Source organism: Photobacterium satsumensis (assembly GCF_050336935.1).
GTDB classification, from domain to species: Bacteria; Pseudomonadota; Gammaproteobacteria; order Enterobacterales; family Vibrionaceae; genus Photobacterium; species Photobacterium satsumensis.
The window spans coordinates 168,871-212,592 of record NZ_JAKJSK010000011.1 but is presented as its reverse complement, the minus strand read 5'-3'; the positions used below and the strand labels follow the sequence as shown (position 1 = coordinate 212,592).

The 43,722-nt window shown below is 52.5% G+C and carries 39 protein-coding genes, 3 tRNA genes, 1 rRNA gene and 2 riboswitches (1 of these 45 only partly in view); of the genes, 31 read left to right on the top strand and 12 right to left on the bottom strand.

From position 1 onward, the window contains the following. Positions 1-36: 36 nt before the first annotated feature. The 11 genes from rrf to thiH all read left to right on the top strand — a co-directional run bounded on the left by rrf (position 37) and on the right by thiH (position 8,757). Positions 37-152, top strand: a 5S ribosomal RNA gene (rrf, locus tag L4D79_RS22295). A gap of 65 nt (positions 153-217) precedes the next feature. Then, positions 218-294 (top strand) — tRNA-Asp (locus L4D79_RS22290). A gap of 36 nt (positions 295-330) precedes the next feature. Next, a tRNA-Trp gene (locus L4D79_RS22285) sits at positions 331-407 on the top strand. Positions 408-578: 171 nt separating this feature from the next. Continuing rightward, positions 579-655 (top strand) — tRNA-Trp (locus L4D79_RS22280). A 217-nt stretch (positions 656-872) separates the two neighbouring features. Next, positions 873-936: riboswitch (Fluoride riboswitch) on the top strand. A gap of 83 nt (positions 937-1,019) precedes the next feature. Further along, positions 1,020-2,387 (top strand): voltage-gated chloride channel family protein, encoded by a 1,368-nt coding sequence (locus L4D79_RS22275; protein WP_428654495.1) that lies wholly within the window; start codon positions 1,020-1,022, stop codon positions 2,385-2,387. A gap of 110 nt (positions 2,388-2,497) precedes the next feature. Beyond that, positions 2,498-2,595: riboswitch (TPP riboswitch) on the top strand. Positions 2,596-2,713: 118 nt separating this feature from the next. Continuing rightward, positions 2,714-4,636 (top strand): phosphomethylpyrimidine synthase ThiC, encoded by a 1,923-nt coding sequence (gene thiC / locus L4D79_RS22270; protein WP_428654493.1) that lies wholly within the window; start codon positions 2,714-2,716, stop codon positions 4,634-4,636. Then, the gene (gene thiE, locus L4D79_RS22265; RefSeq protein ID WP_428654491.1) at positions 4,636-5,865 is read left to right on the top strand and encodes a thiamine phosphate synthase; all 1,230 of its coding nucleotides are present in this window, start codon (positions 4,636-4,638) and stop codon (positions 5,863-5,865) included. Before thiC ends, thiE begins: the two co-directional genes overlap by 1 nt. 10 nt (positions 5,866-5,875) lie before the next feature. Continuing rightward, positions 5,876-6,637, top strand: coding sequence for a HesA/MoeB/ThiF family protein (locus L4D79_RS22260; RefSeq protein WP_428654488.1), 762 nt, complete (start codon positions 5,876-5,878; stop codon positions 6,635-6,637). Between the two features lie 7 nt (positions 6,638-6,644). After that, on the top strand, positions 6,645-6,863 hold the full coding sequence (thiS, locus tag L4D79_RS22255) for a sulfur carrier protein ThiS (RefSeq protein WP_428654486.1): 219 nt from the start codon (positions 6,645-6,647) through the stop codon (positions 6,861-6,863). Next, positions 6,864-7,634, top strand: coding sequence for a thiazole synthase (locus tag L4D79_RS22250; protein WP_428654484.1), 771 nt, complete (start codon positions 6,864-6,866; stop codon positions 7,632-7,634). 10 nt (positions 7,635-7,644) lie between these two features. Beyond that, the gene (gene thiH / locus L4D79_RS22245) at positions 7,645-8,757 is read left to right on the top strand and encodes a 2-iminoacetate synthase ThiH (protein WP_428654481.1); all 1,113 of its coding nucleotides are present in this window, start codon (positions 7,645-7,647) and stop codon (positions 8,755-8,757) included. A gap of 194 nt (positions 8,758-8,951) precedes the next feature. Here the strand turns inward: thiH and L4D79_RS22240 are convergent, their stop codons facing one another. Both L4D79_RS22240 and L4D79_RS22235 read right to left on the bottom strand, forming a co-directional pair. Beyond that, on the bottom strand, positions 8,952-10,739 hold the full coding sequence (locus L4D79_RS22240) for an aminopeptidase P family protein (protein ID WP_428654479.1): 1,788 nt from the start codon (positions 10,737-10,739) through the stop codon (positions 8,952-8,954). 153 nt (positions 10,740-10,892) lie between these two features. Beyond that, positions 10,893-11,840, bottom strand: coding sequence for a LysR substrate-binding domain-containing protein (locus L4D79_RS22235; protein WP_428654477.1), 948 nt, complete (start codon positions 11,838-11,840; stop codon positions 10,893-10,895). Between the two features lie 122 nt (positions 11,841-11,962). Between L4D79_RS22235 and L4D79_RS22230 the strand changes: the two genes are divergently transcribed. Next, entirely contained in the window at positions 11,963-13,159 is a 1,197-nt protein-coding gene (locus L4D79_RS22230; RefSeq protein WP_428654475.1) for a multidrug effflux MFS transporter, read from the top strand. A 121-nt stretch (positions 13,160-13,280) separates the two neighbouring features. On the opposite strand, the gene L4D79_RS22225 is transcribed toward L4D79_RS22230, so the two are convergent. Then, entirely contained in the window at positions 13,281-14,186 is a 906-nt protein-coding gene (locus tag L4D79_RS22225) for a DMT family transporter (protein ID WP_428654472.1), read from the bottom strand. Between the two features lie 228 nt (positions 14,187-14,414). On the opposite strand from L4D79_RS22225, the gene rmuC reads away from it, so the two are divergent. The 7 genes from rmuC (at position 14,415) to tatC (ending at position 20,489) form a co-directional block, all read left to right on the top strand. Continuing rightward, entirely contained in the window at positions 14,415-15,944 is a 1,530-nt protein-coding gene (gene rmuC, locus L4D79_RS22220; protein ID WP_428654527.1) for a DNA recombination protein RmuC, read from the top strand. Positions 15,945-16,042: 98 nt separating this feature from the next. Continuing rightward, positions 16,043-16,798 (top strand): bifunctional demethylmenaquinone methyltransferase/2-methoxy-6-polyprenyl-1,4-benzoquinol methylase UbiE, encoded by a 756-nt coding sequence (ubiE, locus tag L4D79_RS22215; protein WP_428654470.1) that lies wholly within the window; start codon positions 16,043-16,045, stop codon positions 16,796-16,798. Between the two features lie 7 nt (positions 16,799-16,805). Continuing rightward, the gene (locus L4D79_RS22210) at positions 16,806-17,417 is read left to right on the top strand and encodes a ubiquinone biosynthesis accessory factor UbiJ (RefSeq protein ID WP_428654468.1); all 612 of its coding nucleotides are present in this window, start codon (positions 16,806-16,808) and stop codon (positions 17,415-17,417) included. Next, complete coding sequence (gene ubiB / locus L4D79_RS22205; RefSeq protein ID WP_428654524.1) at positions 17,417-19,051, top strand: ubiquinone biosynthesis regulatory protein kinase UbiB; 1,635 nt, start codon at positions 17,417-17,419, stop codon at positions 19,049-19,051. Before L4D79_RS22210 ends, ubiB begins: the two co-directional genes overlap by 1 nt. 68 nt (positions 19,052-19,119) lie before the next feature. After that, positions 19,120-19,377, top strand: a complete 258-nt coding sequence (gene tatA / locus L4D79_RS22200; protein ID WP_428654466.1) for a Sec-independent protein translocase subunit TatA — start codon at positions 19,120-19,122, stop codon at positions 19,375-19,377. A 3-nt stretch (positions 19,378-19,380) separates the two neighbouring features. Continuing rightward, the gene (gene tatB, locus L4D79_RS22195; protein WP_428654464.1) at positions 19,381-19,725 is read left to right on the top strand and encodes a Sec-independent protein translocase protein TatB; all 345 of its coding nucleotides are present in this window, start codon (positions 19,381-19,383) and stop codon (positions 19,723-19,725) included. A gap of 11 nt (positions 19,726-19,736) precedes the next feature. After that, entirely contained in the window at positions 19,737-20,489 is a 753-nt protein-coding gene (gene tatC / locus L4D79_RS22190; RefSeq protein WP_428654462.1) for a Sec-independent protein translocase subunit TatC, read from the top strand. A 247-nt stretch (positions 20,490-20,736) separates the two neighbouring features. Here tatC and L4D79_RS22185 read toward each other — a convergent pair whose 3' ends face one another. The 3 genes from L4D79_RS22185 to L4D79_RS22175 all read right to left on the bottom strand — a co-directional run bounded on the left by L4D79_RS22185 (position 20,737) and on the right by L4D79_RS22175 (position 24,830). Next, positions 20,737-22,101 carry a YjiH family protein gene (locus L4D79_RS22185; RefSeq protein WP_428654460.1) on the bottom strand — a complete coding sequence of 455 codons (1,365 nt, stop codon included), beginning with the start codon at positions 22,099-22,101 and terminating at the stop codon, positions 20,737-20,739. A gap of 339 nt (positions 22,102-22,440) precedes the next feature. Then, positions 22,441-23,814 (bottom strand): glutathione-disulfide reductase, encoded by a 1,374-nt coding sequence (gorA, locus tag L4D79_RS22180; RefSeq protein WP_428654458.1) that lies wholly within the window; start codon positions 23,812-23,814, stop codon positions 22,441-22,443. Between the two features lie 176 nt (positions 23,815-23,990). Continuing rightward, positions 23,991-24,830, bottom strand: coding sequence for a 23S rRNA (adenine(2030)-N(6))-methyltransferase RlmJ (locus L4D79_RS22175; RefSeq protein WP_428654521.1), 840 nt, complete (start codon positions 24,828-24,830; stop codon positions 23,991-23,993). Between the two features lie 210 nt (positions 24,831-25,040). On the opposite strand from L4D79_RS22175, the gene prlC reads away from it, so the two are divergent. Continuing rightward, positions 25,041-27,083 (top strand): oligopeptidase A, encoded by a 2,043-nt coding sequence (gene prlC, locus L4D79_RS22170; protein ID WP_428654456.1) that lies wholly within the window; start codon positions 25,041-25,043, stop codon positions 27,081-27,083. A 248-nt stretch (positions 27,084-27,331) separates the two neighbouring features. Here prlC and gppA read toward each other — a convergent pair whose 3' ends face one another. After that, complete coding sequence (gene gppA / locus L4D79_RS22165) at positions 27,332-28,822, bottom strand: guanosine-5'-triphosphate,3'-diphosphate diphosphatase (RefSeq protein WP_428654454.1); 1,491 nt, start codon at positions 28,820-28,822, stop codon at positions 27,332-27,334. 15 nt (positions 28,823-28,837) lie between these two features. After that, positions 28,838-30,145 carry an ATP-dependent RNA helicase RhlB gene (gene rhlB / locus L4D79_RS22160; protein WP_107349671.1) on the bottom strand — a complete coding sequence of 436 codons (1,308 nt, stop codon included), beginning with the start codon at positions 30,143-30,145 and terminating at the stop codon, positions 28,838-28,840. Positions 30,146-30,258: 113 nt separating this feature from the next. Here rhlB and trxA point away from each other — a divergent pair, with 113 nt between their 5' ends. The 6 genes from trxA to fre all read left to right on the top strand — a co-directional run bounded on the left by trxA (position 30,259) and on the right by fre (position 36,422). Then, positions 30,259-30,585, top strand: a complete 327-nt coding sequence (gene trxA, locus L4D79_RS22155) for a thioredoxin TrxA (protein ID WP_107349672.1) — start codon at positions 30,259-30,261, stop codon at positions 30,583-30,585. A gap of 196 nt (positions 30,586-30,781) precedes the next feature. After that, positions 30,782-32,047: a transcription termination factor Rho gene (rho, locus tag L4D79_RS22150; protein WP_428654451.1), complete on the top strand. Its 1,266-nt coding sequence runs from the start codon at positions 30,782-30,784 to the stop codon at positions 32,045-32,047. A 225-nt stretch (positions 32,048-32,272) separates the two neighbouring features. Next, a complete protein-coding gene (locus tag L4D79_RS22145) occupies positions 32,273-33,304 on the top strand; it encodes a hypothetical protein (RefSeq protein ID WP_428654449.1) in 1,032 nt (343 codons plus the stop codon). Between the two features lie 185 nt (positions 33,305-33,489). Continuing rightward, the gene (ubiD, locus tag L4D79_RS22140; protein ID WP_428654447.1) at positions 33,490-35,349 is read left to right on the top strand and encodes a 4-hydroxy-3-polyprenylbenzoate decarboxylase; all 1,860 of its coding nucleotides are present in this window, start codon (positions 33,490-33,492) and stop codon (positions 35,347-35,349) included. Positions 35,350-35,438: 89 nt separating this feature from the next. Further along, a complete protein-coding gene (locus L4D79_RS22135; RefSeq protein ID WP_107349675.1) occupies positions 35,439-35,702 on the top strand; it encodes a 2Fe-2S iron-sulfur cluster-binding protein in 264 nt (87 codons plus the stop codon). A gap of 9 nt (positions 35,703-35,711) precedes the next feature. Then, the gene (gene fre / locus L4D79_RS22130) at positions 35,712-36,422 is read left to right on the top strand and encodes an NAD(P)H-flavin reductase (RefSeq protein WP_428654445.1); all 711 of its coding nucleotides are present in this window, start codon (positions 35,712-35,714) and stop codon (positions 36,420-36,422) included. 109 nt (positions 36,423-36,531) lie between these two features. Here the strand turns inward: fre and L4D79_RS22125 are convergent, their stop codons facing one another. Both L4D79_RS22125 and L4D79_RS22120 read right to left on the bottom strand, forming a co-directional pair. After that, positions 36,532-37,404: a carboxylate/amino acid/amine transporter gene (locus tag L4D79_RS22125; protein WP_428654443.1), complete on the bottom strand. Its 873-nt coding sequence runs from the start codon at positions 37,402-37,404 to the stop codon at positions 36,532-36,534. 171 nt (positions 37,405-37,575) lie between these two features. Beyond that, a complete protein-coding gene (locus tag L4D79_RS22120) occupies positions 37,576-37,998 on the bottom strand; it encodes a universal stress protein (protein WP_428654441.1) in 423 nt (140 codons plus the stop codon). A 297-nt stretch (positions 37,999-38,295) separates the two neighbouring features. On the opposite strand from L4D79_RS22120, the gene ftnA reads away from it, so the two are divergent. The 5 genes from ftnA (at position 38,296) to L4D79_RS22095 (ending at position 42,648) form a co-directional block, all read left to right on the top strand. Beyond that, the gene (gene ftnA / locus L4D79_RS22115; RefSeq protein ID WP_428654439.1) at positions 38,296-38,823 is read left to right on the top strand and encodes a non-heme ferritin; all 528 of its coding nucleotides are present in this window, start codon (positions 38,296-38,298) and stop codon (positions 38,821-38,823) included. Between the two features lie 72 nt (positions 38,824-38,895). Next, entirely contained in the window at positions 38,896-39,234 is a 339-nt protein-coding gene (gene uspB / locus L4D79_RS22110; protein ID WP_428654519.1) for a universal stress protein UspB, read from the top strand. 107 nt (positions 39,235-39,341) lie between these two features. After that, the gene (locus tag L4D79_RS22105; RefSeq protein ID WP_428654437.1) at positions 39,342-40,478 is read left to right on the top strand and encodes a mechanosensitive ion channel family protein; all 1,137 of its coding nucleotides are present in this window, start codon (positions 39,342-39,344) and stop codon (positions 40,476-40,478) included. Between the two features lie 174 nt (positions 40,479-40,652). Further along, positions 40,653-41,840 carry a BaiN/RdsA family NAD(P)/FAD-dependent oxidoreductase gene (locus tag L4D79_RS22100; protein WP_428654434.1) on the top strand — a complete coding sequence of 396 codons (1,188 nt, stop codon included), beginning with the start codon at positions 40,653-40,655 and terminating at the stop codon, positions 41,838-41,840. Between the two features lie 268 nt (positions 41,841-42,108). Beyond that, positions 42,109-42,648 (top strand): DUF3332 domain-containing protein, encoded by a 540-nt coding sequence (locus L4D79_RS22095; RefSeq protein WP_428654431.1) that lies wholly within the window; start codon positions 42,109-42,111, stop codon positions 42,646-42,648. Between the two features lie 97 nt (positions 42,649-42,745). Here the strand turns inward: L4D79_RS22095 and L4D79_RS22090 are convergent, their stop codons facing one another. Both L4D79_RS22090 and L4D79_RS22085 read right to left on the bottom strand, forming a co-directional pair. Continuing rightward, entirely contained in the window at positions 42,746-43,324 is a 579-nt protein-coding gene (locus L4D79_RS22090; RefSeq protein WP_428654428.1) for a TetR/AcrR family transcriptional regulator, read from the bottom strand. 24 nt (positions 43,325-43,348) lie between these two features. Beyond that, positions 43,349-43,722, bottom strand: partial view of a coniferyl aldehyde dehydrogenase gene (locus tag L4D79_RS22085; protein ID WP_428654517.1) — the 3' portion only. The gene runs 1,057 nt beyond the window's last position; the window shows 374 of its 1,431 coding nt (coding positions 1,058-1,431); its start codon lies beyond the right edge, outside the window; it ends in the stop codon at positions 43,349-43,351.

Sequence of the window (43,722 nt, the reverse complement as noted above, 5' to 3'; positions counted from 1 at the left end):
TTTGCTGCCCGGGGGGCGGTGAATAAACAGAATTTGCTTGGCGACCATAGCATTATGGACCCACCTGATCCCATGCCGAACTCAGTAGTGAAACGTAATAGCGCCGATGGTAGTGTGGGGTCTCCCCATGTGAGAGTAGGACATCGCCAGGCTCCAATTTAGATATACGTATTGAACGACGTGTATCGGATAGACATGAACATGTTTATCACCGTGTGGAGCGGTAGTTCAGTTGGTTAGAATACCGGCCTGTCACGCCGGGGGTCGCGGGTTCGAGTCCCGTCCGCTCCGCCACTTATTCAGACAGAGTTAAGTCTTTAAAATAACTACAGGGGTATAGCTCCAATTGGCAGAGCAGCGGATTCCAAATCCGCGTGTTGGGAGTTCGAATCTCTCTACCCCTGCCACCTTCGAAAGCCTCGACAGAAATGTCGGGGCTTTTTTGCATTTGGCATTTGAAAGCTAAAGCACCGACATCCGCTCGATAAGATAACTTTCCCTTCTTTATCAATACTGTGACTCGGTTTGATAAATTCAGTTTGATCTCCAGTGGTTTGTTAGTAAAATGATAATACATTAGGGGTGTAGCTCCAATTGGCAGAGCAGCGGATTCCAAATCCGCGTGTTGGGAGTTCGAATCTCTCCACCCCTGCCATCTTCGAAGCCTTAGTCGAAAGACTGAGGCTTTTTTATATATGTTGCTTCTGCGAAGCAATGTTGGGAGCTGGAGTGCCAGCCCAGTCAAATCTCTCCACCCCTGCCAGATTCAAAACCTCAGCAGAAATGCTGAGGTTTTTTTGTATCTATGGGGGGATTTTCACTTGTTGTGAATGGGGATAAGCGATAGCATTTAGCCATTGTCACCGCCTAAGGCGTTGACGGGTGATGGAGTTCCACCTTTAACCGCTCAACCGAGATAATGACTCCTGCTGTAGTAGGATAGATCCGTCTATGGTGGGGCTTGTTATTTGCCATAGCATCTATCCTTGAGAGTAATTCGAGATAAAGATAGAGATGGTATGGCACATCCATTAAGTTCAAATCCTAAAATTTTCGTCCAAATCCTCCGTTGGACGCTTCTTATTATTCCCGTTGCCGTCATTGTCGGTTCGTTGAATGCCTTCTTTCTGTGGATTTTAAGCGTTGCGACTGCAACCCGAATTGATAATCCATGGCTCATCTACCTCTTGCCGTTGGCTGGCTTGGTGATTGTTTATTGCTACCGTAATCTAGGGAAAAACTCAGAGGGTGGTAACAACCTCATCATGGATGAGATCCATGAACCCGGTGCCGGTATTCCAGCTCGCATGGCACCTTTGGTATTGATTACCACAGTGATCACCCACCTGTTCGGTGGCTCTGCAGGCCGTGAAGGGACGGCTGTGCAAATCGGTGGGGCATCGACCCATTGGCTAGCACGTAAATTTAAGCTAAATGAGTCTGACACTCGGCTTATTCTGATTGCAGGTGTAGCCGCTGGCTTTGGTGCCGTATTCGGCACCCCGTTGACTGGCGCTATCTTTGCCCTTGAAGTATTGGCTATAGGCCGCTTGCGTTACGATGCAATCATTCCGGCCTTGTTCGCTGCAATATTGGCAGATGTGGTTTGCTCGGCCTGGGGCGTGCACCATACTCATTACCGCATCGATTTCCTTGAAACCATCACCTTATTTGAACATGCGGTCAAAGTGGACTTGTGGATGATCGCCAAGATTGTGGTCGCTGCGGTTGCATTTGGATTGGCGGGGTATTTATTCGGTGAGCTAACCCATGCCTTCAAAGATATCTTTAAGGCGACCCTGAAAAACCCATACCTGATTGTGGTTGTCGGTGGTTTGATCGTCATTGGTGCTGTTCAGCTGATCGGCAACTATGATTATATTGGCTTGGGTGTGTATTCGAGCCGGGAAGGTGGCGTCAGTATTTTAAGTGCCTTCCAGGATGGAGGCGCCGAGTGGTATAGCTGGCTACTCAAATTGTTGTTAACGGCTATCACCCTTGCTGCTGGTTATAAGGGCGGAGAAGTTACGCCTTTGTTCTTCGTCGGAGCGACGTTGGGTAATACCATGGCTTGGGTGCTGGGTGCGCCGGTTGATTTATTTGCCGCCCTTGGCTTCTTGGCAGTGTTTGCCGCAGCGACCAATACACCACTGGCTTGTACCATTATGGGTGTTGAGCTATTTGGGGCTGAGCACATGTTGTATTTCGCCATTGCTTGCTATACCGCTTATTTCTTCAGTGGCCACACCGGGATTTATTCATCACAGCGAGTGGCGGTACCTAAGCTGCTTGACTTGGATGGTGCGCCGAAGATCACCCATAAGCTCGGTGAGCTGAGAGAAACCCATTCCTCATTGCTTAAGTCACTTGTGAAGCGCTTCAAATAATTTTGTTTGGAGGCGGCGTGTTATGCAAAGGTAGCAATGTTTTTGCCAAATAAGTATTAAAACTGTGGGTTCTGCCTTGCCGAGGCAGAACCCCTTTCATATACTGCTAGTTCAACTTGTCGGAGTGCCATTTGGCTGAGACCGCATTGCGGGATCCGTAGAACCTGATCAGGCTAATACCTGCGAAGGGAACAAGAGAGACTCTTCTGCATCGCTGTATTCACAGTGGCAGTATCAGACGAAACTATACACCCTACGTATAGCCTCTTGTTTACGCACCTATCCGCCAAGCACTTTCCCCTTTATGGACTAAAAAGGAAATTGCTATGTCGAATCGCAAACAAGCGAGACTGGAAGCGAAACAATTTATCGATTCACTGACCACCCAGGCTTACCCGAACTCCCGGAAAGTCTATGTCACCGGTAGCCGCGAAGATATCCGGGTGCCAATGCGTGAAATTGCCCTGGCCGACAGCTTGGTTGGTGGGAGCAAAGATGATCCTGTTTTTGAGCCCAATGAGTCGATACGTGTCTATGACACTTCTGGCTTTTATACCGATCCTGAGCAACCCGCTGATATCTATGCTGGCCTGCCAAAACTGCGTGAAGCATGGATTGAGGAGCGGGGTGATACCGAGCATCTTGATGAGCTAAGCTCGCAATACTCCAAAGACCGTTTGGCCGATGACACACTTGATGAGCTACGGTTTGAGCAACAGTCTCGTATCCGGCGCGCCAAAACAGGTGCTAATGTCACCCAATTGCACTATGCCCGTCAGGGGATCATCACGCCCGAAATGGAATATATCGCGATCCGTGAAAATATGGGGCGGGCAACATATCGAGATGAGGTGCTCAACCAACAGCATCCGGGTATGGCCTTTGGTGCAAACCTTCCTGAAGAAATTACCCCCGAATTTGTCCGCCGTGAAGTTGCTGAAGGCCGGGCTATCATCCCTTGTAATATCAATCACCCCGAATCTGAGCCGATGATTATTGGCCGAAACTTTCTGGTCAAGGTCAATGCCAATATCGGTAACTCGTCGGTCAGCTCTTCAATTGAAGAAGAGGTTGAGAAACTAGTGTGGTCGACCCGTTGGGGAGGCGATACGGTAATGGATCTTTCTACCGGGCGAAATATTCATGAAACCCGTGAGTGGATCATCCGCAACAGCCCTGTCCCGATTGGTACTGTGCCTATGTATCAGGCGCTGGAAAAGGTCAATGGTATTGCCGAGAACCTAAATTGGGACGTATTCCGCGATACCTTGCTGGAACAAGCCGAGCAGGGGGTCGACTACTTTACAATTCATGCCGGCGTCTTGCTGCGCTATGTCCCGATGACAGCCAAAAGGGTCACGGGTATTGTCTCGCGCGGTGGTTCAATCATGGCCAAATGGTGTTTGGCCCATCATCAGGAAAGCTTCCTGTACCAGCACTTCCGAGAGATTTGCGAAATCTGTGCCCAGTACGACATTGCCCTGTCATTGGGGGATGGCCTGCGCCCGGGCTCGGTGGCTGATGCCAATGATGAGGCGCAGTTTAGTGAGCTGCGTACACTGGGTGAGCTAACCAAGATTGCATGGGAATACGATGTCCAGGTGATGATTGAAGGCCCGGGGCATGTACCGATGCACATGATCAAAGAGAACATGGAAGAGCAGCTCAAGCACTGCGATGAAGCGCCATTTTATACCTTGGGGCCGTTGACGACCGATATCGCGCCGGGCTATGACCATATTACCTCTGGCATCGGTGCCGCCATGATCGGCTGGTATGGCTGTGCCATGCTGTGCTACGTCACCCCGAAAGAACACTTGGGCCTGCCGAATAAAGAAGATGTAAAGGTGGGGCTGATCACGTACAAGCTGTGTGCCCATGCGGCAGACTTAGCAAAAGGCCACCCCGGCGCTCAGGTTCGCGATAACGCCTTGTCGAAGGCACGCTTTGAGTTCCGCTGGGAGGATCAATTTAATCTGGCTTTAGATCCTGAAACGGCTCGAGCCTACCATGATGAAACACTCCCTCAGGAGTCCGGCAAAATCGCGCATTTTTGTTCGATGTGCGGACCGAAATTCTGCTCGATGAAGATCTCACAAGAAGTCCGTGACTATGCAAAAGGGCTAGAGAAAGACGGCGATTTAGCGGTGAAGATGTTGGATGACCCACTCGAAGGTATGCAGCAAAAAGCCGATGAATTCCGGGCCAAGGGAAGTGAGCTTTATCACCCAATTAAAGAGGAAAGTTAATGAACGCGTTGTGTTTACCCGATCACTTAGCGCCATTGCTGATGCACATTGAGCCATTGTTGGCAGCGGCTGACAAATATCAGCTCGGTGAGGCCGTGAGTATGGAGTGGAGCGGATCGGAGGTGGTAGACATTCATCTAGAAGGTATGTCCTTCACGGTGGCGTTTAATCCGTCTGAAGCGATGACCCAAGGGATGGAGGTACGCGATCAGTGGATTGCCCCTTATCCGTCATTGGCGGAGATGCAGCAGCAGGTAGCGGAGAATCCGGCATTGGTTGTCTGTGGCCTGCCGACAGAGCAAGGCTGCGTCGATATGTGGCATCACCTCGGTGAAGCCCGTGCAGTGTATTGCCATCATGCCGGAGCCAGTGAACCGCAGCGTGCGATGTTGCTGGCAGCGCTGGCATTGGACTACCCGCTGGAAGATGCGGTAACCCTGTCGCGCGCCCATGCCCGTGGCTATTTGGAAAGTCATTCGGATGGCTATGGTGAAACCGGTTGGCCGATGGCGCGAGCGTTGTTCCCGCGTCCACTGACTGCCAACCACCCTGAATGTGATGAGCTCGGTTGGGTCAGCAAGGAAGTGGCGGTAGCACCGTTTGCGACTGTTGAGCGTGAAAAGTTGGCACTGTACCCGGTGGTCGATACCGCCCAATGGGTGACCCGTTTGTTGGATCTGGGTGTGAAGACTACCCAGCTACGGATCAAAGATCCGTCTGAGCCAACGCTGCCGGCCCAGATCACCAATATTGTTGAGGCTGGCAAGCAGCATGAAGCCCAGGTGTTCGTTAACGACTATTGGCAGCTGGCGATTGATAACCAAGCTTATGGTGTCCACTTAGGGCAGGAAGATCTGGAAACCGCGGATTTAGCTGCTATCCAGCAGTCGGGGCTACGGCTTGGCCTTTCAACCCATGGTTACTACGAAATCCTGCGGGCGGCGGAATTTGCCCCGAGCTATATCGCATTGGGTCATATTTTCCCGACCACCACTAAAGACATGCCATCTAAACCACAGGGATTAAACCGCTTAGCCTTGTACCAGAAGTTGATTGGCGATGCGTTCCCGACAGTGGCTATTGGCGGTATTGACTTATCACGTGCCGAGCGCGTGTGGCGCACCGGGGTGAGCAGTGTTGCCGTTGTACGTGCCGTAACCCAGGCCGACGATCCGGCGCAGGCGGTGGCCGCATTTGAAGACATCTTGATCCGTAACCCAGCAGAATAGGAACGTAACCATGCTCAGTGATCAGGAATTTCTCCGCTATAACCGCCAGATCATGCTGCCGCAGATCGGTGAGTCTGGACAGCAGTCGCTGGCCAGCGCCCAGGTGCTGCTGGTCGGTGCGGGCGGTTTGGGATCGGCGGCTGCCTTGTACCTTGCCGGCGCAGGTATCGGTAATCTGGTGATGGCTGATGATGACACCGTTGATAGTTCTAACTTGCAGCGTCAGGTGGTCTATCGCGACAGCGATCAAGGCAAAGCCAAGGCTGTAATGGCGGCTGAGCAACTACAGGCGCTGAATCCACATATCCGTATCCGGGCCGTTAAAGCTCGGCTTGCTGATCAGCGTTTGGCGATGGAGGTATCGCTGGCTGATGTCGTTCTTGATTGTTCGGACAATCTAGCGACGCGCTACGCCGTCAACCAAGCTTGCTTCAAGGCCAACACCCCACTGATCTCGGGAGCTGCCATTCGCTGGCAGGGGCAACTGATGGCGTTTGATTTTCGCCAGGGCCACGGCCCTTGCTATCACTGTCTGTTCCCTCGTCAGGCGGGGAGCGTTGATGAGCCGCAAAATTGCAGCAATTCTGGGATTGCCGGGCCAGTGGTCGGGACCATCGGTAACCTGCAGGCACTGGAAACCATTAAATTACTGACCGGTGCTGGCGAGGTGGGTTTTGGCTCCCTGCGCCAGTTTGATGGTCTGACTATGGGCTGGCAAGCCTTCCAATTACCAACAGATAGATCGTGCCCAGTGTGCGGGACGGGAGAATAAACCCACTATGACGACAGCAACTCTGATCCAGGTTCGGGTCAATGATAAACCGGTTGAGGTACCTGAAGGTCAATCTCTCAGTGCCCTGCTGACACAGCTGGAGATGCCACTTCAGGCAACGGCCGTAGCCCTTAATGAAGATATCGTAGCCCGCAGCGAGTGGGATACAACCGTTCTGACCACCGGCGATCGCATCGCCCTGTTCCAAGCGATTGCAGGAGGATAAATGCTAACTATCGCTGATAAGACGTTCTCGTCACGCCTGTTTACCGGTACCGGTAAGTACGCCAACCGCCATACCATGGCGGAATCAATCATTGCCTCTGGCTCTGAGTTGGTCACCATGGCCCTTAAACGGGTTGATATCGACAGCCGTGATGATGATATTCTCGCGCCGTTGATTGAGGCCGGGGTGAACCTGCTACCAAATACTTCCGGTGCCAAAAATGCCAAGGAAGCTGTGTTTGCGGCCAAGTTGGCCCGTGAAGCATTGGGGACTAACTGGCTGAAGCTGGAAATCCATCCTGATCCAAAATACTTGATGCCCGATCCGATTGAGACCTTGGCGGCTGCCGAAGAGTTGGTGCGTGAAGGCTTCATTGTTCTGCCGTATTGCCATGCTGATCCGGTGTTGTGTAAGCGTTTGGAAGAGGTTGGCTGTGCGGCGGTGATGCCGCTGGGGGCGCCGATTGGCTCCAACAAAGGGCTGGCCTCGCGTGATTTTCTTGAAATCATCATTGATCAGGCCAAGGTGCCGGTGATTGTTGACGCCGGTATCGGCGCGCCGTCCCATGCTGCTGAAGCGATGGAGATGGGAGCGGATGCGGTATTGGTGAACACGGCAATTGCCGCGGCGGCCGATCCGATTGTAATGGGGCGCGCGTTTAAGTTAGCGGTCGAGAGTGGCAGGATGGCGTATGAAGCGGGTTTGGCCGGAACGGTTAACCATGCCATTGCTTCAAGCCCATTAACCGCGTTCTTGGATCAGCCTGCTTAAGGAGCCTGCGATGAGTTTCGTTGATGAGTGGAAGCAGCTTGATTGGGATGATATCCGGCTGTCTATCTATGGCAAGACGGCGGCGGATGTTGAGCGGGCACTGCGCAAACCCAAGCGTGATCTGGAAGATTTCAAGGCCTTGATCTCGCCGGCGGCAGAACCTTATCTCGAGCAGATGGCGCAGCAGTCGGCGGCATTGACCCGCAAGCGCTTCGGCCATACGGTGTCGTTTTATATTCCGCTGTACCTGTCCAACCTGTGTGCCAACGCCTGTACCTACTGTGGCTTCTCGATGGAAAACCGCATCAAGCGCCGTACCCTGAATATGGCGGAAATTGAACGTGAGTGTGAGGCGATCAAGGCTAAGCAGTTCGACAGTATCCTGTTGGTGACCGGCGAGCATGAACGCAAAGTCGGCATGGAATACTTCCGTGAAGCCTTGCCGGCGATCAAGTCTCATTTCAGCTACTTGGCGATGGAAGTCCAACCGCTGGATCAGGATGAATATGCCGAGCTGAAAACCCTCGGCTTGGATGCGGTGATGGTTTACCAGGAAACCTACAGCGCGCCGACCTATGCCCAGCACCATTTGCGCGGCAACAAGATGGACTTTGAATACCGGTTGGCAACACCGGATCGCTTGGCAAAAGCCGGTATTGATAAAATCGGGATCGGTGCACTGATCGGCCTCGAAGAGTGGCGCACTGACTGTTTCTTTGCCGCAGCACACCTTGATTACCTTGAGCGTACCTACTGGCAAACGCGCTATTCTATTTCTTTCCCACGCCTGCGTCCGTGTGAAGGTGGGTTGCAGCCAAAATCGGTGATGAATGATCGCCAATTGGTACAGCTGATCTGTGCTTACCGGTTATTTAACCCTGAGGTTGAGCTTTCGCTGTCGACCCGGGAGTCTGCACAGTTCAGAGATAACGTGCTACCGCTGGGGATCACCACCATGTCGGCGGAGTCCAAGACCCAGCCGGGTGGTTATGCCGATGACGTTCCGGAGCTTGAGCAGTTTGCGATCAGTGATGAGCGCCCGGCTGCCGATGTCGCCGCTGCGGTCAAGCAGCGCGGCTTTGAAGTGGTATGGAAGGACTGGCACCATGCCTACTCGGGCTAACTGGCTGTGATTATTTAGCGCTATACCTGTATCGAAAGTGCTCATTTATAGCTATAAACTCCGCGCTTTCTCTTTGCTCTAGCGCCAAATTCTACACAGACAAGATCGAGAGATTTAAAGATAAAAAACGCCCGCACAGACTGTCTGTGCGGGCGTTTTCTTTTGTTGTTGGCGCTATGCTAGCAACACAACGATCATCGTGTTAGCGGTGCCGTTGCCTGCTCTAGCCATGCAACGTCATCGCCTTGCAGCGATGGGCTCAGCACATCGAAAACGCTCTGGTGGTAGTTGTTCAGCCAGCTAAGCTCGGCGTCAGTCATCAGCGCCAGATCAACCAAGCGACGGTCAATAGGGGCACGGGTCAGGGACTCGAAGCCCATTACTGTCATGTCACCGGCGGTTTCCACTTCAACAACCAGCTCAAGGTTTTCGATACGGATCCCGAAGGCATCAGCGCGGTAGTAGCCCGGTTCGTTCGATAGCACCATACCCGGTAGCAGGGCGGTTGGGTTGTGTACTTTAGCGATACGCTGCGGGCCTTCGTGGACACTCAGGAAGTGGCCGACGCCATGGCCGGTACCGTGGTCATAATCAAAGCCGTAGGCCCATAGGTGCTGGCGGGCAAGGGCATCAAGCTGTGAGCCTGTAGTGCCTTTCGGGAAACGGGCAGACGCCAACCCGATATGGCCTTTTAGTACCAGGGTAAAGGTTTTCTTCACGTCCTCGTCCGGCTGTCCGATAGCGATCGTACGGGTAATGTCGGTCGTGCCGTCCGGGTACTGGCCGCCTGAGTCAACCAGGTAGACGTTGTCCATTTCCAGTACGCTTGGCTCAGGTTGGTTATTGTGGTTGTAGTGACACATGGCGGCGTTGCCGGCAGCGGCCGAAATTGTATCGAAGCTAACATCGGTACAGCTGCTGTCCTCGCTGCGGAATTGCCACAGTTTGTCCGACAACGTGCCTTCGTCCAGCAGGTTGCCTTGGGCGACTTGGCTATCCACCCAGGCCAGGAACTTAGAGACGGCTACGCCATCGCGGATATGGCAGGCTTTCATGCCGGCAATTTCCGTTGGGTTCTTGGCGGCTTTCGGCAGTAGGCAAGGATCGGCGGCTTCTAGTAGTGTTGCATCCGCATCACGCAACGTTTGGCTGGCCCAGGCATTGCTGGTGGCTGGATCGACCAATACGGTTTTGCCTGATAGCTGCTTGAGGCCAGCTTCCAGTGCTTCAGGGGCATTGACGCGTACACCGTCGCCAACGTGGGCGGCGAAACCTTCCGGTAAACGGCTTGGATCAATGTAAAAGTCCACGCTTTGATCGGCATGAAGTAGCGCTGTAGATAATAGAACCGGTAGGCTCGGTACATCACTACCACGGATGTTTAGTAGCCAGGCAATGCTATCGAGCTGGGTTAGCAAGACCGCATCGGCTTTTTGCTTGGTCAGCGCAGCGGCAATTTGCACTCGCTTGTCGCTGCTGTTCTGGCCAACAAAATCCAAGCTCATCAGCTTTGCTTGCGATAGGGTCGCTGCTGGACGGTCGGACCAGTATAGCTCGATTGGGTTGTCGCTAATGCTGACCAGCTCCAATTCACCTGCTACTTGCGCCTGGGTACGGGTCAGCCAAGCTGCGCTGTGCAGGCGCGGGTCGATAGCAACTTTGCTGTTCGGGGACAGGTTGTCCAATGCCCATTGGACTGGCGGCTCGTCAATCAGGTGGCGGTATTCGTATACCTCACCCGGTACTTGTTTGCGTACCTGGACCACGTAGCGGCCGTCGACAAACATCGCGGCTTTGTCGCGGGCAATGACGGCCATACCTGCCGAGCCGGTAAAGCCCGTTGCCCAGTGCAGGCGTTCGTTATGGGCCGGGATATATTCGCCCAGGTATTCATCTTCGTGGGGGATCAAAAGGGCGTCGAGCTGGTTTGCTTCCAGCCATTGGCGGATCTGCGCGACGCGTTGCGAGATAACTGCTTGCATGTGTGTATTTTTCCTTTCACTGAGTCACCGTCCGTGTGACGGCTATAAGGCCAGCCTGAATAACAAATACCCCTGTCCTTCAGGTGAGGGACAGGAAATGTTGGCTGTTCAGGCTGTTTTCCCTAAATTAGCGCTTTTGCGTAATAGCTGCAATTAGCTAACAGACAAATCACGGCAGCGCGAGGTGATAATTTGCCGTAACCAACTATGTCCCGGGTCTTTTTCTTGATGTTGATGCCAAAACAGGGTGTAGGCCATAGGAGGAAGTGCTGGTGGCAAGGGCAACACAACCAGGTCGAGCTGGGCAGCGATGTAATCAGCAAAGTGGCTAGGGGCAGTAAACACCAGGTCGGTATGGGTACACAGGCTGGCGGCACTGTTGAAGTCGGGCACATACATGGCGATATCCCTGCTGAGGCCTTGCTCCGCCAACTTGTAATCGAGCAGCCAGCGGTCATCGTTTCCACAACGGACCTGGATATGGCGCTGTTTGAGGTAGCAGTCTTGATCCCATTTTTTGCCGAGCACTGGGTGTCCCTGCCGTACCAAGCAGCGTTGGGTGTCTTGGCATAGTTCGGCGAAAATGATCCCTTTGGGTGGCATTAGGGTGAGCATCGCATCCTTAGGGTTAAGATCCTTCCCGGTGATACCGAAATCAATTTCGCCACTGATCAGTTTTTCAAAGGTGTTTGGCTCCCAGGCCTGGGTATCGAGGATGATATTGGGCCCTTCGGCAAAAATATCACCGAGGAAGCGGGGTAAGAATAACGGGTAGGCACTCTCGACCAGCGCCATGCGAAAGTGTCGGTCGCTGGTATGGGGCGCGAAAGCCGCTGGGGCGGTCAGGTGCTCGATATCCCTGAGCAGTTGTTCGAGCAGTGGCATCAAGGCGATAGCGCGTGGGGTGGGCCTCATGCCGTGGGCGCTACGGACAAACAGGGGATCATCGAATTGCTCACGCAGGCGGTTGAGGCTTTTGCTGACGGCCGACTGGCTCAGGCATAGTCGCTTGGCGGCAAGGGTGACGCTGCCTTCTTCCAGTAAAACATGTAAGCAAACTAGCAGGTTGAGATCTAATCTGGCGAGTTTTTCAAATGACACGGAACGTCTCCCCGTAAAAACACAGTGATATTCCCAAATGGAAAATCGGTGTTGAATATATACCATTTCTATTCATATCTTGAACACCGTAAACTGCTGCCATTGCTCAACAGGATTATACTATGCAACCGAAAAACTCTGCGGACAAACGGCTGGTGGCCTTAATGGTGACCCTGGTGTTGTTCAGCCCGCTTGCCATTGATATCTACCTTCCCGCGTTGCCGGTGATGGCGGAGACCTTCGCGGTCGACCTGACCCGGGTTCAAGATACCGTGACTTGGTTTATGTTCAGCCTGGGCCTTGGTCAGTTGCTGGCTGGACCGCTGGCTGACCGATTTGGCCGCCGTCCTATTGCCCTAGGCGGTATTGCGATTTACGGTGCGAGTGCTGCACTGGCGTATGTTGCCCAGTCTTTGGACATGTTATTGGTCGCCCGTTTATTGCAAGGGTTTGGTGCCTGTGCGACATCGGTCGCGGCCTTTGCGGCGGTACGTGATAGCTTCGGTCCAGAGAAAAGCGGCCGGATGATCAGTTACCTCAACGGTGCGATCTGCTTCATTCCCGCTTTGGCACCGTTGCTGGGAACGTGGCTGACCCACCAGTTTGGCTGGCGCGCCAACTTCAGCTTCATGGCCGGTTTTGCGCTGGTGGCGGGCTTGTTCATCTTGCTGCTGTTTCGTGAAACCCGTCCGGCCGATACCGATGTATCCGGCTCGACGATTAGCCTATCACGCTACTGGTCTGTCCTTAAGGAGCCTACTTTCTTGTACCATGCCAGCATGTGCATGCTAGCGATGGCAGTGATCCTCGCTTATGTCACCTCGGCCCCCGCGTGGTTGATGGTCGAGCTAGGCCAGAGTATGAACCAGTTTACCCTGTGGTTTGGCATCAATGCCGCGCTGAATATCTTGGCTTGTATGGTTGCCCCTAAATACATTGACCGCTTTGGTTCGCGAATGACGCTCAATACCGGTCTGGTGATCTTGGTACTGGCTGGCATGCTAATGCTGTTGCTGGGTCATATCACTGAGGCCTGGGCCTTCATGGCTCCCATTTTCATGTCCTCGTTCGGCTTTGCCTTTGTGCTTGGCTCGGCGGCGGGCAAAGCGCTGGCCCCGTTTGGTGACCGTGCCGGTACGGCTGCTGCATTGCTTGGTTTGTTCCAAATGAGTGGTGCCGGTGCGATGGTCAGCCTGACCCAACGCTTGGGCTTGAGCTCGCCGGATTTGATGGTATTGCAGATGTGGTTGTTGATCCCGGGCTTGTTGATCTTGTGGACCAAATTCGGCCGTCGCTGGCATGCGCCTGTGACCGCTTAACAGAAAATGCTCAATAATAAAAAGACGCCATCCCTTTAAGGCGCAGGGTCTCGACAACCCGTACTTACTAGCTTGCCTGCCACCCAGTGGCAGGCTTTTTTTATGCTTGTAATAATGGGGACTAGGGTGCAGCCGGAGTTTCGGTTTGCTGCTTTTTACCTTTCCATTGTTGGATGAGCAGGCCGAATACTATCAGCACCAAGCCAACCAAGGTCGAGGAGTGGATCTCTTCGCCGATAATCGTCGCCAGCAACATCAGCGAAATAAACGGGGAAATGAAGATCAGGTTGCTGATCCGCGCCGTATTGCGGGTCAGCTTGAGGGCATTGATCCACAGTACGAAGGTGATGCCCATCTCGAACAAGCCGACATAGCTTACCGCCGCCCAGCCTTGCCAAGGGACCGCTGTCCATCCCCCGGTGTAAAGGCTCAAGCCGATAGAAAAAGGCAATGAGACTAAGAAGCCCAAGAGTACACCGAGCACCGCATCGGCTTGGTTTTTAGTATTGAGGATCCAATACATCGCCCACAGTAGGGTCGACAGGAGTGCCAGCGCCACACCGGTCGGGTTATCAAACTGCAATGCCATGACATCGCCCTTGGTGGCAATCACAACTACACCGAGGTAGCCGAGTGCACAGGCCGCCCAGTCTTGCTTGCGAATTTTCTGGCCGAGGAAGACCGCGGCCATCAGCGTCAGGGTGATCGCCCAGCTGTAGTTGAGCGGCTGGGCCTGGGAAGCGGGCAGCAGTTCGTAGGCTTTGAACAGTACCAGATAGTAGGCAAAAGGATTGATCAGACCGAGCAGTAAATAGTAAAGCGGTCTGGCCATAAAGGTACGGCCCAACAGGTGGAGTTTGCCTTGGTACAGTGCGATACCTGCCAGGGCGATGGCTGAGACCACACTGGCGGCAACCAGCATCTGGATTGGGGTAAAGAAATCGAGGGTGATCTTAAAAGCGGTGGCAACGGTCGACCACAACAGGACAGCCGTCAGGCCATACCCGAGCGCACTACGTTCGTTCATTGTTCATCCATAATCAATTGCTGCTTTGGCAAGCCAGCAGGGGGTATATAGGGCGTCAGTCTATTCGATTGCAGCGAAGCCGACCAGAAAATTGCTACAAGGAATGTGAGCTTCGTGCGGAGGGTGTTTCTGCGATAGAGAAACTGGACATTTATCCAGTATCCTCTTAGCCTTATTGGCAAAAGCAGATCAATTGCTGGTTAATCAAAGAGTCGGGAACAAAGCATGATGAATGAGTGGTTGTCGGGGTACGGCTTGGCTATCGTGACCGGTGTATCCGGGGCCACGGTAGCAGGGGCTATCACGGCATGGCTGGTAAATAACCGCTGGCAACAGCAAATGCAGCTTTTGCGTCAGCAGGCAGAGAACGAACTGAAATTGGCACAAAACCGCGAACAGCATTACCAGGGGCAGCTCAACGAGCGTAACCAGGAGCTCGATGAAATGGATGTTGAACGCGATCGGCTCACGGCCGAGTTGCGCCAGATGCATGGCCGCCTCGCGGCGGCGTTGGAGAAAATGCGCCATTTCGAGGCGCTCAAGAACGAGAAGCAATACCTAGCCGAACAGCTTGAAAACGGTCGGATGGCCAATGCCGGTCTCGAAGCTGACTTACGCGAGCAGGAAGCCCGTCACTTTGAAGAGCAGAAAGCGGCCGATGACAAGATTGCCCTGCTGGAAAATGCCGAAGAGCGGCTGCGGGTGCAGTTTGAAAGCTTGGCCAACCGCTTGTTCGAGCAAAAGACTCGTACTGTCGATCAGCAGAACCGGATCAGTATGGAGGGTTTGCTGGGGCCGCTGCGCGAGCAGCTTGATGGCTTCCGTAAGCAGGTCAATGACAACTTCAACCAAGAAGCCCGCGAGCGCCATACCTTGGTCCACGAAATCAATAATCTCAAGCAGCTCAATGAACAGATGGCGCGTGAAGCGGTCAACCTGACTCAGGCGCTTAAAGGGGACAACAAAGCGCAGGGCAACTGGGGTGAGGTTGTGTTGGCTCGGGTGCTAAGTGACTCCGGGTTGCGTGAAGGGCATGAATACCAAACTCAGATCAGCCTCGAGAATGGGGACGGCAAGCGCTACCAACCTGACGTGGTCGTACACCTGCCGCAAAGCAAAGATGTCGTTATCGATGCCAAGATGTCGTTGATTGCCTACGAACGTTTTTTCAATGCCGATAATGTTGCCGAGCAGGAGCTGGCTCTGGGTGAGCACGTTGCCTCGGTACGCAGCCATATCCGAGGGTTAAGCCGCAAGGACTACCATCAGCTGCATGGGGTTGAAAGCTTGGATTACGTGCTGATGTTTATTCCGGTCGAGCCGGCGTTCCAAGCCGCCATTCAATCAGATCCACGTCTGATCCGTGATGCGATGGATCAGAACATCATGCTGGTCAGCCCGACCACCTTGCTGGTGGCTCTGCGGACCATTAATAACCTGTGGCGTAACGAGCGCCAGAACCAAAATGCCAAGCAAATCGCTGAACGGGCCAGCAAACTTTACGACAAGCTGCGGCTGTTTGTTACCGATATGGAATCCATGGGTGCGTCATTGGAGAAGGCCAACCAGAGTTACCAGGGCGCGATGAATAAGCTGGTCACGGGCCGTGGTAATGTGATCCGCCAAGCTGAAGGGTTCCGCCAGTTGGGGGTGGAGGTCAAGCGTGATATCAATCCTCTATTAACCGAAAGGGCGATGCTGGGGGCGGCTGATGATGAGCCGTTGGCAGCGATTGGCGAGGATAGCTCGACCGCATAATGGTGCAGGATGGAGTTAGATGCAGGTTGTGCTTTGAGCAAACCTCAACCATCAAGTACACTAGGGCGAAATAATACGTTAACCATGACGGAAGTAGCATGACGGACACCACACTAGAGACGACCCATTTTGGCTACCGGACTGTAGCCAAGGACGACAAGGCAGAAATGGTTGCTGAGGTATTTCACTCGGTAGCAGCTAAGTACGACATTATGAATGACTTGATGTCGATGGGAGTCCATCGGGTGTGGAAGCGCTTTACCATTGATTGCAGTGGTGTTCGCCGTGGCCACAAGGTGCTCGACTTGGGTGGCGGTACCGGTGACCTTACGGCTAAGTTTTCGCGCATTGTGGGTGATGATGGTCAGGTGATCTTGGCCGATATCAATAACTCGATGTTGAAGGTTGGCCGTAGTAAACTGCGAGATAACGGTATTGTCGGTAATGTGGGCTATGTTCAGGCTAATGCCGAAGAGTTGCCTTTTCCTGATGATTACTTTGACTGTATTACCATCAGCTTCTGTCTGCGTAACGTGACCGACAAAGACAAAGCATTGCGTTCGATGTACCGCGTGCTTAAGCCGGGTGGTCGTTTGTTGGTGCTTGAGTTCTCCAAGCCGATTGTCGAGCCGTTGTCGAAAATCTATGACGCCTACTCTTTCCACTTGTTACCGAAAATGGGTGAAGTGATTGCCAATGACGCCGAAAGCTATCGTTACCTTGCCGAGTCTATCCGGATGCACCCGGATCAAGAGACGTTGGAAGGAATGATGCAGAGTGCGGGCTTTGAGCAAACCAACTTCTATAACCTGACCGGTGGCATTGTTGCCCTGCACCGTGGCTACAAATTCTGAGGAACCCATGCCTGTTGATGCGTTTGTAACTGGGGCGATCGAGACCTCGCTCAATGCCCTGCTGAAAGATGATGAAGACAGCCAGCGTCGCCTTGCCCGATTGAAGGGGAAAGTGATTGGCGTGACCATCAATGAGTTTGGCAAGCAGCTTTATTTTGTATTCAGCCAGCAGATTGATGTCCTTGGTGCCTACGAAGGCGAAGTTGACTGTCAGCTTGCGCTGAACCTTTCTGTCTTGCCTGAGCTTCGCCAGCAGGCCAACCTGACTCAATTGATCAAAGCCGACAAATTATCGCTCGAGGGGGATATCCAACTGGCCCAGCAGTTCTCGGCCTTGTTGAGTGGGCTTAAGCCGGACGTTGAAGAAAAATTATCGCAATATACGGGTGATATCGTTGCTCATACGTTAGTCAGTGGTGCTAAACAGGGCGCGCGATTTATTCAGCAAGGTGTGGTTAAGCGCCAGCGCGATTTGGCCGAGGTGATCACTGAAGAATGGCGTTTGGCTCCGCAGGCGCTGGAAATTGCGTATTTTGCCGATCAGGTCGACGACTTGAAAATGGACGTAGCACGCAGTGAAGCACGTTTGAAACGTTTAATGGAGCAAGTGCTTCAATGATGGTGTTTTCCGAAATTAAGCGTCTTTACCAAATCACTGCTGTCCAGCTGCGCTACGGACTTGATGAGTTACTGCCTGAAGATCCGCGGCTGAAATTGCCAAAGGCAATGCGCAAATCCTTGTTCTGGATTCGTAACGAGCACCCGGAAAAGCTATTGGGTGAGCGCTTGCGTCTGGCCCTGCAGGAACTGGGCCCTGTGTGGATCAAATTCGGTCAGATGATGTCAACCCGCCGCGATTTGTTCCCGCCACATATCGCCGATCAGCTGGCGTTGCTACAAGATCAGGTCGCGCCGTTTGATGGACGTCTGGCCAAGGAACAGATAGACAAAGCCTTGGGTGGCCCGTTGGAGACGTGGTTCAACGATTTCGACGAGGTGCCGCTGGCATCGGCGTCCATCGCTCAAGTCCATACCGCCACATTGAAAGAAACCGGTAAGGAAGTGGTTCTCAAGGTGATCCGCCCGGATATCTTGCCGGTGATCAAAGCGGATATTACCTTGATGTACCGGATGGCTGGCTTACTTGAAAAGGTACTGCCGGATGCCCGCCGCTTGCGTCCTGTTGAGGTGGTACGAGAGTACGAGAAAACCTTGCTCGATGAGCTGAACCTGATGCGCGAGGCCGCCAACGGTATTCAGCTAAGGCGCAATTTTGAAGACAGCGATATGCTGTATGTGCCGGAAGTGTATACCGATTTGAGTCGGGAAAACCTACTGGTGATGGAGCGTATCTATGGCATCCAGGTGTCGGATATTGACGCGCTGGTGACTAACGGTACCGATATGAAACTGTTGTCGGAAAATGCGGTGACGATTTTCTTCACCCAGGTGTTCCGTGATAGCTTCTTCCATGCCGACATGCACCCGGGGAATATTTTTGTTGCACGGGAAAATCCGGAAAATCCACAGTGGATCGCACTCGACTGTGGTATCGTCGGCAGTCTGAACCGGGAAGACAAACGTTATCTGGCTGAAAACCTGCTGGCATTTTTCAACCGTGATTACCGTAAGGTTGCCGAGTTGCACGTTGATTCTGGCTGGGTGCCGGAAGATACCAACATCGATGAATTTGAATTTGCGATTCGCACTGTATGCGAGCCGATTTTCGAGAAGCCGCTGGCCGAGATCTCGTTTGGCCATGTGTTGCTGAATTTGTTCAATACCGCACGCCGCTTCAATATGGAAGTGCAGCCACAGTTGGTATTGCTGCAAAAAACCTTATTATATGTCGAGGGATTGGGGCGTCAGCTGTACCCGCAACTAGATTTGTGGGATACCGCCAAACCTTTCTTGGAAGACTGGATGTCCCGTCAAGTCGGCCCACAGGCCGTGATCGACGGGGTGAAAAGTCGGGCGCCATTCTGGGCGGAGAAATTACCGGAGTTACCGGAATTACTGTACGATAGTTTGCGCCAAGGCAATGTGCTGAACCAACGTATCGATAAACTCTACGATAACTTCATGGAGAGTCGACGTTACCAGGGCCAGGCACGGTTCTACTTTGGCATTGGTGCAACTCTGGTTGTATGTTCTGCCATACTTTTTAGTAATCACGTTGAAACCTATTCGGCCATTAGCGCTGCAATGGGGGTCACGTTTTGGTTACTTGGGTGGCGTGCTTGCCGTAAATAGACGGTAAAGTATGCAGCCAACATATATTCGATTTGTTATTAACCACAATTAGCTGAGGTAAAACAAGCATGGGTGGTATCAGTATCTGGCAATTGCTAATCATTGCACTAATCATTGTGCTGTTGTTCGGAACCAAGAAACTGCGCACACTGGGTGGTGACTTGGGTTCTGCCGTGAAAGGTTTCAAGAAGGCGATCGGAGATGAAGAGCCGACTGCCGAGAAGAAAGATGCAGCAGCTGATGCAGATTTCGATCAAAAGAAACTGGCTGACGAACAGCAGGCTGACCAGGCTCAGAAGAGCCAGAAAGACAAAGAGCAGGTTTAACACGTGTTTGATATCGGGTTCTGGGAACTAATACTGATCTCCGTGGTGGGATTGGTTGTACTGGGGCCGGAACGCCTACCTGTCGCGATCCGTACGGTATCGCGCTGGGTTGGAGCTGCACGTAATATGGCGAACTCGGTCAAGGATGAACTGAACCAGGAGCTTAAGCTTCAGGAGCTTCAGGAAAACTTGAAAAAAGCCGAGCAGATGGGGATGAAAGATCTCTCGCCAGAGCTGAGGGACACTGTGGAGGAGCTGAAAAAAGCGGCCTCGGATGTGCAGCGTCCTTATGCTGACAAAAAAGACGAGCAGCCTTCGGCGACGACGACCTCTCAAAAGCAGGATTAATATAAGTCACTATGTCTACTGTTGAAGATACGCAACCGTTATTCAGCCACTTGATTGAGCTGCGTAACCGCTTGTTGCGTTCCATCCTGAGTGTCATTGTGGTTTTTCTTGGCTTGGTGTGGTTTGCCAACGACATCTATGCCTTTATGTCCGCCCCCTTGGTAGAACGTCTACCGGAAGGGGCGAGCATGATCGCAACAGATGTGGCATCGCCATTCTTCACGCCAATTAAGCTCACCTTGGTGACCTCGGTGTTTATCGCCGTACCGATGATCTTGTATCAGGTTTGGGCCTTCGTGGCACCGGGCTTATACAAGCATGAACGCAAGCTGATCATGCCGCTGCTGTTTTCCAGCTCGCTGCTGTTCTATGCTGGCGTCTCCTTTGCCTATTTCGTGGTGTTCCCTCTGGTATTTAGCTTTTTTACCAGTACTGCCCCGGAAGGGATCACGGTAGCAACCGATATTGCCAGCTACCTTGATTTTGTCTTGGCATTGTTCATGGCATTCGGCATCGCCTTTGAAATTCCGGTGGCCATTATCCTGCTGTGTTGGACAGGGGCGACAGATCCGCAAAGCCTGCGTGCCAAGCGGCCTTATATTGTCGTCGCTGCCTTTGTCGTGGGTATGATGCTGACACCGCCGGATATTATTTCACAAACGCTATTGGCGATCCCAATGTGTTTGCTGTTTGAAGTCGGCTTGTTCTTCTCGCGCTTCTATGTTCGCGACCAAGAAGAAGATGACGCTGCCGAAGAGCAGTAAGGCATTCTATAGCCTGTGTCACAGACAAGAAAAAACCGGCCTAGGCCGGTTTTTTTATATCTGGAGGTAGGGATGCTGGCCTAAGAGACTAGAGACTAGAGACTAGAGACTAGAGACTAGAGACTAGAGACTAGAGACTAGAGACTAGAGACTAGAGACTAGAGACTAGAGACTAGAGGCCTGTCAATTACGGGCACAAAAAAGCCAGCGACGAGGCGCTGGCTTTGGAGGGGCATATGGCCTTCTGTTAGAAGAAAATGTGCGCCATCATCGCGATAACCGGCAGGGTGACCAGGGTACGCAGGATGAAGATCATGAACAGCTCCCACGGTTTGACCGGGATTTTACTGCCGATCAGTAGCGCACCAATTTCCGACATGTAGATCAGCTGGGTGACTGACATAGCCGCAATCACAAAACGGGTCAGATCACTCTCTATGCTCGAGGCCAGAATCGATGGCAGAAACATATCGGCAAAACCCACCACGATGGTTTCAGAAGCGGCAGCCGCTTCAGGAATGCGCAGTAGTTCCAAGAACGGAATAAACGGCTGGCCAAGCAGGCTAAATACCGGGGTGTTCTCGGCAATGACCAGGGCAATGGTACCGATCGCCATGACCACCGGGAGGACGCCGAAGATCATATCTATCGCATTTTTAATCCCTTCAACCACCATGCTACGCAGGCTCTTCACTTGCGACGCTTTCTCTAGTGCTTGTTCAAGGCCAAAGCCAACGACGGTCTTGCCTTCCGGTAGGGCTTCGATATCCCCTTTTACAGCCTCACCATCGATGTAGCGGTCTTTCTTCCACGATAATGGTGGTAGGCGAGGGACAATCACTGCCGCCGCCAATCCAGCCAAGCAAACTGTCATATAGAACGGGGCAAACATGTGCTCCAGGTTTACCTGGGCAATCACCACTAGGCTGAACGTGATAGATACCGCCGTGAACGTGGTACCGATCACCGCCGCTTCACGCTCGGTGTAGATTTTGCTTTCGTACTGCTTGCTGGTCATCAGGACGCCGACACTGCCATCACCCAACCAAGAGGCAATGCAGTTTACAGCCGAACGGCCCGGTAGGTTGAACAGTGGGCGCATAACACGGGTAAACAGGGCACCGACAAATTCCAACAAGCCGAAGTTAAGGAGAAGTGGCAACAGCAAACCGGCAAAAAGGAAAACAGAAAAGAGTACCGGTAATAGATCGTTCAGAACCAGACCGCCGGTATCACCGTGGTGGATCATTTCAGGGCCGATACCGAAATATGTCATGATGACAAAGATGGCACCAAGCTGTTGGACCACAAACCAAGGTAAAGAAGGATTGAGCAATCCGCTGAGGAAGCTGCTCTTTAGAACGGCTTCAGGCTTGAGCAATTTCGTGGCGATCGAAGCGATAGCGGTCAGGGCGATCACGAAGGTCACCATGGCTGGGAGCATGTCACCAAATATTGCCTGGACAGACTTAGCCAGTATGGCGATAGGGATTGTCAATGAATCCTGGTAACTGATGGGTGCCATGAAAAGGAAGACACCGAGAAGCGACGGTAGGATGAACATGAGCCATGGGTTCTTCTTACCGTTTTGGGAAATAACCTGATCCTGCATATATGGCCTTTAACTGATTGATAAGCTAAGAGTAAATAAATGCTTTATTCTCTTTGGAATAAATATTCACTGATCTTCCATAATCAGGTCGGGAAAGGTTACAGTTTTTCATCTTGGAATGGAATTATTTTCGCCAATATGTGCGCTTTTATTCATTATTATCCACTATTGAACGATATTTATGGTGAAGATTCCTGCTGGTGAATCCTGTTAAGTTTGAATGATATGCTGCTATGTAATGGTTTGCAGCCAACAAAAAAGGAGCTCCAAGAGCTCCTTTTTATCGTTCGAATGGACTGATAGGCTTTGAATTTCAGTGCATCCGTTTGGCATATGCAATTAACGCATAGTCACGAACTCTTCGCTGCCCGTTGGGTGGATAGCCACAACCGAATCGAAGTCCGCTTTGGTCGCGCCCATCTTCATCGCGACACCGAAGCCCTGGATCATTTCATCAACGGTATAGCCGATACCGTGCAGGCCAACAACCTTCTCGTCTGGGCCCGCGCACACTAGCTTCATCTTACAAGGCTGACGATGTGCGGTAACGGCGGTATACATGGCAGTAAAGCCAGACTGGTACACTTTGACGTTCTCTTCGCCAAACTCGGCAATCGCTTCTGCTTCTGTCTGGCCGATTGTGCCGATCGGCGGGTGGCTGAAGACCACGGTTGGAACCAGCTTGTAGTCCATCTTGGCGTCTGTCTTGTTGTTGAACAGGCGCTCAGATAGCTGGCGACCAGCCTTAACGGCAACCGGCGTCAACTCGATACCGCCTTCCATAATATCGCCGACACAGTAGATGCCTTCAATATTGGTCTGTTGATATTCGTCGACCTTGATGTAGCCACGATCGTTGGTCTCAACCCCCGTGGCTGCCAGGTTGATCTTGTCAGTTGTCGGGTTACGGCCGATTGCCCAGATCAGCACATCGGTATTGTGCGACTCACCGTTTTCGAAATGCAGTGTTACAGAGCCATCAGCTTCTTTAACCACTTCTTTTGGTACGCTGTGGGTGTGCAGTGTTGGACCTTCTTTGTCCATCACTTCAACGAGGGTGTCGATGATCATCGGGTCGAAGCTGCGCAGCGGTGATTCTTTACGGACGAACAGGTGGGTATCGGTACCCAGAGCGCTGAGTACGCCGGCAATTTCAACCGCAATGTAACCGGCACCGATAACGGCGGTACGCTTAGGCTGCGCGTTGAGCTCGAAGAAGCCGTTTGAATCGATGCCGTGCTCGGCACCCGGAACGTTCGGGATGGTTGGCTCACCACCGACAGCGATCAGGATGTGGTCGGCGGTGTAGTGCTCGCCGTTTACTTCGATAGTCTTCGCATCAACGCCATCTTTTTGATCAACAAAGCGTGCGAAACCGTTGATCACTTCAATCTTGTTGTTGCCAAGTACGTTGTCGTAAGCGGTGTGGATACGGCTGATGTAGGCTTCGCGGCTCTCGACCAGCTTGCCCCAGTCAAAGCCTTTAACGTCAACGTCAAAGCCGTAGTCTTTGGCGTAAAGGTGCATAGCTTCAGCAATTTGGGCACCGTGCCACATCACTTTCTTCGGCACGCAGCCTACGTTGACACAGGTTCCACCCAGAGCCTTGGCTTCTACCAGTGCTACTTTGGCACCGTACATAGCCGCACGGTTTGCCGAGGCAATACCGCCACTGCCGCCGCCGATACAGATGTAATCAAAATGCTTTGCCATGACTTTACTCCACTATTTTTTTGATTTGGTAACAGCTCCTGCTGTGCTTGTCCTAGTGTAATCAAGAATGGGAAGAGTTACGAGAGGGTAGGATTGAGAAAGTTGGAACAAAAAATAACAGCCATAAAAAAGGCGGGAAATCCCCGCCTTACAAGATGTTACCGAATGATGAATGCTTATTCCGGTACGATCCATTCCACTTTGTAGTGGCCGTGGTTGGGGGCAATCGCCTCTTTCAACCAGGGTAAAATCGCCTGCATCTGGCTTTCCAGTTTCCACGGTGGGTTGATCACTATCATGCCCGATGCGGTCATGCCGCGCTCCTCGGTATCCGGCTCGACACCCAGCTCGATCTGCAGAATCTTGCGGATCCCCAGATCTTCCAGCCCCTTGAGCATCTTGTCGATATTCTCGCGGTAAACCACCGGGTACCAGATCGCATAGGTGCCCGTTGCCCAGCGCTTGTGGCTTTCTTTAATCGCCTTAACCACATCCATGTACTCGTGCTTGAGTTCATACGGTGGGTCAATCAGCACCACACCACGGCGCTCTTTCGGTGGCAGGCTGCCCTTGAGACGGGCAAAGGCATCTTCTTTGTAGATGCGGACCTGGCTGTCGCCACGGAATTCCTGCAGCAGCAGCGGGAAGTCACTCGGGTGCAGCTCGGTCAATACCATGCGGTCTTGATCGCGGAGCTGAGCACGGGCAACTTTCGGTGAGCCCGGGTAGTAGCGCAGCGCATCACCGTTGTTCAAGACCTTGATCGCTTCAATATAGCTGGCAATCTCTGCCGGGATATCGTCGCGCTGCCAAATCCGGGCAATACCTTGTTTGAACTCACCGGTTTTTTCACTGCGCTCATCCTGAAGATCGTAACGGCCAACACCTGAGTGGGTGTCGTGGTAGACGAACGGTTTGTCCTTTTGTTTCAGGGCATCCAGGATCAGGCTCTGGACAATGTGCTTGACCACATCGGCATGGTTGCCGGCATGGAAACTATGGCGGTAGCTCAGCATGGCTGGGATCTCGACAGAATAGGGATAAATTGGGTCAGTATTATCGCCAATTGACGGGGAATAGCCAGCAACCGTGATGACTTTCATGCTTGGGATGTTAATCCTAGGTTAAAATGAGAGTGCTGCGTTACGATTTAGTGCGATGAAAGGATTGAATTTACGCTGTTCAAGACGCATTTAATAAAGGACAACTAATTTAAGGAATTGCGCATGACTAACCCATTACTGTCGATGACGGATCTGCCACCGTTTTCGCTTATCCAACCCGAACATGTCAAACCTGCGGTCGAGCAGGCGATTGCCGATTGCCGGGCTGCAGTGGAGCAAGTACTGGCGGCTGATACGCCACCAAGCTGGGAAACAATCTGCGTGCCGCTATCCGAGACGGATGATCGCCTGAGCCGGATCTGGTCACCTATCGGTCACCTCAATGGGGTGAAAAACAGCAATGAACTGCGTGAAGCTTACGAGAGCTGCCTGCCGATGCTGTCGGATTACGGTACCTGGGTTGGTCAGCACAAGGGCCTGTACGAAGCGTTCAAGGCGATCAAGGCCGATGAAAGCTTTGCCGATCTCAGCCAGGCCCAGAAAAAATCCATTACTGATGCGCTAAAAGAGTTTGAATTATCGGGCATTGGCCTGCCAGCCAAAGAGCAGCACCGTTACGGTGAGATCAGCAAGCGCTTGTCGGAGCTGTCATCAACGTTCAGCAACAATGTATTGGATGCCACCATGGGGTGGAGCAAGCTGGTGAGCGATGAAGCCGAACTGGGTGGATTGCCGGAGTCGGCGTTGCAGGCTGCCAAGGCCACGGCTGAAGCCAAGGAGCAGGAAGGCTATCTGTTTACCTTAGATATCCCGTCGTACCTGCCAGTGATGACTTACTGCGAAAACCGCGAATTGCGTCAGGAAATGTATGAAGCCTTCGTGACCCGTGCTTCCGACCGCGGTCCGAATGCCGGTCAATGGGACAACAGCGAGATCATTGCCGAGAAGCTTAAGCTGACCCATGAAATTGCCCGCCTGCTGGGTTTCAATACCTACAGCGAGAAATCACTGGCGACCAAAATGGCGGAAACGCCAGAGCAGGTGCTGGGCTTTTTGAATGATTTGGCGAGTCGTGCCAAGCCGCAGGGCGAGCGTGAAGTGGCCGAGCTGCGCGAGTATGCCAGCACTGAGTACGGTGCCGAGCAACTCGAGCCATGGGACTTTGCCTTCTATGCCGAGAAGCTCAAGCAGCACCGCTACAGCATCTCTGATGAGCAGTTGCGTCCTTACTTCCCTGAGCAAAAAGTGGTAGCCGGTCTGTTCGAGGTACTGAAACGCGTTTTCGGTATGAATGTCACAGAACGTACCGGTGTCGATACCTGGCATGAGTCGGTTAAGTTCTACGATATCTTCGATAGCCAAGGCCAATTGCGCGGTAGCTTCTACCTTGATCTCTATGCCCGCGAGCACAAGCGCGGTGGTGCCTGGATGGATGAGTGTATGGTTCGCCGTACCCGTCAGGATGGCAGCCTGCAGGCGCCGGTGGCCTATCTGACTTGTAACTTCAACAAGCCAGTTGGCGACAAGCCAGCCTTGTTTACCCATGATGAAGTGGTCACCCTGTTCCATGAAACTGGCCACGGCATCCACCACATGCTGACCCAGATCGACGTGCCTGCGGTATCGGGCATCAATGGTGTGCCTTGGGATGCGGTCGAGCTGCCGAGCCAGTTCCTGGAAAACTGGTGCTGGGAAGAAGAGGCGCTGGCCTTTATTTCTGGCCATTACGAGACCGGTGAGCCATTGCCGAAAGCCATGCTGGACAAGATGCTGGCGGCCAAGAACTTCCAGTCGGCGATGGGGATCCTGCGCCAGCTTGAGTTTGGCCTGTTCGATTTCACCCTGTACACCGAATACGACCCTGAGCTGGGTGCCAAAGTGCTAGAGACGCTGACGGATATCAAGTCCCGCGTGTCGGTAGTCCCAAGCCCAGAGTTTGGCCGCTTCCCGCACAGCTTCAGCCACATCTTTGCTGGTGGCTACAGCGCCGGTTACTACAGCTACCTGTGGGCCGAGCTGCTGTCATCGGATGCCTACTCGCGTTTCGAGGAAGAAGGGATCTTCAACACCGCAACTGGTGCTGACTTCCTAGATTGCATCCTGGAGCGCGGTGGCAGTGAGGAGCCGATGGACTTGTTCAAGCGCTTCCGTGGTCGTGAGCCTCAGATCGATGCATTGCTCCGCCACAGCGGCATCACTGGCTAATTTGGTTTCAAACTGGTTATTTTGCTCGGTTTCTGCATCGAAAGTGCTCATTGATTATCATCAACTCCGCGCTTTCTCTTTGAACCCGAGTAAAATTCCTGCGTTTAAATTACAAATTAGGGGAGGGAGGAAGTGGTTATCAACTCCGCGCGCCCTCTTAGCGATGTAGCGAAATCCCTGTGCCAAAGAAAAACGGTCAGACAATAAAAAAGCACCCCTCGGGGTGCTTTTTTTGTAGGTGGTGCGGGTTACTCGCTGGTGATGATGGTCAGCGGCCAGCCCATGTCGCTTTGGCGGGTGGCTTCTTGCTGCAGCTCGGCATCGGTCAGCGGGTTGGCAGCCAGCCAACTGGCTGGCAGTGTTAGGCTCAGGGTATTGTCCTGTGCCGTCAGGGTGAACGGCGGCTGGTGACTGCTGTCACGGCGGTGACACAATATCACGGCCAGACGCAGCAGACGCAGCAGGCGAGTGGCACTCTGGGCCGACAGGGCGTGTTGCTCTGGCAGGCTGGTCAGGTTCTCGCGGTAGCGGCGTAGCAGTTCACCGATCAGGTGTTTCTGGGCACGGGTGAAACCGGGCAGGTCACTATGGTGGATCAGGTAGGCGGCATGCTCACCGCTTTTCTTGAACTCAATCATGGTGCCGATCTCATGCAGGGCGGTAGTGGCATCCAGCAGGTAATGGGCTTGCGGCTCTAGGCTCCATTCTGATTGGCAGCTGCCAAGCAGGGCCCGGGCGGCGTTGCTGACATTGCCGGCATGGATACTGTCGAGTTGGAAGCGGGTCTGTAGACTTTGCAAGGTACGCTCACGGACATCGTTGTGGCGCATCTGGCTCATCATTTCATACACCATGCCTTCGCGCAGCGCGCCACCGGCAAGGGTCATCGACTCGATTCCCAGTGACTCGAAAATCGCGATAAGGATAGACAGTCCGCTAGGGAATACTAGGGCACGCTCGAGGGTCAGCCCCTCGATGTCCAAATCTTCCAGGCGCTCATACTGCATGGCCTGGCGCTGCATCCGCTTGAGTTTCTGCAGGGTGATGATTTCATCCATCCCCTGAGCCAGCATGATTTCCTGCAGGGCCTGTACGGTACCGCTGGCACCGACGCAGGTTTGCCAGCCCAATGTCTGGTACTGCTCGACAATCGGGGCAATGGCGGCTTTGGCGGCCGTGATGGCAGCATCAAAGTTGGCTTCGGTGAGGTAGCGGTCTTTGAAATAGCGCTCAAGCCAGGTCACACAGCCTATTTGCAGGCTGGTCAGTGCACTGGCATCAAACCTTTCACCAATGATCACTTCAGTGCTGGCCCCGCCAATATCGACCACCAGGCGTTTGCCACAACCGCCTGAGGTATGGGCAACTCCCTGGTAGATGATCCGGGCTTCTTCTTCGCCAGGAATGATATCGACCGGGTAGCCGAGGATGGTCTCGGCTTTGGAAAGAAAGGCCTCGGCATTGACGGCGGTGCGCAGTGCGGCAGTTCCGACAATACGGATGTTGCTTGCCGGAATATCCTGCAGGCGTTCGGCAAATAGGCTGAGGCAGTCCCACCCCCGTTGCATTGCTTCAATACTCAGCGCATTTTCGCTGTTGAGGCCAGCCGCTAGGCGGACTTTACGCTTGATCTTGGCCAGGGTCTGGACGGTGCCTGCGACCTCCCTGACAATCCACATATGGAAGCTGTTGGAGCCAAGGTCAATGGCGGCATACAAAGGTGATACTGTTCTTTCCATAGGCATATTTATCTTTTACTGCTGTTTGTTCTGCGGCGGACGGCGACGGCTGCGCTGGCGCGATTGGCCTTGACGTTGTGAACCACCACCACTGCGACGGTTGCCACCTTGGCGCGGTGAACGTGGGACGCTAACTGGCGGCGGTAGATCATCTAACAGGGCTTCCGAGTCATACTTCGACAGCGGGATAGCATGCTCGATGTAGGTTTCGATCGCGGGCAGGTTAATGGCATATTGTTCACAGGCAAAGCTGATCGAATGGCCACTGGCGCCAGCACGACCGGTACGGCCGATGCGGTGCACGTAATCTTCGGCATCGTCAGGCAGATCGTAGTTGAATACGTGGGTTACCTGTGGAATGTGTAAGCCGCGGGCCGCGACATCGGTTGCCACAAGGATATCCACTTCACCTTGGGTGAACTGCTCCAGAATACGAACACGCTTCTTCTGTGGGACATCACCGGTTAGCAAGCCAACGCGGTGTTTATCAGCCGCCAGGTGGGCCCAGATGTCTTCACAGCGGTGCTTGGTGTTGGCAAAGATGATCGCGCGGTCTGGCCACTCTTCTTCGATCAAGCTCTGAAGCAGGCGCATCTTCTCTTGGTTCGATGGGTAGAATAGTTCTTCCTGGATACGGTGACCGGTCTTCTGCTCTGGCTCGACAACCACACTCTCAGGCGAGTTCATGTGTTCGAAGGCAAGCTCTTTGACGCGGTAAGACAGGGTCGCCGAAAACAGCATGTTCAAACGCTCCTGCGGAGCTGGCATGCGGCGGAACAAGAAGCGGATGTCCTTGATAAAGCCAAGGTCAAACATACGGTCAGCTTCATCCAGAACAACAGCCTGAATAGAGCGCAGGTCGATCACGCGCTGCTTGTAGAAATCAATGATACGGCCACATGTGCCAATCAAGATATCGACGCCCGCTTCTAGGGTTTTCTGCTGTTTCTCGTATGCTTCACCGCCGTAGGCAAGTCCCGCTTTTAGGCCGGTGCTTTCAAGCATTGGTTTGGCATCGTTGTAAATCTGGATCGCCAGTTCACGGGTTGGTGCCATAATAATGGCACGAGGATGGTTTTGTTTGCGATCCTCTTTTGCTGGGTTTAGCAGCAGGTAGTTGAAAGTCGCGGTCAGGAAAGCCAGGGTTTTCCCTGTGCCTGTTTGAGCCTGACCAGCAATGTCACGGCCGGAGAGCACTACCGGCAATGCCAGCGCCTGGATAGGCGTACAATTATGGAAGTTATTCGCTTCCAATCCTTGTAAAACCTGAGGTTCTAAACCCAGGTCGGCAAATTTTTGCTCTGTGATGTGAGTCGTCTTCATTCGTATAGAATATCAGCTTAGGGTTGCAATACGAAACGGATTCCATTCAAATAGGGCATCGATTTGCTGGTTAAAATCAAATCAGCTAACAAAATCAACCATTGGAGTGGAAGATGAGCGACAAGATTGTGCAGCTGACAGACGCAAGTTTCGATAGCGATGTAATTGCTGCTGCAGGCCCGGTACTAGTCGATTTTTGGGCTGAATGGTGTGGTCCTTGCAAAATGATTGCCCCAATTCTTGATGAAATCGCGGACGAGTACGAAGGTAAGCTGACTATCGGTAAATTGAATATCGATCAAAATGCAGCGACACCACCAAAATTCGGCATCCGTGGTATCCCAACTCTGCTGCTGTTCAAAGACGGTAGTGTAGCGGCAACCAAAGTGGGTGCCCTGTCAAAGAGCCAGCTTAAAGAGTTCCTAGACGCGAACCTATAAGCAACTCTGCTTCGAACCGTGCACAATTTCTCGTTGTGCATGGTTTGACTTGCGTCTATGCTAGACGGATGAGATCTTTAGTGCTAACTTATTGCACGTAAATTGTAAATCCGTTCATTCCTTGACCAGCCCCATTGGTCAACTTTATCTCAATTAACATAGAACCCCAATTTTGACTGACAAGAAACCCACCACTATGAATCTTACTGAACTGAAGAACCAACCTATTTCTAAGTTGGTTGCGCTTGGCGAAAGCTTAGGACTAGAAAACCTGGCGCGTTTGAGAAAACAAGACATCATCTTTGCTATTCTCAAGCAGCATGCGAAAAGTGGTGAGGACATTTTTGGCGATGGTGTTCTAGAAATCCTTCAAGATGGCTTCGGCTTCCTCCGCTCTGCAGACAGCTCTTACCTCGCCGGTCCAGATGATATCTACGTTTCTCCTAGCCAAATCCGCCGTTTCAACCTTCGCACAGGTGATACTATTGCTGGCAAGATCCGCCCGCCGAAAGACGGTGAGCGTTACTTTGCCCTGTTGAAGGTAAACGAAGTTAACTACGATAAACCTGATAACGCGCGTAATAAGATCCTGTTTGAAAACCTGACGCCACTGCACGCCAACGAGCGTATGCGTATGGAGCGTGGTAATGGTTCGACCGAAGACATCACAGCACGTGTTCTTGATCTGGCTTCGCCAATCGGTAAAGGCCAGCGTGGCTTGATTGTTGCTCCGCCAAAAGCGGGTAAGACCATGTTGCTGCAGAACATTGCCCAAAGCATCGCCCATAACCACCCTGAGTGTGAGTTGATGGTATTGCTAATCGATGAGCGTCCGGAAGAAGTGACCGAGATGCAGCGTTTGGTTAAAGGTGAAGTGGTTGCTTCGACCTTTGATGAGCCGGCATCACGTCACGTTCAAGTGGCTGAAATGGTTATCGAGAAAGCCAAGCGTCTGGTTGAGCACAAGAAAGACGTTGTTATCCTGCTTGACTCGATTACCCGTCTGGCGCGTGCCTACAACACCGTTATCCCTTCATCGGGCAAGGTACTTACCGGTGGTGTTGATGCTAACGCCCTGCACCGTCCTAAGCGTTTCTTCGGTGCGGCACGTAACGTAGAAGAAGGCGGTAGCCTGACTATCATCGCAACGGCACTGGTTGATACCGGTTCTAAGATGGATGAAGTCATTTACGAAGAATTCAAGGGTACAGGTAACATGGAACTGCACCTGTCTCGTAAGATCGCAGAAAAGCGTGTCTTCCCGGCGATTGATTTCAACCGTTCTGGTACCCGCCGTGAAGAACTACTGGCGAAGACTGACGAGCTACAGAAGATGTGGATCCTGCGCAAGATTGTTCACCCAATGGGTGAAACCGATAGCATGGAATTCTTGATCGATAAGCTATCGATGACCAAGACCAACGATGAGTTCTTCAACGCGATGCGTCGCCAGAAGTCCTAATACTGAAGCGCCGTTCTGTCGAACGTCTCACAGTTTTGAAAAACGCCACATCTTGTGGCGTTTTTTATTTTTGGTACACTGGCAATCTTAATTGATCGATGTTCAATTACGGCTTTGCTAGTAATTGGCCCTCATACATCGATATACTGTGTTTGTTATCAAATTGTGATCTTGGATCAGGATGATCCAGATAACCGACATATCTTTTTTCACCAAGGAGGTGACATGCGACTAGGAAAGTGCATGCAGATAGGCTTGCTGGCTGCAGGGATCATTGCGGCTCAGGCTTCGGCTCAGGTTGCCTTGCCGGCGACAGAAACGACCGAGCAGGAAGTCAAACAAGTTCAGTCTTCCCTACAAGTTCAAAACCGGGTGTCGGCCTTGCGCCAATACTATGACAACAGTGATTTTGCGTCGCTGGAAACCCAGTTATCCCCATTGCCCCCCTTGCAGCAAGAAGCGGTGCGTAGCCAGCTGATTGACTATGCTATCGACTATGCGGCTAAACCCGACGGGTTGGATCAGGCCAAGGCTGATTGGCTTGAGGTACAGGCGGCCCGTACGCCAGCGTTTAATGTTGTCGAACAAGGTGATGGCTACCTGGTGACCAAGTCGGCTTTCCACTATGGCGCCAAGGCGCGCAGCTTGGTGATGCGCTGGCAGCAGCAGCTGTTGGCCCTGCAGATGGTGGAGCAGGCCGAAAACGGTGAGCTGCAGCTGTCACAATGGCTGACAGGGGATATCCACACCCAAACTACCCGGCGTGATATTTTCCTTGCCCAATTGCCGGCGTTATCTGAAACGGCTGTGGACGTGCTGGCCGCGCAATTTACCTCGGACAGCAAACTGGTTTGGCTACCGGACAATGCCGTGATTGCTGCCGTGGCTGCTGCCTCTGGCGATGAGGGAGTCTACCATTTGTTGTGGCGACGCCGCAGCGATCAGTACAGCCTGGCCGAGCTTAACCGGCTGGCCGAGTTGGCACCGCAGCCGGCAGCCACCCAACAGCTGATGGCGGCGACGATGAACCCGACACTGAAGCTGCAGGCTTATCGCGCCCTGATCACCCTCAAGCCTTTACCCATGTCGACCAGAGATTTTCTCAGTGACAAACTGAGCGAGGTCGATGATGGCGAACTGGTGGCGACCGAGCTTGCCCGCAGTGGCTACCTTGATTGGCTCGAGCAACTGGCGTCGGTCAGCCGCAGCCAGGTACTTCAGAAGAATTTTCGTTCGGCAGTTGCTCAGCTCCCCTAGGCCGGTTTATACCCGGCTAAGTAAAAATCTGCCTGCTGGTGGGGAATAGGTTGGATCGCAGTGGCCGGATTTTCCGCTGTCCTAGCGTTAACAAGTCGTTATAATGTTTGATAATGATTATTTGTACCCGGTGTCTGTAACCAACATCGGGTGCTGGTGTATTTAGGATAGGTAACCGCAAACCGATGAAGTTCAAGGATCTGCGAGAGTTTATTGACTATCTGGAACAACAGGGCGAGCTTAAGCGTATCTCGCAGCCTGTCGACCCGGATCAGGAGATCACTGAAATCTGTGATCGTACCCTGCGTGCCGGCGGTCCGGCATTGTTGTTCGAAAATCCAGTTGGCTACGATGTGCCGGTATTGGCCAATTTATTTGGTACTCCTGGTCGTGTTGCCATGGGGATGGGCCGGACCGACGTCCGTGAGTTGCGTGAGGTCGGTAAGTTACTGGCTTATCTGAAAGAGCCCGAGCCGCCGAAGGGCTTCCGCGAAGTGCTGGATAAGCTCCCGGTGTTCAAGCAGGTACTGAATATGCCCGTCAAACGGCTGCGCAGTGCCCCGTGCCAGGATATTGTTTGGCAGGGTGACGACGTCGATCTGGATAAAATTCCGGTGATGAGCTGCTGGCCTGATGATGTGGCACCGCTGCTGACCTGGGGACTGACTATCACCAAAGGACCGAATAAAAAGCGCCAGAACCTCGGGATTTACCGCCAGCAGAAGATTGGCAAGAACAAGATCATCATGCGTTGGCTGGCCCACCGTGGCGGTGCGCTGGATTTACGCGACTGGATGGACACCCATCCGGGCGAGCGGTTCCCGGTGACGGTGGCCTTCGGTGCCGATCCGGCCACGATTCTCGGGGCGGTGACGCCGATCCCTGATACCTTGTCGGAGTATGCTTTTGCTGGCCTTCTGCGTGGGCGTAAGAGCGAAGTGGTCAAGAGCCTTACCAATGAGTTGGAAGTACCGGCCAGCGCTGAAATCGTACTTGAAGGCTATATCGACCCGAACGAGTTTGCCGATGAAGGCCCATACGGTGATCATACCGGCTACTACAACGAAGTCGAACGACATCATGTGTTCACGATTACTCATGTGACCATGCGCAAAGAGCCTATTTATCACAGTACCTACACCGGTCGCCCGCCTGACGAGCCAGCGGTACTCGGGGTGGCATTGAACGAAGTGTTCGTGCCTATCTTGCAAAAGCAGTTCCCAGAGATTGTCGACTTCTATCTGCCGCCAGAAGGGTGTTCCTACCGAATGGCCGTGGTGTCGATGAAGAAGCAATACCCTGGCCATGCCAAACGGGTGATGATGGGGGTATGGTCCTTCCTGCGCCAGTTTATGTATACCAAGTTTGTGATTGTGGTCGATGAAGACGTCGATACTCGCGACTGGGATAGCGTGGTCGGTGCCATGACTCGAGACATGGATCCGGTACGCGATACACTCCTGATCGATAACACCCCGATAGACTCGCTGGATTTCGCTTCTCCGGTCGTCGGCCTTGGATCCAAGATGGGATTGGATGCGACCCGTAAATGGGAAGCCGAAACCGCCAATGCCATTGCTTATTCCCGTCCGCAAGCTGACTTGGATCACTCTGCTCTTGAGCAGGCAATCAAACAGCAGTTTTCGGAAGTGATTGATTGCTACCTGCCGCAGACGGCTGAGTGTGGTGGCATGGCCATTGTCACCATCAAGAAGGAGAAAGTTGGTCAGGCATTGCAGGTGATGGAAGGGATCTGGTCGCGCTTTTCCGATCAAGCCGATACTAAATTCATCATTGTCTGTGACGATGATGTCGATGCCCGCGACTGGAATGATGTGATTTGGGCGGTGACCACCCGGATGGATCCGAGCCGTGATACCCTGATGGTTAACCCAAGTGCAGGGCTGGGGGCCAAGATTGGTCTGGATGCCACCAATAAACTGCCGGGTGAGGCTTCCCGTGAATGGGGAACGCCTATTACCAAATCGCCTGAAGTGGTCGCCCGAGTCGATGCTATTTGGGATGAATTGGGGATCCTGAGTTAATCTTGTTAGTAAGCTCAGCCTGTAACCCTGATCAGTAAATCAAGTTTGATTAGCAAGGCCCGGCTGAAGCCGGGCGTGAGAAAATAAATATGTACCAAGTCCGCCTGCTGCCTCATGATATGACGTTTACCATCGACGGTGAACAAACCGTACTTGAGGCCGCGCTCAACGCAGGCATTGCTTTTCCCAACCGCTGTCAGGTCGGTGCCTGTGCCATGTGCATGTGCCGCAAGCAGCAGGGGACGATTCGCTATCAGCTCGAGCCGATGCTCACCGAGAAGGAGCAGGCAGAAGGCTGGATATTTGCGTGTCAGGCAATGGCAAGTAGTGATTTGGTGCTCCAGCTAGATTAGAGGAAGAGAATGTCCATCAAATGCGAAGTAACATCTGTCGAACCGTTAGCCTGTAATACGTTTCGTATCCTGCTGCGCCCAGAGACAAAAATTGAATTCAAAGCGGGTCAGTACCTATTGGCCGTGATGGGCGAGAAGGACAAGCGTCCGTTTTCTATTGCCAGCAGTCCGTGCCGCGAAGGAGAGCTCGAGCTGCATATTGGTGCCGCCGAGCACAACGCTTACGCCATCGAGGTGGTGGAGAGCATGAAAGCCGCACTGGCAGCGGGCACACCGATTGAGATCGAAGCACCGCACGGTGAAGCGTGGGTACGCGAAGACAGTGACAAGCCATTGCTGCTGATTGCAGGTGGTACCGGTTTTTCCTATGTTCGCAGTATCTTGGATAACTGCCTGAGCCGTGGTGTCAGCCAGCCGATCTTTGTTTACTGGGGCGGCCGTGACGAATGCCAACTGTATGCCAATGATGAGCTAAATGCACTGGCGGATCAGCACGGTAACCTGACCTATGTCCCCGTGGTCGAGAGTGCGCCGGAAGGCTGGCAGGGCAAAACGGGCAACGTGCTGGAGGCCGTCAGCGATGATTTCGTCAGCCTGTCAGCCTATGACATCTACATCTGTGGCCGCTTCGAAATGGCCGGCGCTGCCCGCGAGCAGTTCTCGGCCGAGAAAGGTGCCGAGCGCGAGCGCATGTTTGCTGATGCGTATTCGTTTATCTAAATACAGTTCCTAGGTTATAGATTCTAGTTCCTAGGACTTGGAAAAGACAAAAGGCGAACCCATCGGGTTCGCCTTTGTTGTATTTGACGTTGTTGTATCTAAGCCTTGCTTACGCCCGCGCCATTTCCACCTTACGCTTGACCCAGGTTTCGTTGAACCATAGCGAAGCGACAATGATTGCCCCTCCGATGGCGAGGCGAAGGTAGTCAACATCCCGGTTCCAGATGACGAGGTTGACGATAAGACCGGCAGGGACCAAGGCATTGTTCATGATCGCCAGTGCGCCGGCATTGACCAAGGTCGCTCCCTTGTTCCACAGGTAATAGCCAAGGCCGGAGGCTACCGTGCCCAAGTAGATCAAGATTCCCCATTGGGTATTGCTGGTCGGCAGTTGTTCGGTATTGCCGAACAGCAGGAACATCGGCAGCGCGACACAAACGGCTCCGAGGTAGAACAAACCAAAGACCGTATGCTGTGGGATGTCTTGTCGTTCCTGCTCCATGACTCGCTTGTAGCCTACCTGGCCGATGGCAAAGCTCAGGTTGGCCCCTTGGACGATGAGAAAACCGGTGATGAAATTTTCGTTGATCCCCTCGAATTTGATCACGGCTGCACCCAATACCGCGATAGCAGCGGTCGCAAGATACCAGATCGAAAAACGGCGATGTAGCATGTCATAGATCAGGGTGACATAGATCGGGGTGAAAATGGTGAACAGCAACACTTCCGGTACGCTCAGGTAGAGAAAGGACTGGTAATAAAAGCAATACATGATCCCGAGCTGGAAGGCGCCGACGGCCATTATTTTTAGGGCCAGCGAGCGGTGGAGGTGCTGACGGCGCAAGAAAGGCAGGAAAATCAAGGCAGCCAGACTGACGCGGGTGAGCACCGAGAACCAGGCGTCGACCTGACCGGCGAGATAGACCCCGATCAGGCTAAAGGAAAAGGCCCAGAGCAAGGTAACAGTGGATAAGTATCCCATAGTGTTTTTCAGGGGTGATTGGTTGAATGATGGCGCAAGTGTAGCGAAAAAAAGAGGAAGGAAATACAGGCAAATTGTACGGTTAACGCCACGGTGCAAGTGCTGAAAAGGAGACGGGCACGGTGATCGGACCGTGCCTGCTGGGCGTAACTAGGAAGGATTTCGCAAAAACTATTTGAGTGGGATCATCAGCATGTCGACCGGGGAGCGGTTGATCAGCTGTTTGGCCGAGCTGAGGATTTTGCTCCAGAAGTCTTGGTGATGGCCGCAAACGACCAGCTCGATGCTCATATCGTCGATAGCGTGGCAGATCTCTTCGCTCAGATCGCCACTGCCGACTAAGGTGTGGGATACCGGGTAGTTGGCCTTGTCAGCCAGTGCTTGAAGCTGTTTCTGGGCTTCGTCCGCCATGCGGTGCTGGGCATCAGACAGGTTGATATCAATCAGGCCGGTATAGAGCTCGGCATAGTTGACGTCGATATGGATGAGCGACAATTTGGCGTCCAGTGCCTTGGCGAGTTCAGCGGCTTTGCCGACGATGACGTGGCTGTCATCTGATAGATCGATAGCAACCAGAATGTGTTTGTAAGCCATAGTTTTCACTCCTTGACTTAGGGGCTTTGCTTCATGCTAGCACCTAATTTTGGGAAAAAATATTACCGTGATCGCAACTTGTTCGGCCATTTTACGAAATAATTCTAGCAGTGGAATTACTTGAATTTTTGAACTTTTTTAATCTAATTCGCTGGTTTAGCCAAAACGTATCATAGATTCTCTGCTGACCTGCACGATGAGTTGCATTCTCGCGTTGGCATTGTGACAATGGTGAGAACAGCGTTTTCATACCACCCGTTGAGATTGGTATACACTAGAATAGATAGGAGTAGTGCGATGTTAGCTCAAGCAATGGTTGATAAACTCAACGAGCAAATCAACTTAGAGTTCTTCTCTTCCAACCTTTACCTGCAGATGAGTGCATGGTGTGAAGACAAGGGCTTTGATGGCGCGGCAGAATTTCTGCGCAAACATGCCGTTGAAGAAATGGAACATATGCAGCGTCTTTTCACTTATGTCAGTGAAACAGGTGCAATGCCGATTCTTGGCTCCATTGAAGCACCAAAGCATGAGTTTTCCTCGTTGGGTGACGTGTTCCGTGAAACTTACGAGCATGAGCAGCTGATCACCGATAAGATCAACAAGCTTGCCCATGTTGCGTTTACGACCCAGGACTACTCGACGTTTAACTTCTTGCAGTGGTATGTGGCAGAGCAACACGAAGAAGAAAAACTGTTCAAAGGCATTATCGATAAGATCGAGTTGGTTGGTGAAGACGGCAAAGCCTTGTTCTTCATTGACAAAGACCTAGCCGCAATGGCGAAAGCTGGATCGACATCAATTATGGATTCACCAGCTGGCTAATAAATTCGGGGGGCTGTGATGCCCCCTCATCAAAGTATGGCCAGCTGATCCGTCACGTTGTTCGGGGGCTATATTATGAGTGGTGACGCAATCTTACTCGCACTTTTTTTGGTCGCTGTGGTGAATGTTTCTCGCTATGTCAGTACTTTGCGTACTCTGTTAGCGGTCATGCGCGAATGCGATCCTCTTCTCTACCAGCAAGTCGACGGCCGTGGGTTTTTCTCGTCCCAAGGCAATGTCACCAAGCAAATTCGGTTATTCCACTATATCCGCAGCCATCAGTACCATAACCACCACGATCCGGTGTTTATGGATAAATGCTCGAAGGTGCGGCGGCTATTTATCCTCGCCAGTACCTATTTGATGATATTTTTAGTCGCTATTTTTGTGGTGGCGTTCCTGGGTATTTAACAAATTGCGGGTAAAACCAGCAGTAGTGGCACAAAAATACTCTCTAACATTGCTAATACGTAAATATGAAACTAAGTTAGCCACCTGTTTTTATCTAGGTGGTTGCTATGACTCATATTTATCAATGGTGGAGTGCATTGCAAAGAGGTGTAAGCCAAGACTGGATGTCCAATGTCGGCTTACTGCTTTTGCTCAGTGCCTGTATGTGGGGGGCTTGGCTGTTGGTAACCCGGCATTTGTCGACAGCGGCTGAGAAAACCCGGATGGTATGGGATGATGCCTTGATAGATGCCATCAGGAGGCCTGTCAGTTGGCTTATATGGCTATGGCCGGCGGCATTCTCCCTTGGGGTGGTTATCGATAATACCTCGGGCTATTCCAGTGCATTTTTGGCCAATGTCCGTCACCTGATGTTGGTTTGGACGTTTACCTGGGTGTTGCTACGCCTGATCACTAATGCCGAGGATGCGATATGCCTGACGGCTAAAGATGTCACCAGCATCAACGCAGTGTCGAAAATCTTACGCTTGATGGTATTGGTGGTTGGCGGTTTGGCCATGATGCAGAACCTTGGACTGAGCCTGTCCGGGGTACTGACATTTGGTGGTGTAGGCGGCTTGATTGTGGGTATGGCTGCTAAGGATTTGCTGGCAAACTTCTTCGGCGCGATCATGATTTACTTTGACAAGCCATTCAAGCTTGGGGACTGGATCCGAAGTCCGGATCGGGAAATCGAAGGTGTGGTCGAGAAGATAGGCTTCCGCATGACGGTGATCCGCACGTTTGATAAGCGACCGCTGTATATCCCCAATTCTGTGTTTAGCTCGATAGTGGTGGAAAACCCGTCACGTATGCTCAATCGACGTATCAAGCAGACAATTGGCCTGCGTTATCAAGATGCCGCCGTTATCGAAAACGTGGTTGATGATATCAAGGCGATGCTGTCGGTTCATCCTGATATCGATACCTGCCAGACCTTGATTGTCAGCTTTGATAACTATGGCCCGTCCTCGCTGGATATTTTGATCTACACCTTTACCAAAACCACTGGATGGGTGGAATACAAGGCCATTCAGCAGAATGTGATGCTGGAAGTTGTGAAGGTTGTTCATCGTCATGGGGCTGATTTTGCCTTTCCGACTACCACGATCAGGCTGGCGGATCACGCCCAGCATGAAAGTGCGCAGCTCGACAATGCGTTGGTTGCGAATGCGCGACAGGAGAGGGCCCGCTTGACAGCCTAGTGAAGTGGGGCTGTGCCGCGAGGAGATCGCCGCCTAAAATATATTCAGACGTCATTGCTATTTCTATTCGTTGTGTAGGTGGGTAGAATAGCGGCGTTGATAAGGGATGCTGGCCAGTTTAGGTTACCGCATCCCTTTTTTATTTGTTTTACTCGGGTCGTGAACGGTAGAAATATGGCAGAAAAGTTCGATGTAGTAATTATTGGTGCAGGCGCAGCAGGCTTGATGTGTGCGGCCGAGGCGGGCAAGCGTGGACGCTCTGTGCTGGTGGTCGATCACGGCAAGAAACCGGGGCGTAAAATTCTGATCTCTGGTGGTGGCCGTTGTAACTTTACCAACTACGATGTCGCTGCAAGCAACTTCGTCTGCCGTAATCCGCACTTTGTGAAGTCGGCTTTATCCCAGTATACCCAATGGGACTTTATTTCAATGATCGCTAAGCACGGGATCGCCTTCGAGGAGCGTGATCACGGCCAGCTATTCTGCGAAGAGTCAGCCAAGGAGATCGTGGCCATGCTGTTGGCCGAGTGTGATTTGCCGACGGTACAGCAGCGCTACCAGGTCGGTGTTCATGACATCGCCAAAACCGAAGGCGGCTTTAGCCTCAAGCTCAATACCGACGTGGTGGAGTGTGAATCACTGGTGGTGGCAACGGGTGGCCTGTCGATGCCAAAACTGGGTGCCACCCCGTTTGGCTACCAGATTGCCGAGCAGTTTGGTTTGAAGATGGTACCGACCACCGCGGGTTTGGTACCGTTTACCCTGCACAAGGAAGACAAGGAAGCGTTCGCCGAGCTATCGGGCATTGCCATTCCAGCGTTGGTTGAAGCTGAAGACGGTACCACTTTCCGGGAAAACCTGCTGTTTACCCACCGTGGCCTGTCTGGACCGGTGGTTTTGCAGATCTCGTCTTATTGGACGCCGGGCCAAAAGGTAACGGTTGATTTGCTGCCGGATCTGGACTTGGAAGAAACCCTGATCGCTATGCGCGACAAGCACCCGAACCAGAGCTTGAAAAACTCGCTTTCTCGCCTGCTGCCAAAGCGTTTGATTGAAGTGCTGATCGAGCGTGGGGATCTGGTTGATAAGCCGCTCAAGCAGTTCAACCCGAAAGATATTACGGCGATGGCCAATTATTTCCATCAGTGGACGATTGCCCCCAATGGTACTGAAGGTTATCGGACTGCCGAGGTAACCTTGGGTGGTGTTGATACTGATGAACTGTCATCGAAAACCATGGAAGCGAAAACAGTGCCGGGTCTGTACTTTGCGGGTGAGGTGATGGACGTCAGCGGTTGGCTGGGCGGCTATAACTTCCAGTGGGCGTGGAGCTCGGGCTTTGTGGCTGGGCAATATGCCTAGTTACTGAAAAGGCTTTAGCCATTTGTTCACAGCGGTGCACTGCACCGCTGTGTTGTTTGTGAATTGATTAATATACGGGTTGTTTTGAATTTTAATGATTCCATACCTTGTTGACCGTTAACCATTCATTTACCTAAATCACTCCCTAATTTTACGACTGTAAATTCACGACAAGTATTTGCTAAATTTGCTAGCAACCAGCCTTAAAATGCCTATAATCCGCGCACTTTTTATGATTTTTACCATCTCTTAGCGGAGTAGAGCTTAAATGAAAAAAATCGCATCAAAAGCGATCGTAATGACCCTTCTTGCGACGTCTCTTTCTGGTTGTATTGGTCAAATGGGCACCTCTCAGCTGGTCACCAAAGCCAACCTGAGCGCAGTGGATAACCGTTATGGCCGTGCTGGCCTGTTTGTGCTGCTTAGCCCGGTATACGGTATTGCGGCGACGGCTGATCTGTTCATCTTCAACACCGTTGAATTCTGGACAGGCAAGAACCCAATCACGGGTAAGTCACCGGCTGTCGCAGATACGCCTGTTGATGCGATTTTCAAGGTGAATGGCCAGCTAGACCCATCTTTGACCACAGTGCCGTTGGCAAGTGTTCAGAATAGCGATATTGAAGCGGCAAGTTTCCGTCAGGTGGATGCGCGTACGCTGGAGATGAATGTGGTTTACCAAAGCGGTGAGCAGGCTGTGCTTCGCGGTGAACGTGCCGGTGATGATGTGAACTTCTACCTTGATGGTGAGTTCATCACTGCGGTCAGCGTTGCTGAGCTGAGCCAGTACGCTAACAACCAGGCGTAATCATCTCGCAGGTTGAATGTTAGCAAAACGGGAGCCTTAGGCTCCCGTTTTTGTTTCTGGGCTATCTTGGCTGAGGTTCAAGGTCATGGCTCTAGACTCAAGGCTTCTCGGTTTGGGGTGCAGGCTGTAGCCCTTGCCAGAGGATCTGGAAGGCCCCTTGTTGGTATTGTGCCTGCCGACCCAGTTCGGGCTGCTCGATAAACAGCTGGGCTGTGCTCAGAAAGTGCTGGCGAAAAAAGCTGAGTACCAGTGGCATCGGCAAGGGGGCGAGCAGCCCTTGGTGCTGTGCTTGCTCGACCCTTTCACCAATGAACCCCATGGTTGTCAGCATCAGATCCTGGTGGCGGCTGATGGTGTAGGCCGGGTCGTGGTTGAGCTGCAGCATGAGCTTGAATTGGCAAGGGTGATCAACGGCCCACGCCAATGCTCGCTGCCACAGTTGCCGTAGTTCATCGGGCAATGTCGCGGTATCCGGTGGGGAGGATAAGGTCTGGGCTAGATCCTGCTTGGCCTCAAGGTACAAGGTATCAACCAAGTCCTGTTTGCTGGCAAAGTGGTGGAATAAGGTGCCGGTGGCGACCCCGGCCTCACGCGCAATGCGGGCGGTCGATGTTGCCTGTACCCCGTTGGTGACAAACAGGGCCAGTGCGCTATCAAGTAATTGTTGTCTTCTCATTGTGCTCCTGAACACATCACAGCCTTAACGCATAAAAAAGGCCAACATCAATTTTTGCCACCAGCGATTATAAGGTGGTTTGATCAGCCCGGTGGTGGCGAACTTATGCTGGTTCAGTACCGTCTTGGCCTTTGAGAAAGTGAGGAAACCTTCCTTACCGTGGTAATGCCCCATGCCGGACGGGCCAATACCGCCGAAGGGGGCATCATCGGCCGCAACTTGCAATAGGGTTTCGTTGATCGCCATCCCGCCCGAAATGGTCTCATCACGGACTTGCTGCTGGACGGCTGGCTCCTGACTCATGAGATAAAGTGCCAGTGGGCGCGGACGCTGCTGAACAAAATCAATAGCATCGGTCAGTTCATCGTATTCAATAACCGGCAGTAGCGGGCCGAAAA

Bases quoted from the DNA above. Each gene is read 5' to 3' on its own strand.
- L4D79_RS22275 (WP_428654495.1), top strand. From the start codon at position 1,020: ATGGCACATCCATTAAGTTCAAATCCTAAAATTTTCGTCCAAATCCTC.
- L4D79_RS22260 (WP_428654488.1), top strand. From the start codon at position 5,876: ATGCTCAGTGATCAGGAATTTCTCCGCTATAACCGCCAGATCATGCTG.
- L4D79_RS22100 (WP_428654434.1), top strand. From the start codon at position 40,653: ATGGCAGAAAAGTTCGATGTAGTAATTATTGGTGCAGGCGCAGCAGGC.
- L4D79_RS22125 (WP_428654443.1), bottom strand. From the start codon at position 37,404: ATGGGATACTTATCCACTGTTACCTTGCTCTGGGCCTTTTCCTTTAGC.
- thiE (WP_428654491.1), top strand. From the start codon at position 4,636: ATGAACGCGTTGTGTTTACCCGATCACTTAGCGCCATTGCTGATGCAC.
- L4D79_RS22250 (WP_428654484.1), top strand. From the start codon at position 6,864: ATGCTAACTATCGCTGATAAGACGTTCTCGTCACGCCTGTTTACCGGT.
- L4D79_RS22225 (WP_428654472.1), bottom strand. From the start codon at position 14,186: ATGAACGAACGTAGTGCGCTCGGGTATGGCCTGACGGCTGTCCTGTTG.
- prlC (WP_428654456.1), top strand. From the start codon at position 25,041: ATGACTAACCCATTACTGTCGATGACGGATCTGCCACCGTTTTCGCTT.
- rmuC (WP_428654527.1), top strand. From the start codon at position 14,415: ATGAATGAGTGGTTGTCGGGGTACGGCTTGGCTATCGTGACCGGTGTA.
- gorA (WP_428654458.1), bottom strand. From the start codon at position 23,814: ATGGCAAAGCATTTTGATTACATCTGTATCGGCGGCGGCAGTGGCGGT.
- L4D79_RS22090 (WP_428654428.1), bottom strand. From the start codon at position 43,324: ATGAGAAGACAACAATTACTTGATAGCGCACTGGCCCTGTTTGTCACC.
- L4D79_RS22105 (WP_428654437.1), top strand. From the start codon at position 39,342: ATGACTCATATTTATCAATGGTGGAGTGCATTGCAAAGAGGTGTAAGC.
- thiC (WP_428654493.1), top strand. From the start codon at position 2,714: ATGTCGAATCGCAAACAAGCGAGACTGGAAGCGAAACAATTTATCGAT.
- tatC (WP_428654462.1), top strand. From the start codon at position 19,737: ATGTCTACTGTTGAAGATACGCAACCGTTATTCAGCCACTTGATTGAG.
- ftnA (WP_428654439.1), top strand. From the start codon at position 38,296: ATGTTAGCTCAAGCAATGGTTGATAAACTCAACGAGCAAATCAACTTA.
- tatA (WP_428654466.1), top strand. From the start codon at position 19,120: ATGGGTGGTATCAGTATCTGGCAATTGCTAATCATTGCACTAATCATT.
- L4D79_RS22185 (WP_428654460.1), bottom strand. From the start codon at position 22,101: ATGCAGGATCAGGTTATTTCCCAAAACGGTAAGAAGAACCCATGGCTC.
- rhlB (WP_107349671.1), bottom strand. From the start codon at position 30,145: ATGAAGACGACTCACATCACAGAGCAAAAATTTGCCGACCTGGGTTTA.
- L4D79_RS22240 (WP_428654479.1), bottom strand. From the start codon at position 10,739: ATGCAAGCAGTTATCTCGCAACGCGTCGCGCAGATCCGCCAATGGCTG.
- ubiD (WP_428654447.1), top strand. From the start codon at position 33,490: ATGAAGTTCAAGGATCTGCGAGAGTTTATTGACTATCTGGAACAACAG.
- L4D79_RS22230 (WP_428654475.1), top strand. From the start codon at position 11,963: ATGCAACCGAAAAACTCTGCGGACAAACGGCTGGTGGCCTTAATGGTG.
- gppA (WP_428654454.1), bottom strand. From the start codon at position 28,822: ATGGAAAGAACAGTATCACCTTTGTATGCCGCCATTGACCTTGGCTCC.
- L4D79_RS22145 (WP_428654449.1), top strand. From the start codon at position 32,273: ATGCGACTAGGAAAGTGCATGCAGATAGGCTTGCTGGCTGCAGGGATC.
- rho (WP_428654451.1), top strand. From the start codon at position 30,782: ATGAATCTTACTGAACTGAAGAACCAACCTATTTCTAAGTTGGTTGCG.
- ubiE (WP_428654470.1), top strand. From the start codon at position 16,043: ATGACGGACACCACACTAGAGACGACCCATTTTGGCTACCGGACTGTA.
- fre (WP_428654445.1), top strand. From the start codon at position 35,712: ATGTCCATCAAATGCGAAGTAACATCTGTCGAACCGTTAGCCTGTAAT.
- L4D79_RS22095 (WP_428654431.1), top strand. From the start codon at position 42,109: ATGAAAAAAATCGCATCAAAAGCGATCGTAATGACCCTTCTTGCGACG.
- ubiB (WP_428654524.1), top strand. From the start codon at position 17,417: ATGGTGTTTTCCGAAATTAAGCGTCTTTACCAAATCACTGCTGTCCAG.
- L4D79_RS22175 (WP_428654521.1), bottom strand. From the start codon at position 24,830: ATGCTGAGCTACCGCCATAGTTTCCATGCCGGCAACCATGCCGATGTG.
- L4D79_RS22210 (WP_428654468.1), top strand. From the start codon at position 16,806: ATGCCTGTTGATGCGTTTGTAACTGGGGCGATCGAGACCTCGCTCAAT.
- L4D79_RS22135 (WP_107349675.1), top strand. From the start codon at position 35,439: ATGTACCAAGTCCGCCTGCTGCCTCATGATATGACGTTTACCATCGAC.
- thiH (WP_428654481.1), top strand. From the start codon at position 7,645: ATGAGTTTCGTTGATGAGTGGAAGCAGCTTGATTGGGATGATATCCGG.
- thiS (WP_428654486.1), top strand. From the start codon at position 6,645: ATGACGACAGCAACTCTGATCCAGGTTCGGGTCAATGATAAACCGGTT.
- trxA (WP_107349672.1), top strand. From the start codon at position 30,259: ATGAGCGACAAGATTGTGCAGCTGACAGACGCAAGTTTCGATAGCGAT.
- L4D79_RS22120 (WP_428654441.1), bottom strand. From the start codon at position 37,998: ATGGCTTACAAACACATTCTGGTTGCTATCGATCTATCAGATGACAGC.